Annotated in this window: 56 protein-coding genes and 1 pseudogene (1 of these 57 running past the window's edge); 30 read left to right on the forward strand and 27 right to left on the reverse strand. The window is 67.0% G+C overall.

Going from position 1 to position 54,452, the window contains the following annotated elements; genetic code table 11:
- Positions 1-141: 141 nt before the first annotated feature.
- Entirely contained in the window at positions 142-1,305 is a 1,164-nt protein-coding gene (locus CXY91_RS00375) for a glycosyltransferase family 4 protein (protein WP_100958857.1), read from the reverse strand.
- A 26-nt stretch (positions 1,306-1,331) separates the two neighbouring features.
- Positions 1,332-1,889 (reverse strand): polysaccharide biosynthesis/export family protein, encoded by a 558-nt coding sequence (locus tag CXY91_RS00380; RefSeq protein ID WP_100959047.1) that lies wholly within the window; start codon positions 1,887-1,889, stop codon positions 1,332-1,334.
- Positions 1,890-2,075: 186 nt separating this feature from the next.
- On the opposite strand from CXY91_RS00380, the gene CXY91_RS00385 reads away from it, so the two are divergent.
- From CXY91_RS00385 to CXY91_RS00420, 8 genes and pseudogenes are all read left to right on the forward strand, one after another.
- Positions 2,076-4,244 carry a GumC family protein gene (locus tag CXY91_RS00385; RefSeq protein ID WP_100958858.1) on the forward strand — a complete coding sequence of 723 codons (2,169 nt, stop codon included), beginning with the start codon at positions 2,076-2,078 and terminating at the stop codon, positions 4,242-4,244.
- A 422-nt stretch (positions 4,245-4,666) separates the two neighbouring features.
- Positions 4,667-5,026: an ArsR/SmtB family transcription factor gene (locus tag CXY91_RS00390; RefSeq protein ID WP_100958859.1), complete on the forward strand. Its 360-nt coding sequence runs from the start codon at positions 4,667-4,669 to the stop codon at positions 5,024-5,026.
- A complete protein-coding gene (locus CXY91_RS00395) occupies positions 5,019-5,546 on the forward strand; it encodes an arsenate reductase ArsC (protein ID WP_100958860.1) in 528 nt (175 codons plus the stop codon). Before CXY91_RS00390 ends, CXY91_RS00395 begins: the two co-directional genes overlap by 8 nt.
- Positions 5,546-5,970, forward strand: a pseudogene (arsC, locus tag CXY91_RS00400) (arsenate reductase (glutaredoxin)). Before CXY91_RS00395 ends, arsC begins: the two are co-directional and overlap by 1 nt.
- 7 nt (positions 5,971-5,977) lie before the next feature.
- Positions 5,978-7,030: an ACR3 family arsenite efflux transporter gene (arsB, locus tag CXY91_RS00405; protein WP_100958861.1), complete on the forward strand. Its 1,053-nt coding sequence runs from the start codon at positions 5,978-5,980 to the stop codon at positions 7,028-7,030.
- Between the two features lie 58 nt (positions 7,031-7,088).
- Positions 7,089-7,403, forward strand: coding sequence for an ArsR/SmtB family transcription factor (locus tag CXY91_RS00410; RefSeq protein ID WP_100958862.1), 315 nt, complete (start codon positions 7,089-7,091; stop codon positions 7,401-7,403).
- 57 nt (positions 7,404-7,460) lie between these two features.
- Positions 7,461-8,858, forward strand: a complete 1,398-nt coding sequence (locus CXY91_RS00415) for an FAD-dependent oxidoreductase (RefSeq protein WP_100958863.1) — start codon at positions 7,461-7,463, stop codon at positions 8,856-8,858.
- Positions 8,855-10,084, forward strand: coding sequence for an MFS transporter (locus CXY91_RS00420; RefSeq protein WP_100958864.1), 1,230 nt, complete (start codon positions 8,855-8,857; stop codon positions 10,082-10,084). Before CXY91_RS00415 ends, CXY91_RS00420 begins: the two co-directional genes overlap by 4 nt.
- A 149-nt stretch (positions 10,085-10,233) precedes the next feature.
- Here CXY91_RS00420 and CXY91_RS00425 read toward each other — a convergent pair whose 3' ends face one another.
- The 6 genes from CXY91_RS00425 to CXY91_RS00450 all read right to left on the reverse strand — a co-directional run bounded on the left by CXY91_RS00425 (position 10,234) and on the right by CXY91_RS00450 (position 15,612).
- A complete protein-coding gene (locus CXY91_RS00425; RefSeq protein ID WP_100958865.1) occupies positions 10,234-10,974 on the reverse strand; it encodes a ribonuclease activity regulator RraA in 741 nt (246 codons plus the stop codon).
- 79 nt (positions 10,975-11,053) lie between these two features.
- Positions 11,054-12,244 carry an enolase C-terminal domain-like protein gene (locus tag CXY91_RS00430; RefSeq protein WP_100958866.1) on the reverse strand — a complete coding sequence of 397 codons (1,191 nt, stop codon included), beginning with the start codon at positions 12,242-12,244 and terminating at the stop codon, positions 11,054-11,056.
- A 15-nt stretch (positions 12,245-12,259) separates the two neighbouring features.
- Entirely contained in the window at positions 12,260-13,021 is a 762-nt protein-coding gene (locus tag CXY91_RS00435; RefSeq protein WP_100958867.1) for an SDR family NAD(P)-dependent oxidoreductase, read from the reverse strand.
- Positions 13,014-13,916, reverse strand: coding sequence for an ABC transporter permease (locus tag CXY91_RS00440; RefSeq protein ID WP_199777321.1), 903 nt, complete (start codon positions 13,914-13,916; stop codon positions 13,014-13,016). Before CXY91_RS00440 ends, CXY91_RS00435 begins: the two co-directional genes overlap by 8 nt.
- A 4-nt stretch (positions 13,917-13,920) precedes the next feature.
- Positions 13,921-14,862, reverse strand: coding sequence for an ABC transporter permease (locus CXY91_RS00445; RefSeq protein WP_248307295.1), 942 nt, complete (start codon positions 14,860-14,862; stop codon positions 13,921-13,923).
- A 12-nt stretch (positions 14,863-14,874) separates the two neighbouring features.
- Positions 14,875-15,612, reverse strand: a complete 738-nt coding sequence (locus CXY91_RS00450) for a FadR/GntR family transcriptional regulator (protein WP_091830015.1) — start codon at positions 15,610-15,612, stop codon at positions 14,875-14,877.
- Positions 15,613-15,846: 234 nt separating this feature from the next.
- On the opposite strand from CXY91_RS00450, the gene CXY91_RS00455 reads away from it, so the two are divergent.
- The gene (locus CXY91_RS00455) at positions 15,847-17,406 is read left to right on the forward strand and encodes an ABC transporter substrate-binding protein (RefSeq protein WP_100958868.1); all 1,560 of its coding nucleotides are present in this window, start codon (positions 15,847-15,849) and stop codon (positions 17,404-17,406) included.
- Positions 17,406-18,329 carry a 2-hydroxyacid dehydrogenase gene (locus CXY91_RS00460; RefSeq protein ID WP_100958869.1) on the forward strand — a complete coding sequence of 308 codons (924 nt, stop codon included), beginning with the start codon at positions 17,406-17,408 and terminating at the stop codon, positions 18,327-18,329. The genes CXY91_RS00455 and CXY91_RS00460 overlap by 1 nt, the downstream gene beginning before the upstream one ends.
- Positions 18,330-18,609: 280 nt before the next feature.
- On the opposite strand, the gene CXY91_RS00465 is transcribed toward CXY91_RS00460, so the two are convergent.
- Positions 18,610-19,755 carry a GNAT family N-acetyltransferase gene (locus tag CXY91_RS00465; RefSeq protein ID WP_158673207.1) on the reverse strand — a complete coding sequence of 382 codons (1,146 nt, stop codon included), beginning with the start codon at positions 19,753-19,755 and terminating at the stop codon, positions 18,610-18,612.
- 197 nt (positions 19,756-19,952) lie between these two features.
- Here CXY91_RS00465 and CXY91_RS00470 point away from each other — a divergent pair, with 197 nt between their 5' ends.
- Positions 19,953-21,014 (forward strand): polysaccharide deacetylase family protein, encoded by a 1,062-nt coding sequence (locus CXY91_RS00470; RefSeq protein WP_100958871.1) that lies wholly within the window; start codon positions 19,953-19,955, stop codon positions 21,012-21,014.
- A gap of 11 nt (positions 21,015-21,025) precedes the next feature.
- Here the strand turns inward: CXY91_RS00470 and CXY91_RS00475 are convergent, their stop codons facing one another.
- Positions 21,026-21,235: a DUF2842 domain-containing protein gene (locus CXY91_RS00475; protein ID WP_091830006.1), complete on the reverse strand. Its 210-nt coding sequence runs from the start codon at positions 21,233-21,235 to the stop codon at positions 21,026-21,028.
- Positions 21,236-21,363: 128 nt separating this feature from the next.
- On the opposite strand from CXY91_RS00475, the gene CXY91_RS00480 reads away from it, so the two are divergent.
- Positions 21,364-22,425, forward strand: coding sequence for a COX15/CtaA family protein (locus tag CXY91_RS00480; RefSeq protein ID WP_349236573.1), 1,062 nt, complete (start codon positions 21,364-21,366; stop codon positions 22,423-22,425).
- 158 nt (positions 22,426-22,583) lie between these two features.
- Here CXY91_RS00480 and CXY91_RS00485 read toward each other — a convergent pair whose 3' ends face one another.
- From CXY91_RS00485 to CXY91_RS00505, 5 genes are all read right to left on the reverse strand, one after another.
- Entirely contained in the window at positions 22,584-23,861 is a 1,278-nt protein-coding gene (locus tag CXY91_RS00485; RefSeq protein WP_100958872.1) for an O-acetylhomoserine aminocarboxypropyltransferase, read from the reverse strand.
- Between the two features lie 71 nt (positions 23,862-23,932).
- Entirely contained in the window at positions 23,933-25,156 is a 1,224-nt protein-coding gene (locus CXY91_RS00490; protein ID WP_100958873.1) for an FAD-dependent oxidoreductase, read from the reverse strand.
- A gap of 14 nt (positions 25,157-25,170) precedes the next feature.
- Positions 25,171-26,145, reverse strand: coding sequence for a Bug family tripartite tricarboxylate transporter substrate binding protein (locus tag CXY91_RS00495; RefSeq protein WP_100958874.1), 975 nt, complete (start codon positions 26,143-26,145; stop codon positions 25,171-25,173).
- 195 nt (positions 26,146-26,340) lie between these two features.
- Positions 26,341-26,871 (reverse strand): CoA-binding protein, encoded by a 531-nt coding sequence (locus CXY91_RS00500; protein WP_100959051.1) that lies wholly within the window; start codon positions 26,869-26,871, stop codon positions 26,341-26,343.
- Between the two features lie 153 nt (positions 26,872-27,024).
- Positions 27,025-27,828: an enoyl-CoA hydratase gene (locus CXY91_RS00505; RefSeq protein ID WP_100958875.1), complete on the reverse strand. Its 804-nt coding sequence runs from the start codon at positions 27,826-27,828 to the stop codon at positions 27,025-27,027.
- 106 nt (positions 27,829-27,934) lie between these two features.
- On the opposite strand from CXY91_RS00505, the gene CXY91_RS00510 reads away from it, so the two are divergent.
- Complete coding sequence (locus tag CXY91_RS00510) at positions 27,935-28,351, forward strand: PaaI family thioesterase (RefSeq protein ID WP_100958876.1); 417 nt, start codon at positions 27,935-27,937, stop codon at positions 28,349-28,351.
- Between the two features lie 5 nt (positions 28,352-28,356).
- On the opposite strand, the gene CXY91_RS00515 is transcribed toward CXY91_RS00510, so the two are convergent.
- A complete protein-coding gene (locus CXY91_RS00515; RefSeq protein WP_100958877.1) occupies positions 28,357-29,142 on the reverse strand; it encodes a substrate-binding domain-containing protein in 786 nt (261 codons plus the stop codon).
- A 238-nt stretch (positions 29,143-29,380) separates the two neighbouring features.
- Between CXY91_RS00515 and rplM the strand changes: the two genes are divergently transcribed.
- The gene (rplM, locus tag CXY91_RS00520) at positions 29,381-29,842 is read left to right on the forward strand and encodes a 50S ribosomal protein L13 (protein WP_091829987.1); all 462 of its coding nucleotides are present in this window, start codon (positions 29,381-29,383) and stop codon (positions 29,840-29,842) included.
- A gap of 2 nt (positions 29,843-29,844) precedes the next feature.
- Positions 29,845-30,324: a 30S ribosomal protein S9 gene (gene rpsI / locus CXY91_RS00525; RefSeq protein WP_091829985.1), complete on the forward strand. Its 480-nt coding sequence runs from the start codon at positions 29,845-29,847 to the stop codon at positions 30,322-30,324.
- A gap of 43 nt (positions 30,325-30,367) precedes the next feature.
- Here the strand turns inward: rpsI and CXY91_RS00530 are convergent, their stop codons facing one another.
- Positions 30,368-31,270, reverse strand: a complete 903-nt coding sequence (locus CXY91_RS00530) for a LysR substrate-binding domain-containing protein (protein WP_100958878.1) — start codon at positions 31,268-31,270, stop codon at positions 30,368-30,370.
- 119 nt (positions 31,271-31,389) lie between these two features.
- Between CXY91_RS00530 and CXY91_RS00535 the strand changes: the two genes are divergently transcribed.
- Positions 31,390-32,715, forward strand: a complete 1,326-nt coding sequence (locus CXY91_RS00535; RefSeq protein ID WP_100958879.1) for a serine hydroxymethyltransferase — start codon at positions 31,390-31,392, stop codon at positions 32,713-32,715.
- 248 nt (positions 32,716-32,963) lie between these two features.
- Here the strand turns inward: CXY91_RS00535 and CXY91_RS00540 are convergent, their stop codons facing one another.
- Positions 32,964-34,328 carry a serine hydrolase domain-containing protein gene (locus CXY91_RS00540; protein WP_100958880.1) on the reverse strand — a complete coding sequence of 455 codons (1,365 nt, stop codon included), beginning with the start codon at positions 34,326-34,328 and terminating at the stop codon, positions 32,964-32,966.
- A 166-nt stretch (positions 34,329-34,494) separates the two neighbouring features.
- Between CXY91_RS00540 and CXY91_RS00545 the strand changes: the two genes are divergently transcribed.
- A complete protein-coding gene (locus CXY91_RS00545) occupies positions 34,495-34,707 on the forward strand; it encodes a DUF3126 family protein (RefSeq protein ID WP_057192263.1) in 213 nt (70 codons plus the stop codon).
- A 12-nt stretch (positions 34,708-34,719) separates the two neighbouring features.
- Here CXY91_RS00545 and CXY91_RS00550 read toward each other — a convergent pair whose 3' ends face one another.
- Positions 34,720-35,442 carry a hypothetical protein gene (locus tag CXY91_RS00550; RefSeq protein WP_100958881.1) on the reverse strand — a complete coding sequence of 241 codons (723 nt, stop codon included), beginning with the start codon at positions 35,440-35,442 and terminating at the stop codon, positions 34,720-34,722.
- A gap of 172 nt (positions 35,443-35,614) precedes the next feature.
- Here CXY91_RS00550 and CXY91_RS00555 point away from each other — a divergent pair, with 172 nt between their 5' ends.
- On the forward strand, positions 35,615-35,944 hold the full coding sequence (locus CXY91_RS00555) for a DUF6949 family protein (RefSeq protein WP_100959052.1): 330 nt from the start codon (positions 35,615-35,617) through the stop codon (positions 35,942-35,944).
- A 55-nt stretch (positions 35,945-35,999) separates the two neighbouring features.
- Positions 36,000-36,530, forward strand: coding sequence for a gamma carbonic anhydrase family protein (locus CXY91_RS00560; protein ID WP_100958882.1), 531 nt, complete (start codon positions 36,000-36,002; stop codon positions 36,528-36,530).
- Positions 36,531-36,734: 204 nt separating this feature from the next.
- Here CXY91_RS00560 and CXY91_RS00565 read toward each other — a convergent pair whose 3' ends face one another.
- The 3 genes from CXY91_RS00565 to CXY91_RS00575 all read right to left on the reverse strand — a co-directional run bounded on the left by CXY91_RS00565 (position 36,735) and on the right by CXY91_RS00575 (position 39,163).
- Positions 36,735-37,367, reverse strand: a complete 633-nt coding sequence (locus CXY91_RS00565; protein ID WP_100958883.1) for a transglutaminase-like cysteine peptidase — start codon at positions 37,365-37,367, stop codon at positions 36,735-36,737.
- A gap of 543 nt (positions 37,368-37,910) precedes the next feature.
- Positions 37,911-38,525 (reverse strand): PilZ domain-containing protein, encoded by a 615-nt coding sequence (locus tag CXY91_RS00570; protein ID WP_091829969.1) that lies wholly within the window; start codon positions 38,523-38,525, stop codon positions 37,911-37,913.
- 65 nt (positions 38,526-38,590) lie between these two features.
- The gene (locus CXY91_RS00575) at positions 38,591-39,163 is read right to left on the reverse strand and encodes a PAS domain-containing protein (protein ID WP_100958884.1); all 573 of its coding nucleotides are present in this window, start codon (positions 39,161-39,163) and stop codon (positions 38,591-38,593) included.
- Between the two features lie 367 nt (positions 39,164-39,530).
- On the opposite strand from CXY91_RS00575, the gene CXY91_RS00580 reads away from it, so the two are divergent.
- Both CXY91_RS00580 and CXY91_RS00585 read left to right on the forward strand, forming a co-directional pair.
- Entirely contained in the window at positions 39,531-40,349 is an 819-nt protein-coding gene (locus tag CXY91_RS00580; RefSeq protein ID WP_100958885.1) for a rhomboid family intramembrane serine protease, read from the forward strand.
- 187 nt (positions 40,350-40,536) lie between these two features.
- Entirely contained in the window at positions 40,537-40,968 is a 432-nt protein-coding gene (locus CXY91_RS00585; protein WP_091829964.1) for a CBS domain-containing protein, read from the forward strand.
- A gap of 138 nt (positions 40,969-41,106) precedes the next feature.
- Here CXY91_RS00585 and CXY91_RS00590 read toward each other — a convergent pair whose 3' ends face one another.
- From CXY91_RS00590 to folE, 3 genes are all read right to left on the reverse strand, one after another.
- Positions 41,107-42,126, reverse strand: coding sequence for a patatin-like phospholipase family protein (locus CXY91_RS00590; protein ID WP_091829962.1), 1,020 nt, complete (start codon positions 42,124-42,126; stop codon positions 41,107-41,109).
- 151 nt (positions 42,127-42,277) lie between these two features.
- Positions 42,278-42,679 (reverse strand): phosphoribosyl-AMP cyclohydrolase, encoded by a 402-nt coding sequence (hisI, locus tag CXY91_RS00595; protein ID WP_100958886.1) that lies wholly within the window; start codon positions 42,677-42,679, stop codon positions 42,278-42,280.
- A 165-nt stretch (positions 42,680-42,844) separates the two neighbouring features.
- Positions 42,845-43,486 carry a GTP cyclohydrolase I FolE gene (folE, locus tag CXY91_RS00600; RefSeq protein WP_100958887.1) on the reverse strand — a complete coding sequence of 214 codons (642 nt, stop codon included), beginning with the start codon at positions 43,484-43,486 and terminating at the stop codon, positions 42,845-42,847.
- Positions 43,487-43,644: 158 nt separating this feature from the next.
- Here folE and CXY91_RS00605 point away from each other — a divergent pair, with 158 nt between their 5' ends.
- The gene (locus tag CXY91_RS00605; RefSeq protein ID WP_100959053.1) at positions 43,645-44,094 is read left to right on the forward strand and encodes an iron-sulfur cluster assembly scaffold protein; all 450 of its coding nucleotides are present in this window, start codon (positions 43,645-43,647) and stop codon (positions 44,092-44,094) included.
- 3 nt (positions 44,095-44,097) lie between these two features.
- Here the strand turns inward: CXY91_RS00605 and CXY91_RS00610 are convergent, their stop codons facing one another.
- Positions 44,098-44,829, reverse strand: a complete 732-nt coding sequence (locus tag CXY91_RS00610; RefSeq protein ID WP_158673208.1) for a phosphatase PAP2 family protein — start codon at positions 44,827-44,829, stop codon at positions 44,098-44,100.
- 128 nt (positions 44,830-44,957) lie between these two features.
- On the opposite strand from CXY91_RS00610, the gene yidD reads away from it, so the two are divergent.
- Positions 44,958-45,290, forward strand: coding sequence for a membrane protein insertion efficiency factor YidD (gene yidD / locus CXY91_RS00615; protein ID WP_100958889.1), 333 nt, complete (start codon positions 44,958-44,960; stop codon positions 45,288-45,290).
- Here the strand turns inward: yidD and CXY91_RS00620 are convergent.
- Positions 45,272-45,514, reverse strand: a complete 243-nt coding sequence (locus tag CXY91_RS00620; RefSeq protein ID WP_100958890.1) for a cysteine rich repeat-containing protein — start codon at positions 45,512-45,514, stop codon at positions 45,272-45,274. The genes yidD and CXY91_RS00620 overlap by 19 nt on opposite strands.
- A gap of 247 nt (positions 45,515-45,761) precedes the next feature.
- Between CXY91_RS00620 and thrS the strand changes: the two genes are divergently transcribed.
- The 7 genes from thrS to CXY91_RS00655 all read left to right on the forward strand — a co-directional run.
- The gene (gene thrS, locus CXY91_RS00625) at positions 45,762-47,759 is read left to right on the forward strand and encodes a threonine--tRNA ligase (protein ID WP_100958891.1); all 1,998 of its coding nucleotides are present in this window, start codon (positions 45,762-45,764) and stop codon (positions 47,757-47,759) included.
- A 48-nt stretch (positions 47,760-47,807) separates the two neighbouring features.
- The gene (locus CXY91_RS00630; RefSeq protein WP_100958892.1) at positions 47,808-49,097 is read left to right on the forward strand and encodes a DUF2157 domain-containing protein; all 1,290 of its coding nucleotides are present in this window, start codon (positions 47,808-47,810) and stop codon (positions 49,095-49,097) included.
- Positions 49,094-49,717: a GDYXXLXY domain-containing protein gene (locus CXY91_RS00635; RefSeq protein WP_100958893.1), complete on the forward strand. Its 624-nt coding sequence runs from the start codon at positions 49,094-49,096 to the stop codon at positions 49,715-49,717. The genes CXY91_RS00630 and CXY91_RS00635 overlap by 4 nt, the downstream gene beginning before the upstream one ends.
- A gap of 276 nt (positions 49,718-49,993) precedes the next feature.
- The gene (serS, locus tag CXY91_RS00640; protein ID WP_100958894.1) at positions 49,994-51,484 is read left to right on the forward strand and encodes a serine--tRNA ligase; all 1,491 of its coding nucleotides are present in this window, start codon (positions 49,994-49,996) and stop codon (positions 51,482-51,484) included.
- 4 nt (positions 51,485-51,488) lie between these two features.
- Complete coding sequence (gene surE, locus CXY91_RS00645) at positions 51,489-52,250, forward strand: 5'/3'-nucleotidase SurE (RefSeq protein ID WP_100958895.1); 762 nt, start codon at positions 51,489-51,491, stop codon at positions 52,248-52,250.
- A gap of 11 nt (positions 52,251-52,261) precedes the next feature.
- Positions 52,262-52,921: a protein-L-isoaspartate O-methyltransferase family protein gene (locus CXY91_RS00650; protein WP_091829941.1), complete on the forward strand. Its 660-nt coding sequence runs from the start codon at positions 52,262-52,264 to the stop codon at positions 52,919-52,921.
- Between the two features lie 391 nt (positions 52,922-53,312).
- Positions 53,313-54,452: the 5' portion of a LysM peptidoglycan-binding domain-containing M23 family metallopeptidase gene (locus CXY91_RS00655; RefSeq protein ID WP_100958896.1), read on the forward strand. Its footprint extends 228 nt past the window's final position; 1,140 of the gene's 1,368 nt are visible here — the first part of the coding sequence; it begins with the start codon at positions 53,313-53,315; the stop codon falls past the right edge of the window.

The following is a 54,452-nucleotide window of genomic DNA, read 5'->3' on the forward strand; positions in this document are numbered from 1 at the left end:
CTTGCCCATCATGTCCTCCCTCGCGGCGGCGTCGCCTCGCGCGCTGCGGAGGCAGGATTCGCCAATGGAGAAGGATATTCTACCCTCGATCGATGCCGGCGCCGGGTGCTCTGCTCGGCTGCAGAATCTTGGGGCAGCCGATCAGCCGCCGCGCTTGGCGAGCGCGGCCCGATAGGCGTCGAGGACGCCGTCGATCATCGCATTCAGGCAGAAATTGGCCCTGACATGCAGTGCGAGGTCGGCGGCCTCGGCGAGCCGCTCCGCCTCCGGTGTCGCCAGGGCCTTGCGGATCGCATCGGCCAGGATGGTCGGCTCGTTGGCGGAGATCAGACGGTCGGCATGCCTGGGGCCGTAGATCTCTTTGATGCCGCCGACATCGGTCGCGATCAGCGGCTGCGCTGCCGCGGCCGCTTCCAGGATCACATAGGGCAGCGATTCCGCCCGGGACGGGATCACCATGACATGCGCCTTGGCGAGCGCGGCGCGGATCGGCCCCGGCGGCTCGAACACGCATTGGCTCGCGACGCCTTGCTCGACGGTCATCTGCCGTAGCAGCGCCTCGTCCGGGCCGGAGCCAACGATCAGGATGCGCGGCGTCAACCCGTCGCGGCGCTTCAGCAGCGCGAGCGCCTCGATCAGCGTGTCGACGCCCTTGGCCGAGCGCAGTTCGCCGAGATAGACGAGGTCGAACGCGGCGTCGGCATGGTCGATCGGCTCGAATTCGGCTTCCGAGATGCCGTTCAGCACGACGCGATGGTCGGTGCGCGGCTTGTGCCCGACATGGGCCTCGAAGCGGCCTGCGATGAAGGCGCTCTCGAACAGGAACATGTCGGTCGCGCGCTCGAGCAGGCGCTCGATCGTCATGTAGACGCGGTGCTCGGCGCTGCCGGGCTTGTAGTTGAAGCTGCCGCCATGCGGCGTATAGGCGGTGATGTAGCGTCGGCGAGGCGAGACCAGCGCCGGCAGGCGAGCGTAGACGCCGCCCTTGGAGCCGTGCGCGTGCACGATCTGCGGTGCGATCCGATCGCGGATCGAGACCTGCGAGATCTGCGCACGCAGGTCGGTGAGGCTCGGATAGCGCGACATCGGCACGCGAGTGACGCCGAGCGAAAGCTGCGGTGCGAGCTCGGCGAAGACCTGATCGGCGCGGGCGCCGCCCGTCGTCGAATCGCAGAAGATGCCGACGGCATGGCCGCGCGCGATCTGGCCACGGGCGAGGTCGAGCACATGCCGGAAGAGCCCGCCGAGCGGTGCGCGGAAGACATGCAGGATCTTGAGCGGAGCAGAGCCGGCCGCAGCGGGCATGATGGCGGTATCCCGGGGAGAGCCGGTCAGAACCAGCGTTCCTTGATCACGATCGTGTCGCCGGGCCGGACCGGGTAGGTGATCGGCACCGTGCCGGTGACGAGTTGGCCGTCCATCAAGCGGGTGACCTCGGCATAGTTGCGCTGGCCGCGCGGCGTGAAGCCGCCGGCGATCGCCACCGCGGTCTGCATCGTCATGCCGTTGACGAACGGGAACTGGCCGGAATTGGTGACCTCTCCGAGCACGAAGAACGGCCGGTAGGCGTCGACCTCGACCGAGACCTTTGGCTCGCGCAGATAGCCGGCGCGCAGGCGCGCTTCGATCGCGCGCTCGAGCTGCTGCGTCGAGCGCCCCTGCGCCTCGACCGCGCCGATCAGCGGCATGGAGATGCGGCCGGAGCCGTCGACGGCATAGATGTTGGAGAGGTTGTCCTGCCCGAACACGATGACGCGCAGCTTGTCGCCGCTGGCGAGCTGGTAGGGCGCAGTCCGCTCGACGGCGAATTCAGGCGCTTCGATGCGCGGCGCGCAGCCGGCCACTGCGAGCGCAGCGGCAAGCGCCAGACGGACGGGATGTCTACTCATCATCACCGGCGAACCCTTCAGAATCTGTCTCTAGGGTTAGACCGACATGGTTAACAAAGGCTGAGCGCCGGGGCGCGGGATGTATTCCGGCGCCGCGCCGCTTTAACCCGCCAATAACCTTAATGCGCTCAGATGAGGTGACGTGCTCCCCCAGGGGCACAAGAGTTCTGCGTGAATGGAAGCCTCATGACCGCTCGCTACGATACCGTTGCGGCCGCCGGCGAGAGCCGCTCCGACCTGCTCGACTTGCCGGCTCTCTGGGCCGCGATCAAGGCGAAGAAGCTTTGGATCATCGGGCCGACATTGGCGGCGCTGGGCTTGTCCTTCGCCGCGGTCAACGTCATCCCGCCGCGCTATACCGGCCAGGCCCAGCTTCTGCTGCAGAGCCGCGACAGCTACTACACGCGGCCGGGCCAGTCCTCCGACAATTCCGGCCAGCAATTCGATGCCGAGGGCGTGCAGAGCCAGGTCCAGGTCATCATGTCGCGGGATCTGGCGCGCGAGGCGATCAAGCGCATCGGCCTTGTCGGCAATCCCGAATTCGACTCCGGAGCCGGCGCGCTCGGCGCGCTGAAGAAGGTCGGCGTGCTGCTCGGCATCGGCGCCCATCCGGCCGATCGCTCGCCGGAGGAGCGGGTGCTGGAGAAGTACTACGACCGGCTCCTGGTCTTCCCGGTCGGGCGCTCGCGCATCGTCGCGGTCGAGTTCACCTCGCAGGACCCGGCGCTCGCCGCCAAGGGCGCCAATGAGATCGCCGCCGCTTATCTCGACATGGAGGAGGCGGCCAAGCAGGACACCGCGCGCAGCGCCTCGTCCTGGCTTTCGACCACGATCGAGCCGCTGCGCAGGAAACTGGCTGAATCCGAGGCCAAGGTCGAGGAATTCCGCTCCCGCCACGGGCTGCTCGTCGGCGCCAACAACACCACGATCACCGCCCAGCAGCTCGCTGATCTGTCGACGCAGCTCTCCGCGGCGCGCAACCAGCAGGCCGAGTCGCAGGCCAAGGCCTCGATCATCCGCGACGCTATCAAGGCCGGCCGCACCTTCGAGATTCCGGATGTCGCCAATAATGAACTCGTCCGCCGGCTGATCGAGCAGCGCGTCAACCTGCGCGCCCAGATCGCACTGGAATCGCGCAACCTCCTGTCGGAACACCCGCGCATCAAGGAGTTGAACGCCCAGCTCGCCGATCTCGAAGGCCAGATCCGCGCCGCCGCCGAGCGCGCCGTGCGCACGCTTGAGAACGAGGCCAAGATCGCCGGCCAGCGCGTCGAGAGCGTTACCGCCGCCCTCGACGGCCAGAAGAAGACCGCCTCTGGCGCCAATGACGACGAGGTCCAGCTGCGCGCGCTCGAGCGCGAGGCCCGTACCCAGCGCGAGCAGCTCGAACAGTACATGCTGCGCTATCGCGAGGCGCTCGCCCGCGACGCGCAGAACGCGACCCCGGCCGATGCCCGCGTCATCTCGCGCGCCGTCGAACCGACCGCTCCTTCGTTCCCGAAGAAGCTGCCGACCATGGTCGTCGCGACGCTCGCGACCTTCCTGGTCACGCTGGCGGCGGTCGTCTCGCGCGAGATTCTGAATGGCGGAACCCCGGCGCCCGCCGAGGACGCGCCGCGCCGCAAGATGCGGGCACGTGCCGAGCCGCAGATGGAGGCGTCGGAAGAGGATGAGCAGGGCGCCGCGAAGACGGCGCCGGCGCGCCGCGAGCGTATTGCCGGCCTCCTGACCCATGGCGGGCGTGTCGGCCAGCTTCATCTCGATGTCGCCGACCCTGAGTCGGCGGCCGCCGATCTCGCGGCCTGCATCAACAAGCCGAGCGAAGGCCATGCGCCGCTCGTCGTGGTGCTGGACGGGGCCGAGCCCGGCGAGGCTTTGCCGCGGGCGCTGGCGCTGCTTCTCTCCGAGCGCAGCCGCTGCATCCTGGTCGACCTCGCCAGCGATTCCCGCGATCGGGCCGGCTTCTCCGAGCTGCTCGCCGGCGAGGCGATGTTCTCCGACATCATCACGCGCGAGCCGGATTCGCGTCTGCACGAGATCGCGCCGGGCCGGGCGGGGCGGGCGGCCGTGCTGGCGGCATCCGACATCGTCGACGTCGCGCTCGATGCGCTCTGCGAGACCTATGACTGGGTGCTGGTCGCCGCCACCTCGACCGATGAGGCGGAGGCGCTGGCGCCGCTGCTCGGCCGTGCTCAGGGCGCGCTGGTCATGGCCGGCCATGTCGGCAACGGCCATGCGGTCGAGGCTGCCTATCGCCTCACCGACCTGACCGGAGCCCCGATCGCACTCGTCATGGTCGATGCGCCGGAGACGATCGAGGTGCCCATGCCCGACAAGGAGCCGGCGCCGGCCTGAAGTGAAGGCGGACAACGCCGTCGGCAAAAACATTGTCTGAAGGGGTGCCTGTCGCGCCCTCGGTGCATTCGCAGAGAGGGGCCTGTCACCCGGCAGCCGACCGCTTGAGGAGCAGCCGGTATCCTGTTCCCATCTTGGCATGCGCCACCCGCGCCGGCTTGGCGATGAGCGCGGTCATTGCCTTGCGACGGCGATCGGCATCGTTCGCGTGACTGGCAACATGGCCGTCGAGCTTGTTGCGTAAGCTGTTGTCGCATTGGGGCGCGGCGACCTGAGGAGCGCTCCATACCAGCGCGACTGAAACCTTTGTGCTGGAAACTCTGGACCGGGGCGCTCTGACGAGGGGCTCGGATATTGGGCGGCTGGCCCGCTACCGCACTTGAGCCTTGCGTCGATCCAGATATGTCGATAAGTCTCGACATATGGAAAACGAGCAAGTCATCCTCGCTCTCGCCGCGATGGCGCAGGGTACCCGCCTCGACGTGTTTCGCCTGCTGGTGACGGCGGAGCCGGAGGGCCTGCCCGCCGGTGAAGTCGCGCGGCGCCTGGATGTCCCGCACAATACGATGTCCTCGCATCTTGCGATCCTCAGTCGCGCCGGGCTCGTCCGTTCCGAGCGCTTCAGCCGCTCGATCGTCTACAGGGCGGATCTCGACGCCCTACGTTCGGTCATCGCCTTCCTCCTCAAGGATTGCTGCGGCGGTCGCCCGGAGATCTGCGCTCCTCTTCTCGCCGAGCTCACCCCCTGCTGCCAACCTGCCAAGGTCACGACCGATGCCTGATCGCGTCCACAACGTGCTGTTTCTCTGCACCCATAATTCAGCGCGCTCGATCATGGCCGAGGCGCTGCTGAACCATCTCGGTGAAGGGCGCTTCCGCGCTTTTTCCGCCGGCAGCGAAGGCGGCCCTGGTCCGAAGCCCATGGCTATCAAAGTCCTGGAGGCGGAGGGCATTCCGACCACTGGACTGTCTTCGAAAACATGGGACGTGTTCGCCGCCCCCGGCGCTCCGGTGATGGACATGGTCGTCACCGTCTGCGACCAGGCGGCCGGCGAAGCTTGCCCGCTTTGGCCGGGCCGGCCGATCACCGCGCATTGGGGAATCGAAGATCCCTCGCACGTTGAGGGCAGCGAGATCGAGCGTGAGCGCGCCTTCGTGACGGCGCTGCGCTATCTGCGCAACCGTATCAATGTGCTGCTGTCGCTGCCGGTGGCCAGCCTTGACGAGATGGCGCTGGCGCAGCGTGTCAGGCAAATCGGTGCGCTCGAAGGCACGACTGGCCGTCGCCCAGAGGTGGCGTGATGGACGTCATCATCTATCACAATCCGGCGTGTGGGACGTCGCGGAACACGCTCGGCCTGATCCGCAATGCAGGTGTCGAGCCGCATGTGATCGAGTACCTGAAAACACCTCCGTCAAGGGCGCTGCTGCTGCAGCTCCTGGCCCGTGCGGAGCTGACGGTACGAGACATCCTGCGGGAGAAGGGCACGCCCTTGGCCGAGCTCGGCCTGGATGCGCCCGATCTTTCCGACGATGCCTTGCTCGCTGCCGTCGAGGCCAACCCAAATCTCATCAACCGGCCGCTCGTCGTCTCGCCAAAAGGTGTGAGGCTCTGTCGCCCCTGGAGGCCGTGCTGCCCTTGTTGCCGCCGCAGCTCGGCGAATTCCGCAAGGAAGACGGCGAACTTGTCGTCGACGCCGCCGGTCAACCCATCACTCCCGCCTGAGGCGCCAATGTCCACCTTCGAACGCTATCTGACCCTGTGGGTCGCCATGTGCATCGTCGTGGGCATCGGGCTCGGCCACGTCATGCCCGGTGTCTTTCAGGCCATCGGCGCGGCGGAGATCGCCAAGGTCAACCTGCCGGTCGCGGTGCTGATCTGGCTGATGGTCATTCCCATGCTGCTGAAGATCGACTTCGCGGCTCTCGGACAGGTCGGCCGGCACTGGCGCGGCATCGGCGTCACGCTCTTCATCAACTGGGCGGTCAAGCCCTTCTCGATGGCGGCTTTGGGCTGGTTCTTCATCGCCTGGCTGTTCCGTCCGTGGCTGCCCGCCGAGCAGATCAGCAGCTATATCGCCGGGCTCATCATCCTCGCCGCGGCGCCCTGCACCGCAATGGTCTTCGTCTGGTCGAACCTGACGAAGGGCGAGCCGCATTTCACGCTGAGCCAGGTCGCGCTCAACGACGCGATCATGGTCGTCGCCTTCGCTCCGATCGTCGGCCTGTTGCTCGGCCTGTCGGCGATCACGGTGCCATGGGGAACGCTGGTTTTCTCGGTCGTCCTCTATATCGTCATCCCAGTGATCGTCGCTCAGCTCTTTCGCAGCCGTATTCTGGCGAATGGCGGGCAGGCAGCGCTGGACCGCCTGCTCGGCAGGCTTGGTCCGGCCTCGCTCGTTGCGCTCCTTGCGACGCTCGTGCTGCTGTTCGGCTTCCAGGGCGAGCAGATCCTGGCGCAGCCGATGGTGATCGCGCTCCTGGCCGTGCCGATCCTCATCCAGGTCTATTTCAATGCCGGCCTCGCCTATCTGCTGAACCGGATTGCAGGCGAGCAGCACTGCGTCGCTGGACCATCCGCCCTCATTGGCGCCTCCAACTTCTTCGAGCTCGCCGTGGCGGCCGCGATCAGCCTGTTCGGCTTCAACTCTGGAGCAGCGCTTGCCACGGTCGTTGGCGTGCTGATCGAGGTTCCCGTGATGCTGACCGTGGTGTGGATCGTGAACGGCTCGAAGGGCTGGTATGAGCGCGGCGATAGCGTCAGGAAGGTCCAGGCTGCCGAGTAATTCGAGAACTTTGGAAATACCGATTGACAGCTTGCATCGAGCGGCGCAATCTATTTCCATGAAAGTCGAAGAAGTGGCGAAGCAGCTTGAGGCGCTCGGCAATCCGACCCGCCTTGAGCTCTACCGGGTACTGGTCCGTGCTGGCCACAGCGGTCTCCCGGTCAATCAGGTGCAGGAGCGTCTGGGCATTCCCGCCTCGACCCTCTCGCACCACATGCAGCGTCTCGTGCAGAACGGTCTGGTCTCGCAGGAGCGGCAGGCCACGACCTTGATCTGCCGGGCCGAATATCCCGCGATGGCCGCTCTCGTGGGCTTTCTCGCGGACGAGTGCTGTGTTGATGAAGCCTGCTCTACCTCCAATCAGGCCGCATGAGCCGCCTTTTTATTTGCCCAATAATTCCATCCTTCTAGAATAACAGGAGATGCAATCATGTTGGAGCTACCGATCGCCGTCATTGGCGCTGGTCCGGTGGGCCTCGCCGCCGCTGCCAACCTCGTTGCGCGCGGTCTTCCCGTGAAGGTCTACGAGGCCGGCGCGGCAGCCGGTGCGAGCGTCAGCGATTGGGGCCATGTTCGGCTGTTCTCGCCATGGGCGTACAACGTCGATCCGGCAGGTCGCGCGTTGCTGGAGAAGGCGGGATGGCAGGCGCCGGATGAGGCGGCCTATCCGACCGGCAGCGACCTCGTCAGCGCCTATCTTGCTCCGCTATCGCAAACGCCCGAGCTGGCGCCGGTTATCGAATATGGCGCACGGATCAAGGCGATCGGGCGGCGAGGCGTCGACAAGGTCGTCAGCCGTGACCGCGAGTTGCGCCCGTTCCAGCTCACCGTCGTCGACAGCGACGGCCGCGTCCGCCGTGAGCTCGCGCGGGCGGTGATCGACGCCTCGGGAACGTGGACGTCGCCGAACCCGCTCGGCGCGGGTGGCGTGGCGGCTGAAGGCGAGGAGGCCCTTGCCGATCGGATCGCCTACAGCATTCCCGATGTGCTCGGCCGAGACCGCGCAACCTATGCCGGGCGTACCACTGTCGTTGTCGGTGCCGGCCATTCTGCGGCCAATTTGCTGCTCGACCTGGCTGAGCTCGCCACCACCGGACCCGCTGCCAGGGCGATCTGGCTGACGCGCAGCAACAACCTGTCCCGCGTCTATGGCGGCGGCGCCAACGACCAGCTCGCCGCCCGCGGCGACCTCGGCCAGAGGCTGCGGCAGCTCGTCGAAGCGGGCAGCATCGAGCTCGTGACCAGTTTTGCGGCCACGGCCGTGCGGGAGGTGAATGGCCAGCTCGCACTCGACGGCGAGACGCCTGACGGTCTTCGCACGGTCTCAGCCGTCGATCGGATCGTCGTCTGCACGGGCCAGCGTCCTGACCTCTCCTTGACCCGCGAGCTGCGCATCGAGCTGGATCCTTGGCTGGAGAGCGCCAGGGCACTCGGGCCGATGATCGATCCCAACCTGCATTCCTGCGGCTCGGTGCCCCCGCATGGTCACCGCGAATTGGCCCATCCCGAACCCGGCTTCTATACGGTCGGCATCAAAAGCTATGGCCGCGCGCCGACCTTCCTGATGCTGACCGGCTATGAACAGGTCCGTTCGGTCGTCGCCGCAATCGCCGGCGACGTTGCCGCGGCTGACGCTGTCCAGCTCGTCCTGCCCGAAACCGGCGTGTGTACGACCGCGCCCGAAAGTGCAGGCGGGTGTTGTGGCGGTCCGGCTCCGAGCAGCATAGACGCCTGCTGTGCCGACGACGCCTCGGCCAAGGCGCAGGGCAAGACCGGTTGCGGCTGCGGCAGCTCATCGAAGATCGGCGAGACCGCTCAAGCGCAATGACGACTCCTGTCCACTCGCAAGCGAGCCCGGACCCCATCGCGGGGATCGGGCTCATCCTGGCTCTCGGCGTAACCCAGGTCGCCGGCTACGGCGCGCTTTATTACGCATTCGCGGTCCTTGCGCCTGAGATCACGAAGAGCTTTGGTTGGGCGCCCGAATGGACCTATGGCGGCTTTGCGCTCGGACTGCTCGCCGGTGGCTTTGCCGCCCCTTTGGCCGGGCGCCTGATCGACATATACGGCACGCGCCGGATGATGAGCATCGGCTGCGTGCTGGCGAGCCTGTCGCTCTTTGCCCTGTCCAAGGCGGAAGGGCTGATCAGCTATTACGCGGCGATGATCGCCCTTGAGGTCGTCTCGACGCTGGTTCTCTATGACGCCGCCTTTACGGCTCTAACGCAGGCTCATGGCGCGAATGCTAGGCGCGCGATCAGCAAGCTGACGCTGATCGGCGGCTTCGCCTCGACGTTGTTCTGGCCGCTCACGACCGCATTGCTGGCAGAGGCGGACTGGCGCGCGATCTATCAGATCTACGCCATGGGCTACCTGCTCCTGGCCCTGCCTTTGCACGCCTTGCTGCTGCCTCGCAGCCTGTCGATGCACGCCGCAAAGCCCTCTCGACCAACCGACGCGACAGCTGCCGGCGGCTATCTCGCCGGGGCCTCTCGCCGACGCGCCTTCGTCCTGTTGGCTGTCGCGTTCTCGCTGCAGGGCTTCGTCGTCTCGGCCATGTCGGTTCACATGCTGACGCTGCTGCAGGGCTTCGGCTTCAGCGCGGCGCTCGCGGTCACATTCGGAGCCTTGGTCGGCCCATCTCAGGTGACCGGGCGGCTCATCGAGATGCTCTTCGGTACCAATGTGCCTCCGGTGACCACGGCATGGGTCTCCGGCGCCCTCATGCCGCTCGGGTTCGTTCTGCTGGTTTTTGGTGGCGGCACCGCTGCGTTCGCCGGACTATTCGCCATCGCGTACGGCGTCAGCATGGGCTTGAGCTCGATCGTGCGCGGCACCGTACCGCTCCAGCTTTTCGGCCCCGCCGGCTATGGCGCCATGCTCGGCAAATTGTCCGCGCCAGGCCTCGCTATCCGCGCTGCGGCGCCGCTTGCATTCGCCGTCATGATGGAACGTGCCGGGCTTTCGGCGAGTGCGGCCGTGCTGGTCGCACTCTCCGGTGTCGCTGCTCTGGCTTTGCTCCTCCTTGCCCGGGCGGCTACCACAGAGGGCTAGGCGGCGGCGCCGGCCATTGCGAGCACTGCGGCAGTCTGGAGCTTGGAGCCAATTCCAATCAGCGGAGCTCCGGTGTCCGCTTCCGGGCAGCAAAGCCCTAAGCTCCGCCCAGCCCAGAGCCCCTGCATGTCGAAAGGCAGCGCGCAACCTCAATCGTGCTGCTGCTCCGCTTTCCACGCCAGGTATTCGGCTTCGGCATCCTGAGCGAGCGGATAATAGCGCCGAAGATCCCCGCCCTTCGACAGCATGATGCGGGAGAAATCCTCCCATTCGGCATGATGGCTGCCGGCCTCGAGCAGCCTCTCCGCATAGGCAATGGGAACGCAGATCGCCCCGTCATCGTCGGCGATGATGATGTCGCCCGGCCTGACATAAGTGCCGCCACAGGCTATCGGCACGTTGACCGCATGCGGCATCAGCGTCGTCTGGGTGTGGAAGTTCGGCGAAGTGCCGCGCATCCAGTAGCCGATGTCGAGCGCGAACGCCTTCGCCGCATCGCGGATCACCCCGTCGATGACCATGCCAGCGCCGCCCTTGCCGGCGAAATAGGTCAGCATCATCTCGCCGAAGATCCCACTCTGCATGTCGCCGCGGGCATCGACGACGACGACGTCGCCGGCCTCGACATGATACAGCGCGTGCCTGTGAAGCTGCTTCTCGCGATCGGCGTACTCGTCGTCGCCGTAGAGATCCTCGCGTTTCGGCATGAATTGCAGCGTGAGGGCGGGGCCGGCGATGGCCTTGCCGCGCGAGTGCGGCACGGCTCCCGCGATGAACGGGTTCCGGATGCCCATCTTGTAGAGTTCGCTCGACGCGGTGGCCGTGCCGATGCCGGCGAGTCCGTCGAGAAGCGCCTTGGCGGGACGGTTGATCGTGGGGATGTCGAACATGCGTCGTTCCTGATGGTTGCCGGCGTGATCGGGGCGTGATGAGCGCTTCTGCGGATCGACGAGATCGCGAGGCGACCTCTCAAAGTCCGCCGACGACCGGATGCCAGTCGGGGCGGTAAGGGTCCTGGTGGAAGCGGGCGTAGTAGTCGCCCTTCTCCTCGTAGAGCGCGCCGTAATGGCGCATCTTGTCCTCGTCGAGCGCGACGCCGAGGCCTGGGCCGGTCGGCACGCGGATGGTGCCGTCCTCATAGGGCATTAGCCCGCCCTCGATGATGTCGTCGGTCAGGTAGTGGTAATGGGCGTCGCCGGAGAAGCTCATCTCGGGGATGGTCGCGGCGGTGTGCAGCATGGCGGCGAGCTCGATACCGAACTCGGCGCCCGAATGCATGGCGACGCCGAGCGCGAAGGTCCGGCAGATCGCGGCGAGGTCCTTCACGCCGCGCGGGCCTTCCCAGTAGTGGATGTCGGTCAGGACGATATCGACCGCTCCGAGGCGGATGGCGGGGCCGAGATCGTCGAACTTGGCGGGGTACATGTTGGTGGCGATCGGGATGCGCACCGCCTTGCGCACGGCGGCATTCCCTTCGAGCCCCCAGGCGGGGTCCTCGAAATATTCCATGCCGACGGCCTCCAGCCGCTGGCCGATGCGGATTGCCGTCGGCACCGACCAGACGCCGTTGGGATCGATGCGCAGGCCGAAATCCGGTCCCATGCGCTCACGGCAGGCTTCGACCGCCGCCGCTTCGATCTCGGGCGAGAGCACGCCGGCTTTCAGCTTCATCGCCTTGACGCCGAGCGTCTCGTGCAATTCCTGGCAGAGATCGGCCATGTCCTGCGGATGCTCGTCATGGCCGCCGCCCGGCCGGTCATAGCGCCAGAACAGATAGGCGATCATCGGGATGCGGTCGCGAACCGGCCCGCCGAGGAGGTCGCAGAGCGGACGGCCGAGCGCCTTGCCCTGGATATCGAGGCAGGCCATCTCGATCGCGGCATAGAGCCGGGCATTGGAGAGGTAATAGATCGCCCTGAGCGTCTTCAGCTTGATCAGCTCGAGATGGAACGGGTCCATGCCGATGATGCGCGGCTTCAGCTTCATCAGCGCACCGCGCTGGTCGCCGCCGCCGACCTCGCCCAGGCCGACGAGACCCTCGTCGGTGACCAGTTCGAGGATGGTGCGCAGGAAATAGCCGGGATGGACCCCGGTATTGTGGCGAAGCTGCGTGTTGAGCGGGATCGCCACGCAGCGCACCCTCATGTCGACGATCTTCATCAGCCCAAAATCTCCCTAGAGATGCATGCCGCCATCGACGAAGAGCGTCGTGCCGGTGATGTAGCGGGCGGCGTCGGAGGCCAGGAACAGTGCGACCTCGGCGCAGTCTTCCGGCGTGCCCAGGCGGTTCGCCGGGATGCGGGCGAGCACCGCCTCGCGATAGGCGTGGTCGGCCAGCGCCTCGCGATTGCGCGCGGTCGCGATCGCGCCCGGCGCCAGCACGTTGCAGGTGACGCCTTTGGCGGCGACCTGGCGGGCGATACTGCGGACCATGCTCTCCAGCGCCGCCTTGCTCGCGGCATAGGCGAGCATCTGCGGATGTTCCCTGACCTGCTGGATCGAGCCGATCGCGATCAGCCGGCCGAAGCCGCGCTCCGCCATCGCAGGGACGAAGGCCTGCATCAGCCGGTAGTTGGCAGCGAGGTTGAGCTCCCATTGCCGGTCGAGAGCGGCACGCTCGAAACCATGCCAGGGCGCCCGTTCCTGCAGGGCGGCGTTGAGCACGAGGATATCGATCCCGCCGAGCCGCGCGGTCGTTTCGGCGATCAGGCGCTCGACCTGCGCAGGCCGGCTCAGGTCGGCGGCGATGCCGAGCGCCGCCGCCGCCGCGAGGCAGGCGCCGTCGAGCTCATTGCCTGCCGCCGGGCCGTTGAGGCAGATGATGGCGCCGGAGTGCGCGAGCGCGGTCGCGATGGCGAGCCCAATGCCCTGCGTCGCACCCGTGACGAGCACCCGGCGCCCCGTCAGGTCGACCTGGAGGCGTGCGGGCTCAGCCATGGCTGTCACCGAGCCTCGCGTCGAAGGCGTCGCGCACCGCGTCACCGAGGAAATTCAGCGCGAGCACGGTCAGGAAGATGGCGAGCCCGGGAAAGAAGCTCATCCACCAGGACTGGTAGAACTGGATGCCGGTCGCGACCATGTAGCCCCAGCTCGGCGTCGGCGGCTGCACGCCGAGGCCGAGGAAGGAGAGGGCGCTTTCGGTGATCAGCGCCTGCGAGGCGGAGAGCGAGCCGTAGACGATGACGTTGCCGGAGACGTTCGGCCAGATGTGCTTGAACAGGATGCGCAAAGGCCGCGCGCCGGCTGCCTGCGCCGCCACGACATAATCGGCCTCGCGCAGGGACAGCACTTCGGCCCGCACCAATCGGGCGAAGCCGGGCATCTTGGTAATGGCGATGGCGAGCATCGCATTGACGAGGTCGGGGCCGAGCACGGCGACGATCGAGAGCGCCAGCACGAGCAGCGGGAAGGCGAGGAAAGCGTCCATGATCCGCATGATCAGCGCGTCCCAGCGCCCGCCGAGCCAGCCGGAGACCAGCCCGAGCAGCGAGCCGGCGATCAGCGCGAGCCCGATTGCGAAGATCACGACCTGAAGAGAGACGGTGGCGCCATGCAGCACGCGCGAAAGCACGTCGCGGCCGATCTCGTCGGTGCCGAACCAGTGCGCCGCGCTCGGCGGCATCGAGAAGGCCTCAGGATCGATATCGACCGGCGAATAGGGCGAGAGCCAGGGCGCGAGCAGCCCGAGCGCGACGATGACGGCGAGCACGATCGTGCCGAAGCGACCCTGCCAGGAGCCGAGGATGCGGCGCAGGATGATGGCGCCGGGCGAGCGCGGAGCGCGCTGCGTCGCGGTGGCGGCGGGGGGCATCGATCCGGTCACGGCCGCCATCGCCTCACGCCTTCACGCGCGGGTCGAAGGCCCGGTAGAGCAGGTCGGTCAGGAGGTTCACCGCGAAGACCGCGATGACGATGAACAGGATCGCGCCCTGGATGACCGGGAAGTCGCGTTGGAAGATGCCATCGACCAGCATGCGGCCGAGGCCGGGCAAGGCGAAGACCGTCTCGGTCACGACCGCGCCGCCGAGCAGGGCGCCGATCTGCAGGCCGATGACGGTGACGATCGGGATCAGCGCATTGCGCAGCGCATGCCGGACCAGGACGAGGCGCTCGCTCAAGCCCTTGGCCCTTGCGGTGCGGATATAGTCCATCGACAGCACCTGCAGCATCGAGGCGCGGGTCTGGCGCATGACGAGCGCGGCGAAGGCGGTGCCGATCGTCAGCGCCGGCATCACCATCAGCGTGAGGTTGCCGCCGGGATCGTCGAGGAAGCGGATATGGCCGGAGGGCGGCAGCCAGCCGAGCTTGAGCGAGAACAGCATGATCAGCAGCACGCCCATCCAGAAATAGGGCACCGCGACGGAGGACATGGCGATCAGGCTCGCCGCCACATCGATCAGGCTGCCGCGGAAGCGCGCGGCGAGGATGCCGGCGGGCATGCCGATGGCGACCGCGATCAGGATCGAGATGAGGCCGAGCTCGAGCGTCACCGGGATGCGCGCAGCCAGCATCGCGCCGACATCCTCGCGGGTGCGCAAGGAGCGGCCAAAATCGCCCTGCGCGACGCGGGCGAGCCAGGTGACGTAGCGGACCGGGGCCGGCTGATCGAGACCATACTCGATGCGCACGGCGGCGCGCTGCTCGGGGCTCGCCTGCTCGCCGAGGATGGTGACGGTCGGGTCGCCCGGCAGCAGGTTGGTGAGCGCGAAGACGATGATGGTGACGAAGAACGCCACCGGCAGCATCTGCGCGAGCTTCTTGGCCAGATAGGGCAGCACGGACGCGATCCCTCAGTAGCGATCGAGCCGGCGGTGGTCGCGGGCGATCTCGGCGATGACGGCGTCGGACACCGCGAAATGGGTGGTCATGGCGATGCGCGCCGCCGCAGGGTCGCGGGCCTTGATCGCATCGACGATGGCTTGATGACGGGCGACCGTCGCGGCCGGGTCGCGCAGGTCGCGCTGCATGCCGAGCGCGCGTTGGGTGAACTTGATGGTGTCGACGAGCGCGCTCACCAGATGCTCGAGCAGCGCGTTGCCGGAGCAGCGCGCCAGGGCGACATGGAAGGCAAGGTCGCCCTGCAGCCAGCGCTCGAAATCGCCGTCGATATTGGCGCGCATCTTCTCCAGCGCGACCTCGACCGGCTCGACCTGGAGCGGTGTCGCCCGCTCGGCAGCCAGCGCCGCGACTTCGACCTCGATGGCGCGCCTGAGTTCGACCGCCTCGCGCAGGCCATTGTCGGTGACGCGAACGGCGAGGCGCAGGAACTGGTCGAGCGGGGCAACCGAAAGCCCCCTCACCGTGGTCGCCTTGCCCTGCTGGATCTGGACGATGCCCAGCGCCGAGAGGCGCCCGAGCGCCTCGCGCACCACCGGCTTCGAGACATTGAGCCGTTTGGCGAGCTCGGATTCCGACGGCAGCTGATCGCCTGCGCGATAGACGCGCTCGGCGACCCGGTCGATGACGAACTGCGTCACCGCTTCGGTCAGGCGCTGCTTATCATGTTGAAGGGCGGTGATCTCACTCATAACATATCAGATAAGCTTGCTCGAGGACGGCGTCAACAATTATGCGACGCTACCAAGATCGCTCGGGCGTAGATGTCGCCTGCCTAGTGTAGGCTGCAATGGGGCATCGTGGCTTGCTGTCAAAGCAGGCTCTGCGTTGGTCGCGCAAAAAAGCAATTGCCTATCTCATAACATATCTGATAGGTGCCTTCTCCGTCGGCGCCGACGAAGAGCGCCTTGGAGGAGATCACGCCAATGGCCCTGATTTCACGTCGCGATCTTTTGCTGGGCGCGTCCGGTGCAGGTCTCATCGCCGGGCTGCCCGGCCTTGCCTTCGCGCAAGGGGCGCCGGTGCGCGGCGGCACCATCGTCGCATCGATGGACCTGCAGCCGAAGAGCCTCGACCCGATCATGGGCGATGCACCGACCTCGGATCGCTACGCCCTGATCCAGATGTTCGAAGGGCTGCTGAAGTTCGACGTACAGGGCAATCTCCAGCCCTCGCTGGCAACGAGCTGGCAATGGTCGGAAGACAAGAAAACCGTCGTCTTCAAGCTGCGCGAGGGCGTCGTCTTCCACGACGGCGAGCCCTTCGACGCCGAGGCGGTGGTGTTCAACATCGCCCGCGTCGTGGCGCCGAACTCGACCGCGCCGCGCACCCCGGACCTCGCGGATATCGCCGGTGCCGAGGTGGCCGGGCCGATGGCCGTCAGGATCAACCTGAAGCAGCCCTCCGGCGCGGCGCTGGCCTCGCTCGCGGTGGAAGCCGGGATGATGTGCTCGCCGGCGGCGCTGAAGAAGCTCGGGCAGGATTTCGGCCGCCAGCCGGTCGGGACCGGCCCCTACAAGTTCGCGGAATGGGTCGGTGGAAGCCAGATCCGCTTTACCCGCAACGAGCGCTATTGGCGCGACGGCACCGACGGCAAGAGGCTGCCCTATGCCGATGCCGTGACGCTGCGGATCATCCCGACCACGGCGGTCAAGATGGTCGAGGTCAAGTCGGGCGGGGTGCATCTCGTCGACGGCGTCACGCCGCGCGATTTTGAGGAGGTCGAGAAGAATCCGGCGCTGACGCTGGTCGCGGTGCCTCCGGGCATCGCGCAATGGCTGACCTTCAACGTCTCGAAGGGCATCTTCGCCAATCCCCACCTGCGCGCCGCCGTCAACCACGGCATCGACCGCAACGTGCTGATGAAGGGCATCACCCGCGGCTTCGGCGCGGTGACGCCGACCTGGGTGCCGCCGAGCGACTGGTCCTATGACGCGAGCGTGCCGCAGCCGAAGCTCGATCCGGCCAAGGTCCAGGCCCTGCTCAAGGAGGGCGGCCAGCCCAACGGCTTTACCTGCAAGCTCTCGATCATTCAGCGCGATCCCGACACGCAGGTTGCGCAGATCGTCCAGGCCCAGCTCAAGCCGTTCAAGATCAACATGGAGATCGAGATCCTGGAGCGGCAGGCCTGGGTGCCGAAGGTGCTCGGCCTGCAGCACGAACTGGCGATGGGCCGCGTCAATGTCCCGCGCGCCGACCCCGACCATGTTTTCGGCCCGTTCTTCGGACGCACGGCAGCGCAGAATTGGTCCGGGATCAAGGACGAGGAGGTCTTCCGCCTGGTCGACCAGGGCCGCGAGGAGACCGAGCAGGCCAAACGCAAGGCGATCTACAAGGAGCTCCAGACCGCGCTGAACAGGAACGACTACTATTCCTGGCTGTTCTTCCGCGAGGCGCGTCATGTCGCGCGCAAGGAACTCCGGAACATCGTGCTCGATTCCGGTGGCGCCTGGCAGCTCGCCGAAGCCTGGCTCGCCAAGGCCTGATGCGGCCCGTCACCATCCTCGTTCTTTCGTCCGGGGTGCCCGCGGCGACGATCGCGGCGCTGGCGGAGCGCTTCGACGTGCTCGGACCAGGTGACGCCCCGGAGATCGAGGCACTCGTCTCTTCTCATGGTGCCCGCATCCGCGGCATCGCCACGACGGGCAAGGCGCGGCTGGATCGTGCGTTGCTCGCCAGGCTGCCGGCGCTCGAGCTTGTCGCCTGCTACAGCGCCGGGCTGGACAAGATCGATACGGAGGCTCTCGCCGAGCGCGGTATCCCTCTCACCAACAGCTCGACCGCACTCGCCGACGAGGTCGCCGACCTTGCCATTGCGTTGATGGTGATGGCCCGGCGGCGCCTCGTCGCTGCCGATGCCCATGTCCGCAGCGGCGCCTGGGCCAAGGATGCGTTTCCGCTCGGTCGCTCGGTGACGGGACGACGAATCGGCCTGCTCGGTCTCGGCCATATCGGCAGCGCCATAGCCCGCCGCGCCGAGGCGATGGGCATGCAGCCGCGCTACTGCACGCGCCGGCCGGTCGCCGAATGTGCCTATCCCCACCATGCCGATGCGCGGGCGCTCGCCGCCGACAGCGATGTCTTCGTCATCGCCTGCCCGGGCGGGACGGCCAATCGCGGTCTGGTCGACCGCAGCGTCATCGCAGCGCTTGGGCCCGACGCCACGCTGGTCAACATCGCGCGCGGCGAGATCGTCGACGAGCCGGCCCTTGTCGAAGCGCTGGCATCGGGTCGGCTTGGCAGCGCCGGGCTCGACGTCTTCGCCGACGAGCCTGACGTCCCGCTGGCCTTGCGGCGGCTGGACAATGTCGTGCTCGCCCCGCATCTCGGCAGCGCGACCATCGAGACCCGAACGGCTATGGGCGAGAGCGTCGTCCGATCCCTGGAGCGGCTGTTGAACCCGGTGTGAAGACGGATGGTCTTGGCCGGCTACTCCGGCCGATTATCGCTCTTAGCGGCAGCGTCCGCTTGCAGGCGATCTGCCGATGTCCAGACATGGCGCTCTGTTGCTTGCCCGGCCGGCCTGCATCACAGCATCTTGCCGCCGCCACCGTCGCCAGCGATTGTCTCGCTCCGCCAGAGCCCCGGCGATCTTGTCGATCAGGATGATGCCGGCGATGCTGGGCCGCCGCTACTTCGGCGCGGTGGATTTGAGACGTCGAGAGACGGAGAGAGATTGCAGAGGCGGCCTACTCATCCGCCTCTGCCGGCTTGCGGCGCCTCAGCAGCCCGAGGACGCGTTGCGCCGTCTTCAGGGCAAGGGGCGAGGCCTTGATCCGCCGCTTCAGCGCGCGCTTCGCCTGGCTGTAGCCTGCATAGGCCCGCCCTTTGGCCGTCAGCGGGACGAAGGTGTCGACGAGTTCGTCGCTATCGTCGCAGATCGTTGTCTTGTAGCGGGCCTCGCCGACGCCGAGGTCGAACATGGTGACGCCGGCCCGGCATTTGCGCTTGATCAGTTCGATCAGGAGAATCTCGCCGGGACTGGTCCGCGCCGCCTCCGAGCCGAGATCGAAGGAGGTCGCCATGCCGGAGAAGCGTTTGCCTTGGACGGCGCCGACATAGGTCGCGACCGAACGGCCCGAGAGATCGAGCGAATAGAGCTCGATTGCCGGTGAGCGGCCTGCCTGCGCCAGCGCTCCGTCACGCAGGAACGCGCGGATCGCCGGGGTGGCGAACGGGTCGGCCAGGCCCAGCTGCGCGAAGCGGGCCGCCTTCTGCGCCAGAAAGGCGTCGAGCACCCGCTCGATCTCGGCGTCGCTGTGGGCCTGGACCAGTTCCGATGGCCCGAACTCGGCGAAACGATTGCGCTTCGTCGTCATCTTCTTACGGGCATGTTTGCTCATCGAGCGCCGGAGCGTGCCGTCGCAATCGCCCGGTTCGAGCGCCAGCTTGTAGGCGCGGCTCGGGCTTTGCCCGGCGGCGAGCCTGGCCGGTGGATTGGCGATGCCCTGCCAGGCGGTCGGCTGGTTGATCAGGAATAGCGCGTCGATCCCGCCGATCGCCGCGCCGATCTCCCGGAGCAGCTGCTGGGCTGCCGTCGCATCGAGCGCTTCGGCGAAGTCCGGCCGATAGAGCGCCATGTGATAGTTGGCGTGCTTGCCGCCGATGAACTCGGCGAAGCGCGTGCCGAGGCGCCTGGCGACCACCAGCGGGAACAGAGCGAGCAACGCGCCCTGGCTGTCCTCGATCCGGACGAAGCGGAAGTCCATCTCCTCGGCCCGGCCGATCGTCGTGACGAAGGGGCGAACCCAGTCATAGGCTTGATAGGGCGTCACCAGCGCATCGGCTTCGAGCGCGCGCCAATCGGCTTCGAGAGCGGCAAGGTCGCCGCTCACAATGATCCTGGCCCAAGGGCGCGCCTCATTCTCCCGCCGCAGGGCAGGAAGGACGGACGGGCTGGGCGCGCGGTCGGCGACGACGGACATGCCGCCTTCCTTAACCCCGCATTGTGAACGGACCTGCCACTGTCGCGGACGTTGCAAGACAGCTTCGCCGAACAGCGTTAGCGAAGGGTTGAATCGATCTCTCGGAGATGCCGGGCATGAGCCTGCGCCACAAGGCTTTTTCAGCCGCCTTCACGGCCATAGCGGCGACCGGTGCCGACCGCTGGGGCAGGGGGCTCGCGCAGGGCAAAGGCGCGATCCTGACGCTGCATCATGTCCGCCCGGCAACCGCCGGCGGTTTCCGTCCGAACGGGCTGCTGGAGATCACGCCCGATTTCCTCGATCGGGCGCTGACCTCGATCCGGGCCGAGGGCTACGAGATCGTCTCGCTCGACGAGGCGCTGGCGCGGCTGGTCGATCCGCAGCCCGGCCGCTTCTTCGTCGCGCTCACCTTCGACGACGGCTATCGCGACAATCTCGACCATGCCTGGCCGGTACTGGCGAAGCACGGTGTGCCCTGGACGCTCTATGCCGTGCGCGGCTTTGCCGAGCGCACGGCCCGGCTCTGGTGGCTGGAGCTGGAGGAGGCGATCCGGGCCCTGCCGCGCGTCTCGGTCGAGCTTCCAGACGGCCGCTTCGACGCTCCGTCTGGAACCGATGCACAGAAGCAGATGGCGTTCGACCAACTCTACAGGCGTCTGCGCAAAGGCCCGGAAGCGATTCTGCTCTCAGTGATTTCCGATCTCGCGCGGCAAGGTGGCATCGACGCTGTCGCGTTGGTCGAACGCGAATGCCTGCCGACCGAGACGCTGCGCTCGCTCGCCGGTGCGCCCGGGGTCACCATCGGGGCGCATACGCTCAGCCATCCGATGCTGGCCAAGCATCCCGAAGCGGAAGCACGCCGCGAGGTCGCCGAGAGCAAGGCCTGGCTGGAGGAGGCGCTGGGCATTGCGGTCCGCCACTTCGCCTACCCGGTCGGCGATCCCACCTCCGCCGGCCCGCGCGAGTTCGCTCTGGCCAGGGAAGCGGGCTTCGCGAGCGCCGTGACGACCCGGCCGGGCCATCTCTTCCCCGAGCATGCCGCCCACCTGCACGCGCTGCCGCGCGTCTCGCTCAACGGCCTGCACCAGAGCGAGGCGGCGCTGAAGGCGCTACTGTCGGGGCTGCCTTTCCTGCTGTGGAACAAGGGGCAGAGGGTGAGCGTCGACTGACGCCGGGAGCCTCAGATCTCGTCCTTCCGCTCCATCCATTTGATCAGCGGCAGCAGTGGCAGCACCCAGATCAGCCCGAGCACGATATAGGCGATGGTCTGCACCGGCTTCGAGGCCTCGGTGATCCGCCCCTGCGCCAGCGCCATGGCGACGAGCGCGTAGACGCAGACGAAGACGATCATCACGACCGTGCCGACGAGCTTGCGATGGGTCTGCCTCATGGCGATCATGGTCCGGGCTGCGGCATTGCGGGCGTTGTTCAGGTCTTGCGGGCGGACTATCTGTCACCCGCCGCCGCGCTTGTGAAGCGCAATCAACTCCGCCGCCTGCGACCCGAGGTCCCGCCGCCGTGACGATCGCGCTCGATCAGACTGCCGTTCCGGCCGCCACGAACCACGCCGGTATCCGCCGCTGGCTCTGGGCCGTCGCCTTCCTCGTCTTCGTCATGGTGGTGGTCGGCGGCGCGACGCGGTTGACCGGCTCCGGCCTCTCGATCACCGAATGGCGCCCCGTCACCGGCGCGATTCCGCCGCTCTCCGACGCCGCCTGGGCGCTCGAGTTCGAGAAATATCGCCTCAGTCCGCAATTCCAGCTGCTGAATTCGGGGATGGAACTCGCCGACTTCAAATTCATCTACTGGTGGGAATGGGGCCATCGCCAGCTCGGCCGTCTCATCGGATTGGTCTACCTCGCCGGTTTCCTCGTAATCCTGATGCGGCGCCTGATGCCGTGGCGTGAGACCGCGATCCTGTTCGGTATGGGCCTGCTGCTCGGCCTGCAGGGCACGATCGGCTGGATCATGGTCGCCTCGGGCTTGCAGCCCGGCATGGTCGCGGTCGCTCCGGTCAAGCTGACGCTGCATTTGACCTTCGCCGGCTTTTTCTTCGCCAGCGTCATCGCCTTCGCCACCTGGCTCACTCCGCTGCGTCGCATCGAGCCGGCCTGGGGCAGGGGTGCCGCCTGGTTCCTGCTCTTTTTGCTTTTCGTTCAGATCGCACTCGGTGGACTCGTCGCCGGCTCCAAGGCCGGCTTCACCTTCAACACCTGGCCGCTGATGGACGGGGCGCTGATGCCTTCGTCCTCGACCCTCTTCGCCGGCACGCCGGTCTGGGAGAACTTTGTCGACAATGTCGCGCTGGTGCAGTTCAACCACCGCATCGGCGCCTATGTCCTGTTCGCCTTCGCGCTCTGGCAGATGCTAAGCCTGCGCCGCGCCGCGCCGGGCTCCGGCGCCGCCAAGCGCGCGACCGCCATCGCCGGACTCGTGCTGGCGCAGTCCGCGCTCGGCATCGTGACGCTGCTTCTGGTGGTGCCGCTCTGGGCCGGCCTCGCGCATCAGGCGCTCGGTTTTACCGTGCTGGCGATGGGCGTGGTGCATCTGACGCGCACGCAGCAGGCGGCGTGGGGCTAGCGCAAAGCGGCTCCGCACTTGTCATTCCGGGACGCTGCGCAGCAGCGGACCCGGAACCCACGACAGGGTCGCAGCGGTTTCCATGACCCTGTGAGCATCTTCCAAAGCAAAAGGCGCCGCTTCAGGCGCCTTTATCATTTCGGGAATGTCGGCCTCTTTCAGGCCAGCGCCTGATCGAGATCGGCGATCAGGTCCTCGACATCCTCGATGCCGATCGACAGGCGCACCACTTCCGGGCCGGCGCCCGACGCTGTCTTCTGCGCGTCCGAGAGCTGGCGGTGGGTGGTCGAGGCCGGGTGGATCACCAGCGAGCGCGTGTCGCCGATATTGGCGAGATGCGAGAACAGCGAGAGCTTCGAGACCAGCTGGACGCCGGCGTCGTAGCCGCCCTTCAGGCCGAAGGTGAAGACCGCGCCGGCGCCCTTGGGGCAGTAGCGCTGGGCGAGGGCGTGGTACTTGTTGTCCGGCAGGCCGGCATAGTTCACCCACTCGACCGCCGGGTGCTTGGCAAGATGCGTCGCCACCTTGAGCGTGTTCTCGCAATGGCGCTGCATGCGCAGCGGCAGGGTCTCGATGCCGGTCAGGATCATGAAGGCGTTGAAGGGCGAGAGCGCCGGGCCCATGTCGCGCAGGCCGAGCACGCGGGTTGCGATCGCGAAGGCGAAATTGCCGAAGGTCTCGCCCAGCACCATGCCATTATATTCAGGCCGCGGCTTGGACAGCATCGGGTAGCGCTCGTCGCCGACCCAGTTGAACGAGCCGCCGTCGACGATCAGGCCGCCGATCGAATTGCCATGGCCGCCCAGGAACTTCGTCGCCGAATGCACGACGATGTCGGCACCATGCTCGAACGGGCGGATCAAATAGGGGCTCGCCATCGTGTTGTCGACGATCAGCGGGATGTTGTGCTTCTTCGCGATCTTCGAGATGCCCTCGATGTCGACGATGACGCCGCCGGGATTGGCGATGGATTCGATGAAGATCGCCTTGGTCTTCTGCGTCACAGCGGCGGCGAAGGCGTCGAGATCATCGGAATCGGCCCAGATCACGTTCCAGCCGAAGTTCTTGTAGGAATGGTTGAACTGGTTGATCGAGCCGCCATAGAGCTTCTTGGCGGCGACGAATTCGTCGCCCGGCTGCAGCAGCGCGTGGAAGCAGAGGAACTCGGCGGCATGGCCCGAAGCCACCGCCAGCGCCGCCGTGCCGCCCTCCAGCGCGGCGACGCGCTCTTCCAGCACCGCGTTGGTCGGGTTCCCGATGCGGGTATAGATGTTGCCGAAGGCCTGCAGCCCGAACAGCGAGGCGGCGTGGTCGACATCGTCGAACACGAAGCTCGTCGTCTGGTAGATCGGTGTGGCGCGCGCGCCGGTGGCTGCGTCGGGAGCAGCGCCAGCATGGACGGCGAGCGTATGGAAACCCGGTGCGCGGTCGGTCATGGCGTGCTCCCTCGATAACTTTGATTTCGGACGACTTGTTCGATTTAACGAACGCCTTGCGAGGCGTCAATTCAGCGCCGTGGCCTCAGCTCGGGCCCTACATGCTCCGGGCGGACACCCATGCCGACCATGCGCGCGGGCAGGCGTCGCAGCAGCGAAAAACGTTGCAGCAGCCTGAGCGGCCAGGGCGGTGCAATCGGCTTCTCCGCCGCCAGCAGCGGCGTGATCACCCGGTTCTGAATCGCAATCTGGGCGGCCTGCGTGACCTTGGCCGGCCATTCGCGCCGTTTCTGCACGGCGGCGAGATCGGCATCCGTCAGCATTTTCGCGCGCAGCGGGCGCGCTAGCAGGTTGGCGGTCGCGACGGCGTCCTGGATCGCCAGGTTGATGCCGACGCCGCCGATCGGCGACATCGCGTGGGCGGCGTCTCCAATGCAGATCAGCCCCGGCCGCCACCAGCGCTCCAGCCGGTCGACCGCGACCGAGAGCAGCTTGATGTCGTCCCAAGAGGCCAGTTCACCGGTCCGATCGGCCAGCTCCGGCGCGAGCGCGAGGAGCCCTGCCTTGAAGGCATCGAGCCCGGCGGCCTGCAACTGCTCCAGCGAGCCCTTCGGGATGATGAAGGCGCATTGCCAATAGTCGCCGCGATTGAGCCGGATGAAGAAGCGCCCGGCCGCGACCTGGCCGAAGGCCTGTGCGGGTTCATCCGGCCGGCGGCTGAAGCGAAACCAGAGCACATCCATCGGCGCGCCCAGTTCCGTGACGGTGAAGCCTGCTGCGGCGCGGACATCGGAACGCCGCCCATCCGCCGCCACGACGAGGTCGGCGTGGATCTCCAGCGGGCCATCGGGTCCTTCCGCCTTCACCCCCGCAACGCGCCCGTTCTCCTCGATGAGCCCGGCGGCTTTCGTCTGCATCAGCAAACGGAACTTTGGATACTCCCGGCCGTGATCGGCGAGGAAATCGAGAAAGTCCCATTGCGGCATGAAGGCGATGAACGGCGCCTTGACCGGCAAATGGCTGAAATCGGCGACGGCGATGTCCTCAGCTCCGAAGCGGGCGACGAGATCGTCCTCCCGGACATGTGGCAGCGTCAGGAATTTCTCGAGCAGGCCGAGCTCGTGCATCACCTGCATGGTCGAGGGATGGATGGTGTCGCCGCGGAAGTCGCGCAGGAAATCGGCGTGCTTCTCCAGCACGGTCACCTCGACCCCGGCGCGCGCCAGCAGGAAGCCGAGCATCATCCCGGCCGGGCCGCCTCCGGCGATGCAGCAGGTCGTGCTTTCCCGGCGCATGCCTTGTTCTCCGCCTATTCGGTCAGCCTGATCCCGGTCTTCGCCACCAGCTCGGTCAGGATGGCGCGGTCGCGTGCCATGAAGGCACCGGTTTCCTGCGGGCTCCAGGCAACCGGCTCTATCACCAGCTCGCGATAGCGCGCGACGAGCTCGGCATCGGCCATCGCCGCGTTGATCGCGGTGTTGAGGATGTGCAGCGTACCCGGCTCGATGCCGGCCGGCGCGACGATCGAAGCCCAGCCGGGATAGATCAGGTCGACGCCCTGTTCCCTGAGCGTCGGCAACTCCGGCAGTTGCGGCTGGCGTGCATCGGTGGTGACGGCGAGTGCCTTCAGCTTGCCGGCCTGTATGTTCCCCAGGCTGGCGGCGAGGCTGTCGATCATCACCTGGACCTGGCCCGACATCAGGTCGGCCGCGGCGAGTCCGGCGCCGCGATAGGGCACATGAGCCAGCTTGAGGCCGGCCGCCTGCATGATCATTTCGAAGACGAGGTGGTTGGTGCCGCCGACTCCCGCCGAGGCGAAGTTGAGCTGGCCCGGCCGCTGCCTGGCATGGGCGACGAACTCGGCGAGCGAATTGACCGGCAGGGTCGGCGAGACGTTCAGCACCAGCGGAAACAGGCCGAGCATGCCGACCGGCGCGAAATCGTAGGCGACGTCATAGGGCAGTTTTTGGCCGAGCGCCGGGGCGGCGGCGAAGCTGGCCGCGGTCGCGACGAGGAGCGTATGGCCGTCTGCCGGTGCCTTGACCACGGCCTGCCCGGCGACGATGCCGTTGGCGCCCGGCCGGTTGTCGATGATCACCGACTGGCCCAGCTGTCTCGCCAGGGTCTCGCCGAGCCGGCGCGCCGCGATATCGGTACCGCCAGCCGGCGCGAAGGGCACGACGAGCTGGATCGGCCGTTGGGGGAAGGCAGCGCGGGCGCCGCCGGTGCCGAGCGCGCTGGCGAGCCCGGCGAGCAGGACGGTGCGGCGATCGAGAGGTGGCATCGGCCTTCTCCGTAGACGGCTCACCCTATCGCGGTCATCCCGGACAAGCGGCGCAGCCGCGCCGATCCGGGATCCATTCCTGAGCCTATCCGAGAGAGGTTCCGGAATGGGTCCCGGGTCTCCCTTCGGTCGCCGGGACGACCCGAAGAGTGAAGGCCGAGATGCTTGCGATCAAGCGGTTCTGTGGAGCAGGTGTTACGTCCCCGGCCGGTTGATCGTCAGCTTCTGGAAGCCCTTGCCGGCGAGCACCGGCTTCTTCGCCGAGAGGATGCGCGAATTGATGCCCTGCCAGCCGATCTCGCCGGATAGCCGGCCATATTCGATCTTCGGGCAGCGGTTCATGATCACGGTGACGCCCCTGGCCTCGGCCTTGGCCGCGGCCTCGTCATTGCGCACCGAGAGCTGCATCCAGATCACCTTGGGCAGCGGGTCGAGACCGAGCGCCTCGTCGGTGATCGGTCCGGCCGCCTCCGAGTTGCGGAAGATCTCGACCATGTCGACCGGCCGGGGGATCTCCTTCAGCGAGCCGTAGACCGTCTTGCCCAGCAGTGTCTGCCCGGCGAGGCCGGGATTGACCGGGATCACGTCATAGTCGCGATCGAGCAGGTATTTGGTGACGATCCAGCTCGGCCGCGCCTCGTTGGCGGAGGCGCCGACCAGCGCGATCGTCTTCACGCTTTTCAGGATCTCGCGGATTAGGCTGTCGGGATAGGCGTCGTGGTTCATGTCGGCTCTGGTCTCGATGCACTGGTCGGAAAGCTCGTCGTTCCGCAAGATCGCAGGTCGCTCCGAAATTCATCTAAGCACACGCTGCTCTACGATGGATTCCGGGCCGCCGCTACGCTTCGGCCGGAATGACGGGATGGATCGCTTGGAGCCTCAGCTCTCCCACACCGGCTGACGCTTCTCCATGAAAGCGCCGATGCCTTCTTCCGCGTCGCGCGCCAGCATGTTCTCGACCATTACCGCAGAGGCGTGGTCATAGGCCGCCTTCAGCCCCATCTCGCGCTGCTCGTAGAAGGCGCGCTTGCCGACCTTGACCGTCGCCGCCGATTTCGAGGCGATGACCGCGGCCAGCCGCCTGGCTTCGTCAAGCGCCTCGCCCGCCGGCACGACGCGGTTGACGAGGCCCATGCGGGCAGCTTCCTGCGCCGGCACCATCTCGCCGAGCAGCAGCATTTCCATCGCGTGCTTGGCGGAAAGATTGCGCGAGAGCGCGACCATCGGCGTCGAGCAGAACAGGCCGATATGGACGCCCGGCGTGCAGAAGCGCGCAGCTTCGCCGGCGACGGCAAGATCGCAGCTTGCGACGAGCTGGCAGCCGGCGGCGGTCGCCGTGCCTTCGACGGCGGCGATCACCGGCTGGGGCAGGGCAGTGATCTGCTGCATCACACCCGAGCAGCGCCCGAGGACATCGGCGAAATAGGCGCGGCCGCGATCAGGATCGGCCCGGCGCGCGCTCATCTCCTTGAGGTCGTGCCCAGCCGAGAACACCGGGCCGGCAGCGGCCAGCACCACGGCGCGGATGCTGCGGTCGTTCGCGATCGCGGCGAGCGTCTCTGCCAGCGCCGCCAGCATCGCCTCGCTCAGCGGATTGCGTGCCTCGGGCCGATTGAGGGTCAGCGTCGCGATGCCGTCGGCATCCTCGCGCAACAGGATCTGCGCTTTGGCATGGGCGTTCATGGCGACAGGCCTTTCGCTGTTTGTCCTATTGTCGGAAGGCTGGGCCCGTGCTGCAAGGGGATCAACGCCCGATCAGACCCCGGTTTTCCGCACGATGACGACCCGCATGAGCGCCGCCGAGATCGAGGCCTATCTCGATCAGGTCTTCCCGCAGCTCCACTATGGCGGGCGCACCTATTTCGTCGAGGAGGTCGGGCCGCTCACCGCGCGCATGCGCTGCGACTACCATGAGAAGCATTTGCGGCCGGGCGGCACCATCTCCGGCCCGACGATGATGGCGCTGGCTGATCTTGCGCTCTATGTCGCGATCCTCGCCCAGATCGGCCCGGTCGCGCTCGCGGTGACGACCAGCCTCAACTACAACTTCCTGCGCAAGCCCGGCCAGTCGGCGCTGATCGGCGAGGCGAAGCTGCTCAAGCTCGGCAAGCGCCTCGCCGTCGGCGAAGTCTGTCTCTATTCGCAAGGCGAGGCCGAGATGGTCTGCCACGCGACCGGGACCTATTCGATCCCGGCCGAGCGCTAGCCCGGCTATTTTGCCGGGATCGGGTCGAGCCCGGTCTTGCGGATCGCCGGTGCCGCTTCCGCCGAGCGGAGGCAGGCGATCAGCTTCTTTGCCGCCTCCGGCTGCTTGGCGCCGGCTGCGAGGCCGGCCGAGAACACGGTCACGCGCTGGACCTCCTCCGGCAGCGTTCCGACGAAATCGAGGCCTTCGATCGGCAGCAATTCGCTGACCTGCTGGAATCCGAGTTCGGCCTCGCCGCGGGCGACGATCGTGCCGACGCGTTCGGAGAAGATCTTCTTCGCCTTGGCCATGACCTGGCCACTGGGGTCGAGCTTCGGAAAGAGCTCTTCGGACAGATAGGTGCCGCTGGCGCTTGCCGAATAGGCGATCGACTTCGCTTCCATCAACGTCTTCTTCAGTGCCTCGACCGTTGAGATATCCGGCTTGGGCGCCCCGGCTTTGACCGATAGGCCGATCGCCGAGCGGGCGAGGTCGACGCGGGTTCCAGCCGCGCCCTTGCCGTCCTCGACCAGCTTCTCGAAGGCGTCGGCCGCCAGGATCACCACATCGGCCGGCTCGCCGCGCGCCAGCCGGTTCGGGATCGCGTCGGGGGCTGCTCCCATCGAGGCGCCATAGGCGCTGACGACCTTCTCGCCGAGCTTCACCTCGCAGCCGGCGACGAGGTCTTTGTAGGCGGCGGTGAAGCCGCCGGAACTGAGCACATGGATTTCAGCGGCGGCCGGCTGCGCGAAGGCGAGCGGAAGCGCGAACAACGCGGCGCCGGCAAGATGACGGGTTGCTGGAGCTGGCATGGCGTTCCTCCGGGTTGCGGGAAGTCATGCTGGCGCGCCGGAACGGGTTGCGCAAGTTTTCATCCGATTGCGGTATCCAGATACCGTTTCTTGCATTGCGCTGAAAACAATGCGTTTTTGGCCGAGGCGCCGTATTATCTTCGCTTGACATTGCTGGGGTAGCCGCCTATCCAGCCCCCACACCGCCGCCGGCCTGCCGGCGGCTTGTCCTTTTTTCAAGCAGCCGAAGGGTGCCGCGATGAAGACCATCTCGCTCAAGCCCGCCGATGTCGAGAAGAAGTGGGTTGTGATCGACGCCTCCGGGCTCGTCGTCGGCCGTCTCGCCTCCCTGGTGGCGATGCGTCTGCGCGGCAAGCACAAGGCCGCCTACACCCCGCATGTCGACTGCGGCGACAACATCATCGTCATCAACGCCGACAAGGTGGTGCTGACCGGTCGCAAGCGCGACCAGAAGATCTACTACCATCACACCGGCTATGCGGGCGGCATCAAGGAGCGCTCCGCCAAGTTCATTCTCGAAGGTCGCTTCCCGGAGCGCATCGTCGAGAAGGCTGTCGAGCGCATGCTGCCGCGCGGCCCGCTCTTCCGCCAGATCCTCGGCAATCTGCGCGTCTACAAGGGCTCTGAGCATCCCCATGCCGCCCAGTCGCCCGAGGCGCTCGACGTCGCGGCGCTCAACCGCAAGAACGCGAGGGTCTGACGATGGCCGAGGTTCTCCAGTCTCTCGAGCAGCTCGGTCAGGTCGCCAAGGGCGTCCAGCCCGAGGCTCCCGTCCACGTCAAGAAGGTCGATGCCCAGGGCCGCGCCTATGCCACCGGCAAGCGCAAGAACGCCATCGCCCGCGTCTGGATCAAGCCGGGTTCCGGCAAGATCACGGTCAACACCCGTGACCAGGAAGTCTACTTCGCCCGTCCGGTGCTGCGCCTGATCCTGCAGCAGCCGCTGATGCTGGTCGATCGCATGACCCAGTACGACGTGATCGTCACGGTCAAGGGCGGCGGCCTCTCCGGCCAGGCCGGCGCGGTCCGCCACGGCATCTCCAAGGCTCTGACCTTCTACGAGCCCGAGCTGCGCGGCCCGCTCAAGAAGGAAGGCTTCCTGACCCGCGACTCGCGCGTGGTCGAGCGCAAGAAGTTCGGCAAGGCCAAGGCCCGCCGCAGCTTCCAGTTCTCGAAGCGCTGATTTCTGTATCGGCCCCTGCCGATATCGATCCGAAGGGCGGCTCTCACGAGCCGCCCTTTTTCGTTGAGCCGCTGGCCTCCAGCCAGGCAACGATTTCGGCCCGCCGCGGATGCGGCTTGCCGGCCGGTGGGAACAGCATGGTAAGCCGGTCACCGCTGGGAAGCTCATCGGTGAAAGGCGCAACCAGCCGCCCGTCGGCGAGATTGGGCGCAATGAGGCTCCCGCGGCCGATGAGGACACCGGCGCCACCGAGCGCCGCGTCGAGCGCCAGCGCATAGAGCGAATAGGATGGGCCGCGGCCGGGATCGATGTCGCCGGCGCCGGCATGACGCAGCCAGCGCGCCCAATCGTCGCGCCAGACAGCGTCGTGCAGCAGAGTCTGGCCGGCGAGATCGGCCGGTGTCCGCAGCTTGTGGGCGAGCGCTGGAGCGCAGACCGGGAACAGGCGGTCCTCGCCAAGCGCGAGCGCGTCGGCCGGCGGCCTGGCGAGATAGAACAGCGCCAGGTCGAAATTGTCGTACCGGCCCGTCGGCGGGTCTTCCATCGCGCTGATCGAGATGGCCAGGCCCGGAAAGGCCTGTTGCAGCGCCGGCAGGCGCGGCGACAGCCAGAGTTGGGCGATGCAGGGCAGGGCGGCGATGGCGAGCGCCCGGCCGGCATGGCTCGCCTTGAGGTCCTGCACCGTCAGCGCGAGCGCATCGAAGGCGGCACTGAGCCGTGGCCTGGCTTCCTGCGCCGCCTCCGTCAGCGCGACGCCCTGCGGTAGCCGCCGGAACAATGTCAGGCCCAGAAAGGCTTCGAGATGACGCACCTGCTGGGCGATGGCGCCTTGCGTCACCCCGATCTCGTCGGCCGCCCGCGAGAAGCTGCCGAGCCGCGCCGCGGCCTCGAAGGCGCGCAGTGCGTTGAGCGGCGGCAGGTGTTGACGCGGTGGTCTGACGGGCATGGGCGAAACGACGTTGCAGGCCTAGATTTTCTAGGCCTTCCGGCGACGATAACTGGTTTGCATCGGCGCCGGCAAATCGCTGCAATGGCCGCACGAAACAACACTCTGCGGGGACGGCGATGACGGTGAAACTGGTGCGGCGCGATTGGGTGCCGGTGGCGAGCGAGGACTATGTGCTGCGGATCGCCGGAGAGGTTGCCGGTGAGGACCGCGGAGCTCGCGAGATGCGGCTCGCCAACCTCGTCGCCGAGAACCGCACCATCCACGAGCGTGACTGCGTCAATCTCAACCCGGCGACCAATGTGATGAACCCGCGGGCCGAGGCGGTGCTGGGGCAGGGGCTCGGCACGCGGCCCTCGCTCGGCTATCCCGGCGACAAATACGAGATGGGCCTCGAGGCGATCGAGCAGATCGAGGTGATGGCGGCCGAGTTGGCGGCACAGGTCTTCGGGGCGAACTACGCCGAGATCCGCGTACCTTCCGGTGCGATCGCCAATCTCTACGTCTTCATGGCGGCCGCCAAGCCCGGCGATGTCGTGATCGCGCCGCCGCCCGCGATTGGCGGCCATGTCACCCATCACGGTGCCGGAGCCGCCGGCCTCTATGGCGTCGTCACGCATGCAGCTCCCGTCGATGCCACCGGCTATACGGTCGATGTCGAGAAGCTGCGCGCGGATGCGCTGCGGTTGCGTCCCAAGGTGATCAGCATCGGCGGCAGCCTCAACCTGTTCCCGCACCCGATCCGCGAGATCCGCGCCATCGCCGACGAGGTCGGCGCGATCGTGCTGTTCGACGCGGCCCATCTCTCCGGCATGATCGCGGGCCATGGCTGGCAGCAGCCGCTGGAAGAGGGCGCTCATGTGATGACGATGAGTACCTATAAGAGCCTGGGCGGCCCGCCCTCCGGCCTGATCGTCACCAACGATGCCGGCCTCGCCGAGAGGCTCGACGCCATCGCCTATCCAGGCCTGACCGCCAATTTCGACGCGGCGAAATCGGCGGCGCTGGCGATCACCATGATGGACTGGCAGGAGTTCGGCCGCGACTACGCCGCGATGATGGCGGCGACGGCGAAAGCGCTGGCAGAGGCTCTTGTCGAGCGGCAGGTGCCGGTGTTCGCCCGCGATCGCGGCATGACCACCTCGCACCAGTTCGCGATCGAGGCCGCGTCCTATGGCGGCGGGCAGGCCGCGGCGAAGCGGCTGCGCGCCGTCAACATCCTGAGCTGCGGCATCGGCCTGCCGATCGCGGAGGTCGAAGGCGACGTCAACGGCCTCAGGCTCGGCACGCCCGAGATCGTCCGCTTCGGCATGAAGCCCGAGCACATGCCGGAGCTTGCCGGCTACATCGCCGATGGGCTGTCGGGTGCGCGCCCGGACGATGCGATCGCCCGCGACGTCACCGCCTTCCGCCGGCGGTTTGAAAAGCTGCACTATGTGAGGTGAGGCTCATAGCCGGCTGAAGGGCGCGGCAGATTCCGTCTCCCCCACGTGAGAGGCTTAAGGGAGAGGGGGCTCGCGCTTCATCGTCATGGTCGGGTTTATCCCGACCATCCACGTCTTCTCGTCTGCAAGGCGGTGGTCAAGACGTGGATGCTCGCCACAAGGGCGAGCATGACGGAAAGCTTTGAGCGACCCCTCATCCGGCCCATCTGGCCACGTTCTGCCGGAAGCGGAGAAGGGAAGCAGGTGCTTCAACTCCCATACCGTTCCAGCATCTCGGCCTTCAGCGCCTCTTCGCCGATCACCTGCGCGGCGCCGAGCCAGGCTTCCTCGATCTCGCCTGCAGCATTGCGGACAAGGCGAGCCGGCTCGCCCGGGCTGGCGAAGGCCGAGGCCTTGACGATCCGGCCCTGGTCCTCGCTCTCCGGCACGATCTCGCCGGCGTCGAAAAAGGGATTGAACAGCGCAGGATTGGCCATCAGCACCTTGCCGTCGACCGGGACGAGGTCGCCGGCGCCCCAGATCGTCCAGAGGCGCTTGCGCCAGCGTTCGGTCGCCGGCGTCGGCGCGCCGTGCTCGGCGAAGGTCCTGAAGATCTGGATCACGCCGTCGAGCCAGGGATGGGCGAGGCCGTCGATGGCGTTGGTCAGGACGGATATGGTGAGACCCTGTTCCGGCAGGGTGGCGGTGCGGGTGATGAAGCCCTGGAAACCACCGGAATGGCCGACCCAGTCCCAGCCATCGCCGCCACCGGAAATCGTGCCGAGTCCGTAATGGCGGCCGAGGCTGCTTTCGGCATCGGGCCAGAGCCGGCGCGTCATCTCGCGGCGGCTGAGCCCTGACAGCACGCTGCGTTCGGCATTCGGCGACAGCTGGGCGATATAGCGGGCGATGTCGGCCGCGGTCGCGACGAAGCCGGCGGCCGACACCATGGCGTTGCCCGGATTGTCGGCCGGGATCACCACGCGCCGGCCGAGCGGCTGCGTGCTGCTATGGCCTTTCGCCATCGGCCCGGCCCAGAGGGTGATATCGGGCCTGGTCTCCGTCAGCCCGGCCGGCGCGACGATCTCGCGCGCGATCCAGTCGGCGTAAGCCTCTCCCGTCACCGCCTCGATGACGAGGCCGAGCAGGCCAAAGCCGTGATTGGAATATTTCAGGCGCTGCGAGGCCGGAAAGACCGGCGGCCGGGCGAGATCGGCGAGCAGCTCGTCCTTGCGCAGATAGGGCTTGCGATCGAAGAACTGGCCAGAGTCGACGCCGTCCCGCAGCAGGCCGGCGCTGTTGGAGAGAAGCTGGGTCAGCGTCACCGCCGCGACGTTGGGGTGCAGGTTCTCGACATAGGCACCGGCCTTGTCGTCGAGGCGCAGGCGCCCCTGTTCGACGAGGCGCAGGATGCCCGCGGCGGTGAAACTCTTCGAATGCGAGGCGATGCGGAAGCCATGGCGCGGCGTCAGCACTTCGCCGGTCGAGAGGTCGGCGCTGCCGAAGGCGGCCTCCAGCACGATCTCGCCGCCATTCGCGATCGCGACGGCGCAACCGGGCTGGTCATGGAAGCGGCGCTGGAATTCAAGCCAGCTTGCGACATAGTCGAGCGCGGCGGGCAACCAGGGCTTCATCGGGGAATCCATCCTCAGGCGGGGGAAGCGAAGCTTGGCACAGGCGATGATGTCGCGTCAGCGCCGCGAAGCGCAGGAGCCATGCGTTGTTGGCGGAAACGCCTTCGTCCTTGCCCTTAGCGCTCACGCGTGGCATCCGTCCGCGCCACACATAAGGATCGTCATCGTGGACAAGACCGAACTCGCCAAGCTCGAAGCCTATCTCCGTCGCACCTTCGCCAACCACAACATCAGCGTGCGCGCGCGGCTGAAGAAGACCGATTCGGCCGAGGTCTACCTGGCCGACGAGTTCATCGGCATCATCCATGTCGACGACGAGGACGGCGACCGCTCGTTCAACTTCACCATGGCGATCCTCGACGTCGATCTCGAGGATTGAGGGTTCAGGCGCTCAGCGCATCAGCCCGTCGATCGTGCGGCGCACGCCGCCGAGCATGATCTGCCAGTCGGCCACGATCGCGCGCGGGAAGCGGATGTTCACATCGACGCCGCGATGGCGGAAGGTCACGCGGCACGGCTCGTCGAGGCCGCTCTGGGCGGTCTCGACCGGGCAACGCGCCGCAAAGCCGCGCGCATCCGGCACCGAGACATAGAGCTCGTCGCCCTCGTAGGGCGAGCCCTTGCGGAAGCCGCGCACCACCAGCCCGCCCGGATTGGACCAGACCGTCGGCGTCAGGAAGCGGGCATAGGTCGAGAGCTGCGTCGCCGGCTCGTTGACCTTGTCCGGCGGGCTCAATGTCACCAGCAGGCGGTGCCTGGTGTCGGGCGTCACCGGCCCGAGGCTCGGCCAGTCCAGTCGCAGGCGCGCCATGCCGACGAGGCGTCCATCCTCGCCATCGGCGCCGGTCAGGTTCTCCGGGATCGCCAGCACGACCTCGCCGACCCGCGACGCCTGCAACTCGGTGCCGGCGTCGGGATCGGGGCGGGTGGCGAACAGGGCAAGCCCGGTGCCGGCCAGGCCTAGCACGACGATCGCGCCAGCAAGCCGCAGCAGAGCCCGGTCGCCGCGCGGTTGGGCCGGCGCGGGGCGGCGCCTGAGATGATTGCGGATCAGCGCTGCGACATCGGTGGCGTTGGCGAGCGGCTGGGTCTGGTCGGGCGCGTAGAGGCTCATCGGATTCGTCTCCGGGGCCGACGCGCGGCCCTGTCCGGAAACTGAAACAGAGCGGCCTTAACACCCCGTAAACCATGTCGGAGTCGGCGTGGTTAACCAAAGGTTAAAGCTTCGCTTTCGCAGCGATCGTCCTTGCGTCATGGTTCGCCGGCATCCGCTGGAAGCCACGTCCGTGACGCTTGAACCCTCTGCCGTCGAAGCCTTGAAATCACTGGTTCTTGGCTTCGCCTTCGCCGGCCTGCTGGCCAGTGCCTTCGAATTGTTCACGCACAAGCGCGCCGGCTTCGAACTGCTGCACGGCGGCGGTGTCCGTGCCGTGGCGAGCGTGCCGGTCGTCGTCTTCAGCGCGCCCTTCCTGATCCTGCGCAACACCGTGCGCGGACGGAAGATCGAGGGCCGGCCCTTCTTCTTCGTGATGGCGGCGAGCATGATCGCCTCGCTCTGGAGCCTGATCAGCGGCCGGGTCGTGCTCGACCTGCTGATGATGATCGGCGCTGCTTGACGGCCAGGGTGCTCGCCCTGCAATCCTCGGGCTGAAAAGCCCTGGAGGATACGCCATGCCGCTCTATTCGCTCGACGGAACCGCGCCCGAGACGCCGCCGGAAGGGCAGTGGTGGCTCGCGCCAGACGCCCATGTCATCGGCCGTGTCCGGCTCGCCCGCGATGTCGGGATCTGGTTCGGCGCCGTGCTGCGCGGCGACAATGAGTGGATCGAGATCGGCGAAGCCTCCAATATCCAGGAAGGCTGCGTGCTCCATACCGACATGGGCGCGCCGCTCAGGATCGGCGCCGGCTGCACCATCGGCCACCGCGCCATCCTGCACGGCTGCATCATCGGCGAGAACAGCCTGATCGGCATGGGTGCCACCGTGCTCAACCATGTGAAGATCGGCCGCAACTGTCTGGTCGGCGCCAACGCGCTGGTGACCGAGGGCAAGGAATTCCCGGACAACTCGCTGATCGTCGGCTCGCCGGCGCGTGCGGTCCGCACCCTCGACGAGGCCGCAGCTGCGGGGCTGCGCGCCTCCGCCGCCGGCTATTCCGAGCGCTGGAAGCAGTTCGCCAAGGGCATGAAGCGGATCGATTGACCGTCCGTTCTCCGCCGCGGTTCCGCTACCCTCGAAAAAGAAGCGGGCCGGCTCCCGGGGAAGGAGCCGGCCCTGGACGATGCCCGGTCGGGGACGGGTGGGTGGGGACGTGACCGGACTCGTCGTCTGGTGGCGAAGCCCGTCTCGACTTCGCCGGTCTGGTATTCGCGCCGGGTTTCGTCCCCGCCCGACGCGTCGTCTGGTTCAGCGCAGCGACGCAACCGTCGAGGTCGAGAGGCCGCCGAGCGAGGCCCAGCCGGTACGGGCCTGGGATTCGCGCTTGACGTAGGTGTAGCCGGTCTGGCTCCACGGCAGGATCGCGTTGCGCTTGTTGTCGAGGATGAAGTCGCCGCGATCGGTGCGGATCATCAGCACGGCATGGCCGGCATTCTCCTCGTCGATCACGACGGTGACGCGCATGGCACGGCGCGGCAGGCCGGCCTCGGCGAGGCGCTGGCGCTTCAGGAGGACGTAATCCTCGCAATCGCCCTTGCCGTCGGTTGGGATGTCCCAGCGGTCGACCACGCCCCAATGGTCCTGATCGGTGATGGCCTCGATATCGCGGTTGGCCTTGACGTTGGCGGCGACGATCAGCTTCCAGGTCTTGGCCGTCAGCTCGATCTGCTCGGCTTCGCGGGTATCGACTGCGCATTCGCTCGGCATGCGCTTGCAGAAGTCGACCCAGGCATATGGCGCCCGTGCGTCGCCGCCGGCGACGATTGGCGCGCTGGCGACCGGCAGGCCGCCATTCTGCTGCGCCTCAGCGCCGGTCATGCCGGCGAGGGTGATGATGGTAGCAGCGGCCAGGCCGCGAAATCCCCGAGAACCCGAAAACATGACGTCCCCTTTCCTGTCCCGGGGCCGACAATGCTCTTGGGCTGTAGAGATCGCTTGAAATGAAAGCGCACAATTTTACTGAAATCGAGCCTATTGAAGATCAAAGTACTTACAGAAAATCAGGTATAAAACCGGAAGTAAGAATTCTCAGCGCATATGTCGGAGAATATTAACTATGGGGTTTCTTAACCATCCAGTCTGTTAACCCTGCAGGCAAGCCCGGTAACACATGATCAAGGATTGCCGCGCCCGGCCGCGAAGAGAGGCCAGGCCGGCCTCTTTCCCGGCTTGAGCGCGGGCAGGTGCGAGAGATTCCATCTGCGCCAGGGAGAGGCGGCTGGCGCCGCGCCTTCTGCAGCGAGGCGGGCCTTCATCCGCACCGTTCTCGCATATGCGAGGAGGCGATTCGCGGATACTTCCTCTATCGCGGATCTGTGGAGCAGCGAGCCATGGCGAGCCGCTGCGCGGCCTGCGTGAACGCGAGAGGCGCTGCCTGGATTGTCTTCAAGGTTCGGCTGAAAGGAAAGAAGCGCTGGTCCGCGCTCAGAGCTCGAGATTCTCGTCGAGCACGTCGGCCGAGAGGGGCATGCGGAACTGGGCGGCGTAGCCGCCGTCGAAGCGGCGCACGATCATCCCCGCGGTGCTGCCGAGCCGGATCGCCGTGCCCATCTCGAACTGGTGGTCGCTGGCGAAGGCCGCGCCCGAGAGCGAAATGTCGATCAGCCGGACCGCATGCTCGCTACCGTCTTCCTGGGTGATGATGCAGCGCGGGTTGCGCGGGATGATGCGCTCGTGGCGCCGATCCTCGGGCAGGCCGAGTTCGTCGCGATTGGCGAGCCAGGTCAGCTGTGCGGTGAACTTCTCGCGCTTGCGGCTTGTCGCGGTGATGGTCATCGCGAAGCCGGCGGGGGTGGTGCGTACTGCCGTGCCCTCGATTCGCCCGAGATGCTCCAGATAGACGATGACGCGGTCACCGATCATCGGCTTGGCCGGCGCGACCATGTGCAGGCCGCCCGGCGAGATGTCGGTGGTCTGGCAGGGATATTCCATGCGGTTGGGCAGCATGTAGCGTCCAAGCAGGACGACTTTCATGCGCTGATGGCGCCGGCGCTCGACCGGGACCGAGCCCGTCTTTGGATTTTGGGGCGCCGTGAGCATTGCAAACTCTGTTTCTACCAGAGCGATGCTACCGGCTCGCGGGTTAAGAGCACGTTAGAGCGTTCTCACACACGTCCCCCGGGCAGGAGCATCAGCTTCGGCCGCTTGTCCTGGGCCGCGGCTTCGGTCGGGCGCTGCGTGCGCGCATCGGGCCAGATCATCCTGAGGGAGATCATCCGCATCGATTCGAGTGTGTCGAGGCCGAGCCATTCCGGCGACAACGCCGGTGAGAACGCGCCGAGGATGCGGGCATGGGTCCGCCCGCGATAGCGCAGGGGCAGCAGCAGCAGCTCGAGATGGACGCTCGCGCCGTTCTGCGTCTGGGCCGAAAGCCCGGCGACGGCGCCGGCAGTCTCGTCCATCACGGTCTGGACCAGGCGGCGCATGTCGCCTTGTGCCTCGACATCGGGCCAGAGCGCCGTGAAGGCTCGCCCGCGCAGCTCGCGCCCGAACAGGGCGCAGAGCCGCGTTCCGGCCAGGCGGAAGACCGGCCCGATCGGCTCGTTCTCCAGCACGAAGGTGTCTGCCAGCGCATGGCGCAGCGCGCCCGGCTCGATCTCGCCCCGTTCGGGGGCGCTCCGTTCGCCGCGCAGCATGTCCCAGTAGTCGAAAACCAGGCGGGTGCTCGGATTCTTCATGTCGTGTCCAGTCCGGTCTGCGCTGTCCCTGATCGTGCGAATGCGTGTCAAATCGGATCGCTTTCGTTCGAGCTGGGGACTGTCGGGCCCTTGCGAATCGGCAGGACGCAGCCCGCATGCCGTCTTGCCACGCGACCCGGACAGGGGGAGGCGGCAGGGGTCGTTAAGGTTAAGCAACGGTTAAGCTTGTGGAAGATCCCTAAAATGCCGCATAAATCCCCTGTCGAATTCGAGCCCGCACGATGCGTCCGGGCTCACTGGAAAAGGCGGGGGCGCGGGGGCGTGACCGGCCGGGGAGGAGAGGGGAGAGCGCTCGCTCTCCCCTTTTCTGTTGCCTGCCGAGGGCCCATGCTCCAGTGAGGGCGCGATGTCGGCGAACCCAGACGATCCATATGGCCCGCCAGTGCGCGAGCCGGTCTTCAACCTGCCCGGCGTCGTCGTCTGGCTGATCGCGGCCCTGGCGCTGATCCAGGGGGCGCGCGAACTGCTCAGCGAGCGCGACGATTTCCTGCTCGTCTCCTGGCTCTCCTTCGTGCCGGCGCGCCTGACGCTCTGGTTCGCGCCGGAGCGCCTGGAGGAGATCGCCCGCTCGCTCGGCACCTCCGGTACGCCCGATTTCGTCCAGCGCCTGCAATTGGTCCGCCTGCTGCTGGCCGATGGCGGCGGCCAGCTCTGGACGCTGCTCAGCTATGGGCTGCTGCACGGTTCATGGCTGCACCTGGTCTCGAACGTCGTCTGGCTGGCCGCCTTCGGCAGTCCGGTCGCACGCCGGCTCGGGGCCGGGCGTTTCCTGTTGCTGATGGCCGTGTCCACGATCGCCGGCGCCCTGCTGCACTGGTGGTCGCGCGAACTCGACGTCCTGCCGCTGGTCGGCGCTTCGGCCGGTGTCTCGGGCGCGACGGCGGCGGCGATTCGCTTCGTGTTCTCCCCGGGCGTGCATTTCGGCGGGCTTGGCCACGACGAGGTGGTGCGTGCGATTCCGGCCGAGCCGCTCGGCGGCCTCTGGCGCAATTCGCGGGCCATGCTGTTCGTGGTGATCTGGTTCGTCACCAACATCCTGTTCGGTGCCGGGCTGGTGCCGATTCTCGGCGAGGAGACAAGCATCGCCTGGGAGGCGCATATCGGCGGCTTCCTCGCCGGGCTTCTGCTGTTCCCGCTGCTCGATCGCGGGCCGGTGCGGCGCTGATTGCAACCGGAGCGGGCAGTTTTCCTGCCGGGAACGCCTTGCCGTCGCCTCAGACTTCGCTCACAGTCGAACGAGTCTAGGCTGGCGTCGTATCGCGGACGCAACGATCCGCGTTCCGGCGCTGCTTCCGTCGAACCCATCAAATGAGCGCCGGTCAACGGTGCCACTATCGCTGGAGGAGGAGTCGATGAACGTCGTTCATATTCTCGGCAACAAGGGCGCAGAGGTGATCTCGGTGCAGCCCCACCGGACGCTCGGCGAGGCAGCGCGGACCCTGGCGGAGAAGCGGATCGGCGCGGTGGTCGTGACCGGCGCCGATGGCAGCCTGCTCGGGATCCTGTCCGAGCGCGACATCATCAAGGCCTTGGGCACCGATGGCGCCGCGGCGCTGGAGACGCCGGTGTCGCGCGCCATGACCGCCAAGGTCGTGACCTGCCGGCCTGATACCAGCGTCGACGATCTGATGGAGATCATGACGTCAGGCCGCTTCCGGCATGTGCCGGTGGTCGATAATGGTCGGGTCGCCGGCATCGTCTCGATCGGCGACGTGGTCAAGCATCGGGTCGCCGAGATCGAGGCCGAGAGCCGGGCGATGCGCGACTACATCGCGATGGCGTGAGGCTTCACCCCCGTCATGCTCGCCCTTGTGGCGAGCATCCACGCCTTGAATTCCGCCTTGGATCACTGAGGGGAGGACGTGGATGGTCGGGACAAGCCCGACCGTGACGGACAAGGGCGTTAAATCGGCCCTTCGCGTCTAGTTCAGCGGCAGGTGATTGGCCGCGACGATCGCGGCGATCTCGTCCAGCGCGCGTTCCGCCGCCTGCCGGCCGAGCGCGATCGCTTCGTCGGCGCGGTGGAAGTCGAACAGGCCGACGCGGCCGAGCTTGGGGCCGATCATCACATCCGGTGGATCGCCTGCGAGACGCGAGCGCGAGATTCGGTCCTGGGTGATGTTGAAGGCGTCGATCATCACGCCGGCGAGGCCCGGCTGCTGCTCGTGATTGGCCTTGCCGACGATGCCGCGCATGCGCTCGCGCACGCCGCCGAACCAGCCGGTCGCCGGGCGCTGCTCGACCACGGGCTCCGGGTCCGGATCGGCGCCGTAGGACTGGATCACCGTGCCGCGGCCGGTCATGTCGCTGTTCAGGTTGACGCAGAGCACGACGTCGGCACCGAGCGCCCGCGCCACCGTGACCGGCACCGGATTGACCAGCGCGCCATCCATCAGCCAGCGGCCGCCGAGCTTCACCGGGTCGAATACGCCGGGCAGCGCGTAGGAGGCGCGCAGCGCGTCGACCAGCGAGCCGCGGGTCAGCCAGATCTCATGGCCGGTGCCGAGTTCGGTTGCGACGGCGGCGTAAGTCTGCCTGAGATCGCTGATCTGCAGGCCGGCGAGATCGCGTTCCAGCAGGCGCTTCAGCCGCCCGCCGGCGATCAGCCCGGCGCCGCCGAGATGGAAATCCATCAACCCGACGACGCGGCGCTTGGTCAGGCCAAGTGCAAATTCGCGCAATTGCTCGAGCTTGTCGGCGGCGTAGCAGCCGCCGACCACCGCGCCGATCGAGGTGCCGGCGATCACTTCGGGCGCGTAGCCGGCCTCGGTGAGAACATCGAGGACGCCGATATGCGCCCAGCCGCGCGCAGCGCCGCCGCCGAGGGCAAGGCCGATCCGCGGCCGGCTGAGGCGCGCGGCGGGTCGGGAAACGAGATCGTTCATCGCAGCTCCGCCGCCGCCCAATCCAAAGGCCCGTCTGGCGATGTTCTCCAGTCTCATCGGCGCGATCCCTCCGCGGGAGGACTTCAGGATCGCGCCAGCCGATGAGCGAAAGATGAACGGCGCCCGGACCCTAGGCGGCTATCAGTCGCTTTTGAAGGAAACATGAAAGCTTGGTGAAAGGATTGCCAACGAAGCAGGCAGTCCCGGTTCAGATGGTCAGTGGTCCGTCGGCCGCGGTGCCGACCGGCTTAACCCGATAGAAGCAGCTGTGGCGGCCGGTGTGGCAGCAGCCGCCGTCGCCGCCGACAGTGACCTTGATCCAGATCGCGTCCTGATCGCAGTCGATCCGCATTTCGACGATGCTCTGCAACTGCCCGGAGGTCTCGCCCTTGCGCCAGAGCGCCTGACGCGAGCGCGACCAGTACCAGGCTTCGCCCGTCTCGATGCTGAGGCGCAGCGATTCGGCGTTCATATGCGCGACCATCAGCACCTCGCCGGTCACAGCGTCGGTGGTAACGCAGGTGACGAGGCCGTCGCGGTCGAACTTGGGAGCAAGGACCGTGCCCTCTTCGATCTCGGCTTTGGCTGAAAGGGTGGGGAAGGCAGTCATGTTGGAATCCTGACGGTGACGTCTCGCATATACGGCAGGTAACGTGAGCCGTCATTCTCGGGCGGCGTGAAGCGCCGGCCCGGGAATCTCAAGGCCAGAAGACACTGGTTTCCGAGATGCTCGAAGCAAGCCCGAGCATGACGCGTCGGAGCGCAGGTCGTGGGCTCACAGCCCCGGCGACTTCACCATGGTAAAGAAGCGCACCTGCTCGGCCGGATCGCGGAAGCGGCCGGTGTACTGCGTCGTCATCGTTGATGAGCCCTGCTTCTGCACGCCGCGCATCGACATGCACATGTGCTCGGCCTCGACGAGGACGGCGACGCCGCCCGGTTTGAGCGTCCGCTCGATCGCCTGGGCGATCTGCGCCGTCATCGTCTCCTGCGTCTGCAGGCGGCGTGCATAGACCTCCACGACGCGGGCCAGTTTCGACAGGCCGACCACGCCCCCGTTCGGATAGTAGCCGATATGGACCTTGCCGACGAAGGGCACCATGTGGTGCTCGCAATGCGAATAGAACGGGATGTCGCGGACGAGGACCATGTCCCTGTAGCCGTCGACCTCCTCGAAAACCCGTTCGAGAATCTCCTCGGGATCGTCGTCGTAGCCCTTGTAGAGTTCGCGATAGGCCTTGGCGACGCGGCCGGGTGTCTCGAGCAGGCCTTCGCGCGAAGGATCGTCGCCGGCCCAGAGGATCAGTGTGCGCACCGCTTCCTCGGCTTCTTCCCGCGTCGGCTTTCTGACGAGAAAGGTGTCTGCGGCCGGGCGCAGGGCCTGGTCCGCGGATAAGGACTTAACCACGGCGTCCATGTGGTGCCTTCCGTTCTGTTGTCTCGCCCTCCTACGTGCGGAAGGCGGGGATGGATCAATTCGTCGACTGCTGCGGCGAGACGGCCCTCCCCATCTGGGAGGGTCCTTTCTATATTGGGGTGGAAGGCGGGTCGATCCACCCCCGCATGGGCTCGCACATGCTGAACGATGTCTACAACAAGCGAATCCTGGAATTGGCAGGAAACATCCCGCTGCTTGAGCGCCTGCCGGTGCCCGATGCGACGGCGACCGCCCATTCGCGCCTCTGCGGCTCGACGGTCACGATCGACCTGACCATGGACGAGGATGTCGTCACCGGCTTCGGCCACGATGTCCGCGCCTGCGCGCTCGGCCAGGCTTCGTCCTCGATCATGGCGCGCCATGTCGTCGGCTCCACTGCCGCCGAATTGCGCGAGGTCCGCGAGCAGGCCCGCGCGATCCTGAAGGAGGGCGCTGAACCACCCAGCGGTAAATGGGCGGACCTGTCCGTGCTGGTGCCGGTGCGCGACTTCAAGGCGCGCCACGCCTCGACCATGCTGACCTTCGACGCGGTGGTCGACGCGATCGGCCAGATCGAGGCGAAGCGGCGCGAGACTGTGGCGGGCTGAAGGTTATTTCAGCCCGAACGCCTGGCGGATTTCCGGTTTCGTCTCGTCATAGCGGACCTTGAAGGCCTTCTCGGCCAACAGTGCCTTGGCGACGACGCGGCCGATCTTGTCGCCGGCTTCCAGGTCGGTGGGGTAGTGGAAGCCGCAGATGAGACGGCTTTCGTCATAGCTTTTCACCCGCTCCTCGAACTTGTCGGCGAGTTCGGGGACGGCGTCCGAGAGCAGCGTGGCATAGAGCGCCGCGGTCGCGGCATGGGCCGAGGGGAAGGAGGTTCCTTCCGGCCGTCCGCCGGGGCAGGGCTTGACCCTGACCTTGTTCCACACCTGGAACGGCCGGATGCGGCTGGTCAGGCGGTTGACGCTCTTCAGCAGGATGGCGAGCTCGACCTGCGCCTCGCGCATCAAGAGCCGTGTCTCGCGATGGGTGCCGTCGATATAGTTGTGGGCCATGCCTTTCAGGAAGGCATTGAACGTCTGGTACTGGTCGGCGATCGCCTGCTTCTCGCGCTCCGGTGTGCGGGCGGAGGAGAGGGCGAGCACCTTCTCGAACTCGGCGCGATGCTCCGGCGAGTTCTGTGCCGGAGGCAGGCCCATCACCTTGGCGACGTCGATTTTGGCGGCGTCGAGCCAGATCAGATAGGCTCGCTGCTGTGCCGCCGCGGGCGTAGCCAGGGCGAGCGCGAGCAGCGGCCCGCAGAGGGCGGTGGCGGAGGCAAGGAAGCGTGCGCGCATCATGACCAGAATCTGGGAAGGCGGGATCGAAGAGGGGCGATATAAGTTTGGCTGGAGGGAGCCGGCAGCGTTTGCCTGAGTCATACTTGCCTAAACATGCTGAAAAAAGCCTTTCATGGCGACAGGCGTTTTTGCGCCTGCCGCGCCAGGGCGCCCATCTGCTGATCCGCGGCTACCAACTCAGCTTCTCACTGCTGATCGGCCGGCAGTGCCGGCACTGGCCGTCGTGCTCGGAATATACCGACGAGGCGATCCAGCGGCACGGGCTCTGGGCCGGCGGATGGGTCGGCTTCGCCCGCATCTGCCGCTGCACGCCGCTCGGCACCTCGGGGATCGACATCGTTTGCGAGGAGCTGCCTCCGGAGGGAGCCTGGTACAAGCCCTGGGCCTATGGCCGCTGGCGCGGGGTCAACGCGCCGCCGGTGGCAGCGGCGGACGAAGGTGATCAGTTCGAGCGACGCTGAGACCTGGCGATCTGCAGCGTCGCCACGCAATCGGCGGAGAAGGCCGCCTGTTTCTCCTTGAAGCAGGCGGCGAGGCGGCCGCCGCCGGGCTGGATGCCTGGACAATGCTTCTGGAAATCGGCAGCGCAGGCGTTGCGGATCGCCGTACGACCGGGTGTCTGCGCCAGGGCCGCCTCGGGTATGAGCGCAACGAGGGCAAGAGTCAGAACGAGGTGGCGAGGCATGGCTGTCGGCTCCGATTGGGCGAGGCCGCGATGCTGGGTGAGCCTGGCTTGCTGCGACCTGACCGGAACATGACGAAACCGACAGCTTCCGAGGGAAGAGCCATTCGCCGATTGCCTGCACCTTCCCGCTCGTATAGGCCTCCCCGGCGCGCGTGCCGAACCGGCTGCAGGCCGCGTCGCCCCGCTCATTCATGCAGCCGGCCTTGGCTTACGGGGCTTGTATCCCCGAGTGAGCAGGAGCCGATCGATGACGATCTCCCTGACATTTCCCGATGGCGCGCAGCGCGAATTCCCGTCCGGCATCACCGGCAGGGAACTCGCCGGCGGCATTTCGCCATCTCTCCTGAAGCGCACGGTTGCGATGGCGCTCGACGGCGTGGTCGTCGACCTCGCCGATCCGATCACCGCCGACGCGAAGATCGAGTTCCTCAACCGCGAGGATCCGCGCGCGCTGGAATTGATCCGGCACGACTGCGCCCATGTCCTCGCCGAAGCTGTGCAGGAGCTCTATCCCGGCACGCAGGTGACGATCGGCCCGGTGATCGAGAACGGCTTCTTCTATGATTTCTTCCGCAACGAGCCGTTCTCGCCGGAGGATTTCGCGCCGATCGAGAAGAAGATGCGCGAGATCATCGCGCGCGACAAACCCTTCACCAAGGAGATCTGGAGCCGCGACAAGGCCAAGGCCTTCTTCCGCGACAAGGGCGAGGCCTTCAAGGTCGAGCTGGTCGATGCGATTCCGGAAGACCAGACGCTGAAGATGTATGCGCAGGGCGATTGGATCGACCTCTGCCGCGGCCCGCATATGACCTCGGTCGGCAAGGTCGGCAACGCCTTCAAGCTGATGAAGGTGGCCGGCGCCTATTGGCGCGGCGATAGCAAGAACCCGATGCTGACGCGCATCTACGGCACCGCCTTCGCCCGGCAGGAGGAGCTCGACGCCCATCTCAAGCAGATCGAGGAGGCCGAGAAGCGCGACCATCGCCGGATCGGCCGCGAGATGGACCTGTTCCATTTCCAGGAGGAGGGGCCAGGCGTCGTTTTCTGGCACTCCAAGGGCTGGCGGCTTTTCCAGGAGGTGCTGACCTATATGCGCCGGCGGCTCGCCGCCGACTATGAGGAGGTCAACGCCCCGCAGGTGCTCGACAAGTCGCTCTGGGAGACCTCGGGCCACTGGGGCTGGTACCAGGACAACATGTTCGCGGTGAAGTCGGCTTCGGCCTTCGAGAATCCGAACGATCCGACGCGCGACCAGAAGGTCTTCGCGCTGAAGCCGATGAACTGCCCGGGCCATGTCCAGATTTTCAAGCACGGCCTCAAAAGCTATCGCGACCTGCCGATCCGGCTGGCCGAGTTCGGCAATGTCCACCGCTACGAGCCGTCCGGCGCGCTGCATGGGCTGATGCGCGTGCGCGGCTTCACGCAGGACGACGCGCACATCTTCTGCACCGAGGAGCAGCTCGCCGCCGAGTGCCTGGCGATCAATGATCTGATCCTGTCGGTCTACGAGGATTTCGGCTTTACCGACGATCTCGTCATCAAGCTCTCGACGCGGCCGGAGAAGCGCGTCGGCTCCGACGCGGTCTGGGATCATGCCGAAGACGTCATGACGAAGGTGCTGGAGAGGATCGCGAAGCAGTCCGGCAACCGGATCACGACCGAGATCAATCCGGGCGAGGGCGCCTTCTACGGGCCGAAGTTCGAATATGTCCTGCGCGACGCCATCGGCCGCGACTGGCAGTGCGGCACGACGCAGGTCGACTTCAATCTGCCGGAGCGCTTCGGCGCCTTCTATATCGGCTCGGACGGCGAGAAGAAGCAGCCGGTCATGGTCCATCGCGCCATCTGCGGCTCGCTGGAGCGCTTCGTCGGCATCCTGATCGAGCACCATGCCGGGCATTTCCCGCTCTGGCTGGCGCCCGAGCAGATCGTGGTCGCACCGATCACCTCGGAGGCGGACGCCTATGGCGAGGAGGTCACCATGGCGCTGCTCTCGGCCGGCCTGCGCGCCCGCGCCGACCTGCGCAACGAGAAGATCAGCTACAAGGTGCGCGAGCACTCGCTGGCCAAGGTCCCGGTCATCCTCGCCGTCGGCAAGCGCGAGGCCGAGGAGAAGACCGTGACCGTGCGCCGCCTCGGCAGCCAGGCCCAGACGGTGATGAGCCTCGACGCCGTGGTCGCGGCGCTGGTCGAGGAGGCGACGCCGCCCGATCTTGCGCGGAAGCGCAAGGTCAAGGCGGCCTAAGACAGGCCATCTCGCCAAAACCCGTCAGCCCGTGCCAAATAAGCGCGCATGCTGACGGGTTCCTATCGCAAACGGCTCGAAGCCGATCTGGGTCGCTGGGTGGGAGAGGGGCTGGTCAGTCCCGAAAGCGCCGCGACCATCCGCCGTTCGCTGGCGCAGGAGGGCGGCGGCTTCAAGCTGCCGGCCCTGATCGGCCTGTTCGGCGGCCTGCTGATCGCCTCCAGCGTTTCCGCCTTCGTCGCGGCGAACTGGGACGAGATCCCCCGCATCGCCAAGCTCGTCATGATCCTGCTCGGCCTCGCCGGCGCGCTCGGCATCTCGGCCCGGCTGGAGAGTCGCGGTTCGACAGGCGGCGCCGACGCCGCCGCGACCTGCGGCACGCTGATCTTCGCCGCCGGCGTCGCGCTCGTCGGCCAGATGTATCATCTGCCGACCGACTGGCCGGGCGGGGCGCTGCTGGTCGCGCTCGGCGCGCTGATCGTCGCCTTTTTGCTGCGCTCGAACGGGGCGCTCGTCATCGCCATCGTCGGGATCGGCTGCTGGGCCGGCGGTCGCTGGGACGAGGGCGGGAGCAGGGCGCACCTGCTGTTCTGGCTGCCCTTCCTGCCGGCGCTCTGGCTGGCCGCGACCCGGCACAACCGCCTCGTCCATCATGTCGCGGCGCTGGCGTTGCTCGGCTGGTTCGCGACGCTGCCGGGCCAGCCGGCCTTCCTGCGCTTCGACTACGGCCTGCTCGCCTATGGGCTCGCCGTCTCCGCGTTGTTCGTTGCGCTCGGCGCGCTGGCGCTCGACCGGGGCGGGCCGGGCCTGCTCACCGCCTTCCTGCCCTGGGGGCTGATCGGGCTGATCCTGTCGCTCAATGTCGAGTTGATCCGCATTCTCGATCCGAGCGAGGCGAAGGCGGGAACGGCGCATTCGCTGAACCATGTCGCCTATGCGCTGGCGCTGCCGGCGGTGATCGGTTTTGGCCTGCTGGCGCGCGAGCGCCGCTTCGCCTGGCCGCTGGCGGCGGCGCTCGTCATGTCGCTGCTGGTACCGGTGCTGTTCTGGAGCGGCGGCGCGGTCAGCATGGCTGGCAAGATCGTCGTGGCGGCATTGATTCTCTCGATCGCGATAGGCCTCGTCGTCGCCGGTGCGGGTGGCGGCGTGCGCCGGCTCAGCATCGCCGGCTCGCTGCTGTTCGCCATCGCGATCGTGACTCTGCTCTGGCAGACCATCGGCACCTTGCTCGATCAGTCGCTGTTCTTCCTGATCGGCGGCGCGACCCTTATCGCGATCGCCAGCGGGATGCGCCGGCTCCTCGCCAAATTCAGCAAGCCGGTGGAGGCTGCGCCGTGATCCGCCTGCCGTCCGCCGATGCCTTTACCGGCCGCGTCTCGCCGCTCTGGCGCGGGCTCGCCGCCATTGTCCTGCTTTGCGCGCTGATCCTCGCCATGGTCGAGTCGCGCGCCGGCATCCTGCGCTCCGGCACCGAGATCAGGCTCGCGACGGCCCCGGTCGATCCGCGTGACCTGTTTCGCGGCGATTACGTCATCCTCGGCTACAAGATCAGCACGCTCGATCTCTCCAGGCTCGACGGCGACAAGAGCTTCGAACGCAACCAGACGGTCTTCGTCCGCGTCGCGCCCGGGGCCGATGGGCTCGCCGAGGCGAAAGGCGTTTATCTCGCCCGCCCGGCTGCCGGCGCCGGCGAGACCGTGATCGTGGGCAAGGTCGCCTCGGCCGGCGCCTGCGTCACCAATGCCGACGGCGACCCCGATTGCAATGCCGGCCGCCGCGCCATCCGCGTTACCTACGGCCTCGAAAGCTATTTTGTGCCCGAAGGCACCGGCCGCGCCATCGAGACGACCGAGCGCAAGCGGCTCGAAATCGTCGCGGCCGTGTCGAGCTCCGGACAGGCGGCGATCAAGCGCCTGCTGATCGACGGCAAGCTCGTCCATCAGGAGCCGCCTTACTGAAGGCCCGGTAACAGGTAAGGCGCGGGGAACCCTTCTCCCCTGTGGGAGAAGAGCAGGGATGAGGGCCTGCCCTAACCGTAAAGGGCGCTGCTGCTCCGTTGTGTTCAGACAATTGACGGCAGTCCCTCACCCCTACCCCTCTCCCATCCGGGAGAGGGGATCCCGCGCAAACCTGTCTCTGTCTCGCCCGCACCCGCCCACGGCGACGCAGCGCTTCCGTGCCGGCGCGGCATGCTCTAGAGGATCAGCCGATTCCACAACGGATCGGCTTGAGCGATGTACGACATCAGATGGATTCGCGAGAACGCTGAGGCGTTCGATCGGGGCTTGCAGCGGCGCGGGCTTGAGAAACTGTCGTCGTCGCTGCTGGCGCTCGACGACCAGCGCCGGGCCGCGATCAGCAAGGCACAGGCCGCGCAGGAGCGTCGCAACGCCCTCTCCAAGGAGATCGGCAAGGCGATGGGCCAGAAGGACCTCGTTTTGGCCGAACAGCTCAAGGCCGAGGTCGCCGCGCTGAAGGAGCAGGTGCCGGCGCTGGAAGCCGAGGAGAAGGCCGCAGTCGAGGCGCTGAGCGCCCAGCTCGCCGCGATTCCGAACACGCCGCTCGACGAGGTGCCTGACGGCGCAGACGAGCACGGCAACGTGCTGCTGCATGCCCATGGCACGAAGCCGGACGAGACTGGCAAGCGCCTCGTCGGCGTCAACCAGCCGAAGGAGCATTACGAGCTCGGCGAGGCGCTCGGCCAGATGGATTTCGAGACGGCCGCCAAGCTCTCCGGTTCGCGCTTCGTCGTGCTCGACCGTCAGATCGCGCGCCTCAACCGCGCTATCGGCCAGTTCATGCTCGACACCCATGTCGAGGAGCATGGCTATACCGAGGTCAACCCGCCTCTGATGGTGCGGGATGATGCCATGTTCGGCACGGCGCAGCTGCCGAAGTTTCGGGATGACCAGTTCGCCATCACAGCTGGCGCAGCTGCCGTCGAGACCCTTTTTAGCGACGTAGTCCAACGGCGTTTGGCTGAAGCGATGGACCGGGTGCAAGCGGAGCGCCCTGAGTTAAAAGATAGTGCCGTCGAACGCATTCAGGCGGTAGTACGCGATAACTTATATGGCGCACGTGATCTTCTGCAGGATGAAATCGATAAGGCGCGCGGGTTTTGGCTCATCCCGACCGCCGAGGTCCCGCTGACCAACCTCGTGCGCGAATCGATCCTCTCCGAGGAGGAGCTGCCGCGCCGTTTCACCGCGCTCACGCCCTGCTTCCGGGCGGAGGCCGGCTCGGCCGGGCGCGATACGCGCGGCATGCTGCGCCAGCACCAGTTCGAGAAGGTCGAGCTCGTCTCGATCACCGCGCCGGAAAAATCCCGCGAAGAGCATGAGCGCATGCTGTCTTGCGCCGAGAACGTGCTGAAGAAGCTCGACCTGCACTATCGCGTCATGACGCTGTGCACCGGCGACATGGGCTTCGCCTCGCAGAAGACCTACGACATCGAGGTCTGGCTGCCCGGCCAGAAGACCTATCGCGAGATCTCGTCCTGCTCGGTCTGCGGCGATTTCCAGGCGCGTCGCATGAATGCCCGCTACAGGACCAAGGACGGCAAGGGCCCGTTCTTCGTCCACACCCTCAACGGCTCGGGCACGGCGGTCGGCCGCGCCTTGATCGCGGTGATGGAAAACTACCAGAACGCCGACGGCTCGATCACCGTGCCGGACGTGCTGGTTCCCTATATGCGCGGGGTCACCCGCATCGAGAAGGCGGCCTGATCCCATGCGCATCCTGGTGACCAATGACGACGGCATCCATGCCGAGGGCCTCGCCGTCCTCGAGCAGATCGCGGCCCAGCTCTCCGATGACGTCTGGGTAGTCGCGCCCGAGACCGACCAGTCGGGCGTGGCGCATTCGCTCTCGCTGTCGAACCCGCTGCGCCTGCGCCAGATCGAGGAGAAGCGCTTCGCCGTCCAGGGCACGCCGACCGATTGCGTGATCATGGCGGTGCGCTCGGTCATGGCCGAGATCAAGCCCGATCTCGTGCTCTCCGGCGTCAATCGCGGCCAGAACGTCGCCGAGGACGTGACCTATTCCGGCACCATCGCCGCCGCAATGGAAGGCACGCTGCTCGGCATTCCCTCTATCGCGGTGAGCCAGGCCTATATGGCGGGCGACCGCACCCAAATCATCTGGGACTGCGCTCTGCAGCATGCGCCCGGCATCATCCGCCGGCTGCTGGAGGAGGGGATTCCCGATGGGATCCTGTTCAACCTCAACTTCCCGAACGTGCCCCCGGCCGAGGTCGCTGGCGTGGCGGTGACGGCGCAGGGCCGGCGAGACCAGGAGCTGATGCGGCTGGAGCCGCGGCGCGACGGGCGCGGCAATCCCTATTACTGGATCGCCTTCCAGCGCGGGAAGCACGAGCCGGCCAACGGCACCGACCTGCGCGCCCTCGCCGAGAAGAAGATCTCGGTGACGCCGCTCGAGCTCGACCTGACGCATGAGCCGACGATGACGCGCTTCGCACAGCTCTTCGCCTGAGGGCGGTAGGAATGACCGACGAGGGCGCCAGCAGCGAGAGCGAGCGAACGGTCGCTTTCCTGTTGTCGCTGCGCGCGCGCGGCGTGCGCGACCTCGCCTTGCTCCGGGCGATGGAGCGCGTGCCGCGCGAGCATTTCGCGCCCTCGCGCTTCGCCGATCTCGCCCGCCAGGACGTCTCGGTGCCGCTCCCTTGCGGCCAGACCATGACGGCGCCGCACACGGTCGCGGCGCTGGTTGGCGCGCTCGAGATGAAGCCCGATTGCCGGGTGCTCGAGGTCGGATCCGGCTCGGGTTATGTCGCGGCGCTGCTCGCGGCCATGGGCGGCAAGGTGGTTTCGCTGGAGCGCTACCGCACGCTCGCACTCGCCGCGCATGAGCGCCTCACGGGCGGTGGCTTCGCGCAGCTGGTCGAGCTGCGCCATGCCGACGGCTTGCAGCCCGATCGTACGCTCGGTCGCTTCGAGCGCATCCTGGTCAACGGCGTGATGCAGACGGTGCCGGAGGCGCTGCTTGCCCGGCTGGAGATCGGCGGGCGCCTCGTCGGCGCGCTACGCGTCGAGGGGGCAGGGCGGCTCGTCGTCGTCACCCGCAGCGAGGACGGCTTCGATCACGCGCTCGGCGCGATCATGCGAATCCCGCCGCTGGCGCCGGGGCTGTCGCAGGCGCTGTAGGCGATTTTTCCCGCCGTTATGCTGGGGCTTGATCCGAGTGCCCCGGGATGTTCGAGCAGATGTTGGCCTAAGTGGCATTCGCGGGGAACCCTTCTCCCGTGTGGGAGAAGGGCAGGGATGAGGGCCCGCCCTATCCGCAGAAGGCGCAACGGCGCCGCTGAGTTTCAACAATTCGCGGCGGTCCCTCACCCCTACCCCTCTCCCATCCGGGAGAGGGGATCCCGCGGGGACCCCATTCGCCTCTACCCGCTGGACCACTGCGCGCCACCGTCAGGGAGATTGCGGCTGCCTTCGAAAATTCACCTGACCTGTCAGTAGCGAAACGCCTTCTTAACCTAACCGGCTCTTTAATGCGGACCGTAGAGTTGCGTCGTTCGCGAGTGCAGAGTCCATGCGTAAGCAAGTCGAGCTGGCCGTGTCGAAATCCGTGGTTCGCGCCGTGTCGGTCTGCGCCCTTGCGGCCGGCCTGGGCGCCTGCTCCTCGGAGGCCATGCGCTTCACCGAGGCGCCTTTCGGCAATCCCTTCAAGACCGCTCAGGCCCCGGCCCCCCAGCGCGATCCGGCCACAACAGGCTCGATCGGTCGCAGCGGTCCGAGCCCGTCCTATGAGACGGCCTCCGCCGCCGGCAATCCGAGCGTGCGCAGCCAGCCTCTGGCGCCGCCGACCGCTTCGGTCGCCGCTCGTCCCGCGCCGCAATCCGCTCCCGCTCCGAGCGCGCCGGGTTCGGCCGCCGGCTGGAGCCCCCAGGGCGGCACCCCGATCGTCGTCGCCCATGGCGAAACGCTCGACGTGATCGCGGGTCGCTACGGCGTGCCGCGTTCGGCGCTGATGCAGGCCAATGGCCTCCGCGGCGAAGTCACGCCGGGTTCGCGCATCGTCGTCCCCGTCTACAATGGCGGCGGCTCGCAGACCGCCGCGCGCCAGCCGGCGCCGAGCGATAACCGTTTCGAGCAACCGCGCTCTGCTCCGCCGCCGGTGTCGCGTCCGATAGCCTCCGCGCCGGCCGTGTCCGCGGCTGCCCCGAAGGTCGCGGCCGTCGATGCCCGGGCACAGGCTGCCCAGGCGAAAGCGCAGGCTGCCGCCGAAGCCAAGGACAAGGCCGCCGCCGATGCCAAGCGCATGGGCGAGGCCCGTGCCCGCTTCGCCGCCGAGGCCAAGGCCAAGGCCGCCGCAAAAGCCGGCAACGAGACCAAGACGGCGGCGCTGCCGGCGCCGGCCCCGGCTCCTGTCGCTCAGCCGGCCAAGCCGAAGACTGCCGCTCCGGTGGTCGCCAGCGCGCCGGCCGACAAGGTCACCGTGCAGCCGAAGGTGGTCGCTCCTGAGCCGAAGGCCGCCGAGCCGCAGACCACAGCGAGCCTGCCCAAGGCCGAGGAACCCGCTTCGTCCGGCGCCGAGTTCCGCTGGCCGGCCCGTGGCCGCGTCATCACCGGCTATGCCGGCAAGGGCGGCAATGAGGGCATCAACATCGCGGTTCCCGAAGGCACGCCGGTCAAGGCGGCCGAGGGGGGCGTCGTCGCCTATGCCGGCAGC

Source organism: Allobosea sp. FBZP-16 (genome assembly GCF_002831785.1).
Lineage (GTDB): Bacteria > Pseudomonadota > Alphaproteobacteria > Rhizobiales > Beijerinckiaceae > Allobosea > Allobosea lupini.

What these genes read in the sequence shown, in the direction of transcription:
- CXY91_RS00375 (WP_100958857.1), bottom strand. Translation starts at nt 1,305, where the DNA reads ATGCCCGCTGCGGCCGGCTCTGCTCCGCTCAAGATCCTGCATGTCTTC.
- CXY91_RS00380 (WP_100959047.1), bottom strand. Translation starts at nt 1,889, where the DNA reads ATGAGTAGACATCCCGTCCGTCTGGCGCTTGCCGCTGCGCTCGCAGTG.
- CXY91_RS00385 (WP_100958858.1), top strand. Translation starts at nt 2,076, where the DNA reads ATGACCGCTCGCTACGATACCGTTGCGGCCGCCGGCGAGAGCCGCTCC.
- CXY91_RS00390 (WP_100958859.1), top strand. Translation starts at nt 4,667, where the DNA reads ATGGAAAACGAGCAAGTCATCCTCGCTCTCGCCGCGATGGCGCAGGGT.
- CXY91_RS00395 (WP_100958860.1), top strand. Translation starts at nt 5,019, where the DNA reads ATGCCTGATCGCGTCCACAACGTGCTGTTTCTCTGCACCCATAATTCA.
- arsB (WP_100958861.1), top strand. Translation starts at nt 5,978, where the DNA reads ATGTCCACCTTCGAACGCTATCTGACCCTGTGGGTCGCCATGTGCATC.
- CXY91_RS00410 (WP_100958862.1), top strand. Translation starts at nt 7,089, where the DNA reads ATGAAAGTCGAAGAAGTGGCGAAGCAGCTTGAGGCGCTCGGCAATCCG.
- CXY91_RS00415 (WP_100958863.1), top strand. Translation starts at nt 7,461, where the DNA reads ATGTTGGAGCTACCGATCGCCGTCATTGGCGCTGGTCCGGTGGGCCTC.
- CXY91_RS00420 (WP_100958864.1), top strand. Translation starts at nt 8,855, where the DNA reads ATGACGACTCCTGTCCACTCGCAAGCGAGCCCGGACCCCATCGCGGGG.
- CXY91_RS00425 (WP_100958865.1), bottom strand. Translation starts at nt 10,974, where the DNA reads ATGTTCGACATCCCCACGATCAACCGTCCCGCCAAGGCGCTTCTCGAC.
- CXY91_RS00430 (WP_100958866.1), bottom strand. Translation starts at nt 12,244, where the DNA reads ATGAAGATCGTCGACATGAGGGTGCGCTGCGTGGCGATCCCGCTCAAC.
- CXY91_RS00435 (WP_100958867.1), bottom strand. Translation starts at nt 13,021, where the DNA reads ATGGCTGAGCCCGCACGCCTCCAGGTCGACCTGACGGGGCGCCGGGTG.
- CXY91_RS00440 (WP_199777321.1), bottom strand. Translation starts at nt 13,916, where the DNA reads ATGGCGGCCGTGACCGGATCGATGCCCCCCGCCGCCACCGCGACGCAG.
- CXY91_RS00450 (WP_091830015.1), bottom strand. Translation starts at nt 15,612, where the DNA reads ATGAGTGAGATCACCGCCCTTCAACATGATAAGCAGCGCCTGACCGAA.
- CXY91_RS00455 (WP_100958868.1), top strand. Translation starts at nt 15,847, where the DNA reads ATGGCCCTGATTTCACGTCGCGATCTTTTGCTGGGCGCGTCCGGTGCA.
- CXY91_RS00460 (WP_100958869.1), top strand. Translation starts at nt 17,406, where the DNA reads ATGCGGCCCGTCACCATCCTCGTTCTTTCGTCCGGGGTGCCCGCGGCG.
- CXY91_RS00470 (WP_100958871.1), top strand. Translation starts at nt 19,953, where the DNA reads ATGCCGGGCATGAGCCTGCGCCACAAGGCTTTTTCAGCCGCCTTCACG.
- CXY91_RS00475 (WP_091830006.1), bottom strand. Translation starts at nt 21,235, where the DNA reads ATGAGGCAGACCCATCGCAAGCTCGTCGGCACGGTCGTGATGATCGTC.
- CXY91_RS00485 (WP_100958872.1), bottom strand. Translation starts at nt 23,861, where the DNA reads ATGACCGACCGCGCACCGGGTTTCCATACGCTCGCCGTCCATGCTGGC.
- CXY91_RS00490 (WP_100958873.1), bottom strand. Translation starts at nt 25,156, where the DNA reads ATGCGCCGGGAAAGCACGACCTGCTGCATCGCCGGAGGCGGCCCGGCC.
- CXY91_RS00495 (WP_100958874.1), bottom strand. Translation starts at nt 26,145, where the DNA reads ATGCCACCTCTCGATCGCCGCACCGTCCTGCTCGCCGGGCTCGCCAGC.
- CXY91_RS00500 (WP_100959051.1), bottom strand. Translation starts at nt 26,871, where the DNA reads ATGAACCACGACGCCTATCCCGACAGCCTAATCCGCGAGATCCTGAAA.
- CXY91_RS00505 (WP_100958875.1), bottom strand. Translation starts at nt 27,828, where the DNA reads ATGAACGCCCATGCCAAAGCGCAGATCCTGTTGCGCGAGGATGCCGAC.
- CXY91_RS00510 (WP_100958876.1), top strand. Translation starts at nt 27,935, where the DNA reads ATGAGCGCCGCCGAGATCGAGGCCTATCTCGATCAGGTCTTCCCGCAG.
- CXY91_RS00515 (WP_100958877.1), bottom strand. Translation starts at nt 29,142, where the DNA reads ATGCCAGCTCCAGCAACCCGTCATCTTGCCGGCGCCGCGTTGTTCGCG.
- rplM (WP_091829987.1), top strand. Translation starts at nt 29,381, where the DNA reads ATGAAGACCATCTCGCTCAAGCCCGCCGATGTCGAGAAGAAGTGGGTT.
- rpsI (WP_091829985.1), top strand. Translation starts at nt 29,845, where the DNA reads ATGGCCGAGGTTCTCCAGTCTCTCGAGCAGCTCGGTCAGGTCGCCAAG.
- CXY91_RS00530 (WP_100958878.1), bottom strand. Translation starts at nt 31,270, where the DNA reads ATGCCCGTCAGACCACCGCGTCAACACCTGCCGCCGCTCAACGCACTG.
- CXY91_RS00535 (WP_100958879.1), top strand. Translation starts at nt 31,390, where the DNA reads ATGACGGTGAAACTGGTGCGGCGCGATTGGGTGCCGGTGGCGAGCGAG.
- CXY91_RS00540 (WP_100958880.1), bottom strand. Translation starts at nt 34,328, where the DNA reads ATGAAGCCCTGGTTGCCCGCCGCGCTCGACTATGTCGCAAGCTGGCTT.
- CXY91_RS00550 (WP_100958881.1), bottom strand. Translation starts at nt 35,442, where the DNA reads ATGAGCCTCTACGCGCCCGACCAGACCCAGCCGCTCGCCAACGCCACC.
- CXY91_RS00560 (WP_100958882.1), top strand. Translation starts at nt 36,000, where the DNA reads ATGCCGCTCTATTCGCTCGACGGAACCGCGCCCGAGACGCCGCCGGAA.
- CXY91_RS00565 (WP_100958883.1), bottom strand. Translation starts at nt 37,367, where the DNA reads ATGTTTTCGGGTTCTCGGGGATTTCGCGGCCTGGCCGCTGCTACCATC.
- CXY91_RS00570 (WP_091829969.1), bottom strand. Translation starts at nt 38,525, where the DNA reads ATGCTCACGGCGCCCCAAAATCCAAAGACGGGCTCGGTCCCGGTCGAG.
- CXY91_RS00575 (WP_100958884.1), bottom strand. Translation starts at nt 39,163, where the DNA reads ATGAAGAATCCGAGCACCCGCCTGGTTTTCGACTACTGGGACATGCTG.
- CXY91_RS00580 (WP_100958885.1), top strand. Translation starts at nt 39,531, where the DNA reads ATGTCGGCGAACCCAGACGATCCATATGGCCCGCCAGTGCGCGAGCCG.
- CXY91_RS00585 (WP_091829964.1), top strand. Translation starts at nt 40,537, where the DNA reads ATGAACGTCGTTCATATTCTCGGCAACAAGGGCGCAGAGGTGATCTCG.
- CXY91_RS00590 (WP_091829962.1), bottom strand. Translation starts at nt 42,126, where the DNA reads ATGAGACTGGAGAACATCGCCAGACGGGCCTTTGGATTGGGCGGCGGC.
- hisI (WP_100958886.1), bottom strand. Translation starts at nt 42,679, where the DNA reads ATGACTGCCTTCCCCACCCTTTCAGCCAAAGCCGAGATCGAAGAGGGC.
- folE (WP_100958887.1), bottom strand. Translation starts at nt 43,486, where the DNA reads ATGGACGCCGTGGTTAAGTCCTTATCCGCGGACCAGGCCCTGCGCCCG.
- CXY91_RS00605 (WP_100959053.1), top strand. Translation starts at nt 43,645, where the DNA reads ATGCTGAACGATGTCTACAACAAGCGAATCCTGGAATTGGCAGGAAAC.
- CXY91_RS00610 (WP_158673208.1), bottom strand. Translation starts at nt 44,829, where the DNA reads ATGATGCGCGCACGCTTCCTTGCCTCCGCCACCGCCCTCTGCGGGCCG.
- CXY91_RS00620 (WP_100958890.1), bottom strand. Translation starts at nt 45,514, where the DNA reads ATGCCTCGCCACCTCGTTCTGACTCTTGCCCTCGTTGCGCTCATACCC.
- thrS (WP_100958891.1), top strand. Translation starts at nt 45,762, where the DNA reads ATGACGATCTCCCTGACATTTCCCGATGGCGCGCAGCGCGAATTCCCG.
- CXY91_RS00630 (WP_100958892.1), top strand. Translation starts at nt 47,808, where the DNA reads ATGCTGACGGGTTCCTATCGCAAACGGCTCGAAGCCGATCTGGGTCGC.
- serS (WP_100958894.1), top strand. Translation starts at nt 49,994, where the DNA reads ATGTACGACATCAGATGGATTCGCGAGAACGCTGAGGCGTTCGATCGG.
- surE (WP_100958895.1), top strand. Translation starts at nt 51,489, where the DNA reads ATGCGCATCCTGGTGACCAATGACGACGGCATCCATGCCGAGGGCCTC.
- CXY91_RS00650 (WP_091829941.1), top strand. Translation starts at nt 52,262, where the DNA reads ATGACCGACGAGGGCGCCAGCAGCGAGAGCGAGCGAACGGTCGCTTTC.